Annotated in this window: 63 protein-coding genes (1 of these 63 running past the window's edge); 13 read left to right on the top strand and 50 right to left on the bottom strand. The window is 65.9% G+C overall.

The features are described from left to right. Positions 1-10, top strand: the final stretch of a protein-coding gene (locus QTI24_RS15065; protein WP_503011263.1) for a TPM domain-containing protein. Its footprint begins 509 nt before the window's first position; the window shows 10 of its 519 coding nt (coding positions 510-519); its start codon lies beyond the left edge, outside the window; the stop codon is at positions 8-10. 12 nt (positions 11-22) lie between these two features. Here the strand turns inward: QTI24_RS15065 and QTI24_RS15060 are convergent, their stop codons facing one another. The 19 genes from QTI24_RS15060 to QTI24_RS14970 form a co-directional block, all read right to left on the bottom strand. Next, on the bottom strand, positions 23-598 hold the full coding sequence (locus QTI24_RS15060) for a Crp/Fnr family transcriptional regulator (protein WP_286601481.1): 576 nt from the start codon (positions 596-598) through the stop codon (positions 23-25). 22 nt (positions 599-620) lie between these two features. Beyond that, positions 621-1,283, bottom strand: a complete 663-nt coding sequence (pdeM, locus tag QTI24_RS15055; RefSeq protein ID WP_286601479.1) for a ligase-associated DNA damage response endonuclease PdeM — start codon at positions 1,281-1,283, stop codon at positions 621-623. A gap of 37 nt (positions 1,284-1,320) precedes the next feature. Next, the gene (locus QTI24_RS15050; protein WP_286601478.1) at positions 1,321-3,966 is read right to left on the bottom strand and encodes a ligase-associated DNA damage response DEXH box helicase; all 2,646 of its coding nucleotides are present in this window, start codon (positions 3,964-3,966) and stop codon (positions 1,321-1,323) included. Next, positions 3,963-5,609 (bottom strand): ATP-dependent DNA ligase, encoded by a 1,647-nt coding sequence (locus tag QTI24_RS15045; protein ID WP_286601477.1) that lies wholly within the window; start codon positions 5,607-5,609, stop codon positions 3,963-3,965. Before QTI24_RS15045 ends, QTI24_RS15050 begins: the two co-directional genes overlap by 4 nt. Continuing rightward, complete coding sequence (locus QTI24_RS15040; RefSeq protein WP_286601476.1) at positions 5,606-6,667, bottom strand: ligase-associated DNA damage response exonuclease; 1,062 nt, start codon at positions 6,665-6,667, stop codon at positions 5,606-5,608. The genes QTI24_RS15045 and QTI24_RS15040 overlap by 4 nt, the downstream gene beginning before the upstream one ends. 100 nt (positions 6,668-6,767) lie before the next feature. Continuing rightward, positions 6,768-7,934 carry a Gfo/Idh/MocA family protein gene (locus QTI24_RS15035; protein ID WP_286601475.1) on the bottom strand — a complete coding sequence of 389 codons (1,167 nt, stop codon included), beginning with the start codon at positions 7,932-7,934 and terminating at the stop codon, positions 6,768-6,770. Between the two features lie 131 nt (positions 7,935-8,065). Next, positions 8,066-9,028: a substrate-binding domain-containing protein gene (locus QTI24_RS15030; protein WP_286601474.1), complete on the bottom strand. Its 963-nt coding sequence runs from the start codon at positions 9,026-9,028 to the stop codon at positions 8,066-8,068. 53 nt (positions 9,029-9,081) lie between these two features. Next, positions 9,082-10,104: an ABC transporter permease gene (locus QTI24_RS15025; protein WP_286601473.1), complete on the bottom strand. Its 1,023-nt coding sequence runs from the start codon at positions 10,102-10,104 to the stop codon at positions 9,082-9,084. After that, positions 10,073-11,605 (bottom strand): sugar ABC transporter ATP-binding protein, encoded by a 1,533-nt coding sequence (locus QTI24_RS15020; RefSeq protein ID WP_286601472.1) that lies wholly within the window; start codon positions 11,603-11,605, stop codon positions 10,073-10,075. Before QTI24_RS15020 ends, QTI24_RS15025 begins: the two co-directional genes overlap by 32 nt. Further along, positions 11,602-12,771, bottom strand: coding sequence for an ROK family protein (locus QTI24_RS15015; RefSeq protein ID WP_286601924.1), 1,170 nt, complete (start codon positions 12,769-12,771; stop codon positions 11,602-11,604). The genes QTI24_RS15020 and QTI24_RS15015 overlap by 4 nt, the downstream gene beginning before the upstream one ends. Before the next feature lie 226 nt (positions 12,772-12,997). Then, a complete protein-coding gene (locus QTI24_RS15010; protein WP_286569566.1) occupies positions 12,998-13,417 on the bottom strand; it encodes a F0F1 ATP synthase subunit epsilon in 420 nt (139 codons plus the stop codon). Between the two features lie 9 nt (positions 13,418-13,426). Continuing rightward, entirely contained in the window at positions 13,427-14,842 is a 1,416-nt protein-coding gene (atpD, locus tag QTI24_RS15005) for a F0F1 ATP synthase subunit beta (protein WP_286601471.1), read from the bottom strand. Between the two features lie 43 nt (positions 14,843-14,885). After that, positions 14,886-15,761, bottom strand: a complete 876-nt coding sequence (gene atpG, locus QTI24_RS15000) for a F0F1 ATP synthase subunit gamma (protein ID WP_286601470.1) — start codon at positions 15,759-15,761, stop codon at positions 14,886-14,888. 21 nt (positions 15,762-15,782) lie between these two features. Then, a complete protein-coding gene (gene atpA / locus QTI24_RS14995; RefSeq protein WP_286601469.1) occupies positions 15,783-17,336 on the bottom strand; it encodes a F0F1 ATP synthase subunit alpha in 1,554 nt (517 codons plus the stop codon). A 37-nt stretch (positions 17,337-17,373) separates the two neighbouring features. Continuing rightward, complete coding sequence (locus QTI24_RS14990) at positions 17,374-17,907, bottom strand: F0F1 ATP synthase subunit delta (RefSeq protein WP_286601468.1); 534 nt, start codon at positions 17,905-17,907, stop codon at positions 17,374-17,376. A gap of 7 nt (positions 17,908-17,914) precedes the next feature. Further along, positions 17,915-18,385, bottom strand: a complete 471-nt coding sequence (locus tag QTI24_RS14985; protein ID WP_286569560.1) for a F0F1 ATP synthase subunit B — start codon at positions 18,383-18,385, stop codon at positions 17,915-17,917. Between the two features lie 80 nt (positions 18,386-18,465). Next, complete coding sequence (gene atpE, locus QTI24_RS14980; RefSeq protein WP_019657641.1) at positions 18,466-18,729, bottom strand: F0F1 ATP synthase subunit C; 264 nt, start codon at positions 18,727-18,729, stop codon at positions 18,466-18,468. Between the two features lie 58 nt (positions 18,730-18,787). Next, positions 18,788-19,657, bottom strand: coding sequence for a F0F1 ATP synthase subunit A (gene atpB, locus QTI24_RS14975; protein WP_286601466.1), 870 nt, complete (start codon positions 19,655-19,657; stop codon positions 18,788-18,790). 12 nt (positions 19,658-19,669) lie between these two features. Continuing rightward, positions 19,670-20,158 carry an ATP synthase subunit I gene (locus tag QTI24_RS14970; protein ID WP_286601464.1) on the bottom strand — a complete coding sequence of 163 codons (489 nt, stop codon included), beginning with the start codon at positions 20,156-20,158 and terminating at the stop codon, positions 19,670-19,672. 171 nt (positions 20,159-20,329) lie between these two features. On the opposite strand from QTI24_RS14970, the gene QTI24_RS14965 reads away from it, so the two are divergent. The 8 genes from QTI24_RS14965 to QTI24_RS14930 all read left to right on the top strand — a co-directional run bounded on the left by QTI24_RS14965 (position 20,330) and on the right by QTI24_RS14930 (position 27,670). Continuing rightward, the gene (locus QTI24_RS14965) at positions 20,330-21,235 is read left to right on the top strand and encodes a D-amino acid aminotransferase (RefSeq protein ID WP_286601462.1); all 906 of its coding nucleotides are present in this window, start codon (positions 20,330-20,332) and stop codon (positions 21,233-21,235) included. Then, on the top strand, positions 21,232-21,531 hold the full coding sequence (locus QTI24_RS14960; RefSeq protein WP_286601461.1) for a YbeD family protein: 300 nt from the start codon (positions 21,232-21,234) through the stop codon (positions 21,529-21,531). Before QTI24_RS14965 ends, QTI24_RS14960 begins: the two co-directional genes overlap by 4 nt. Continuing rightward, complete coding sequence (lipB, locus tag QTI24_RS14955) at positions 21,531-22,214, top strand: lipoyl(octanoyl) transferase LipB (protein WP_503011269.1); 684 nt, start codon at positions 21,531-21,533, stop codon at positions 22,212-22,214. Before QTI24_RS14960 ends, lipB begins: the two co-directional genes overlap by 1 nt. A gap of 19 nt (positions 22,215-22,233) precedes the next feature. Then, a complete protein-coding gene (gene lipA, locus QTI24_RS14950) occupies positions 22,234-23,238 on the top strand; it encodes a lipoyl synthase (protein ID WP_286601459.1) in 1,005 nt (334 codons plus the stop codon). Between the two features lie 110 nt (positions 23,239-23,348). Beyond that, a complete protein-coding gene (locus QTI24_RS14945; RefSeq protein ID WP_286601458.1) occupies positions 23,349-24,893 on the top strand; it encodes a class I adenylate-forming enzyme family protein in 1,545 nt (514 codons plus the stop codon). Beyond that, positions 24,874-26,001, top strand: a complete 1,128-nt coding sequence (locus QTI24_RS14940; protein ID WP_286601456.1) for an SLC13 family permease — start codon at positions 24,874-24,876, stop codon at positions 25,999-26,001. The genes QTI24_RS14945 and QTI24_RS14940 overlap by 20 nt, the downstream gene beginning before the upstream one ends. A 37-nt stretch (positions 26,002-26,038) precedes the next feature. Further along, positions 26,039-26,749: an AraC family transcriptional regulator gene (locus QTI24_RS14935; protein WP_286601455.1), complete on the top strand. Its 711-nt coding sequence runs from the start codon at positions 26,039-26,041 to the stop codon at positions 26,747-26,749. A 72-nt stretch (positions 26,750-26,821) separates the two neighbouring features. Further along, the gene (locus QTI24_RS14930) at positions 26,822-27,670 is read left to right on the top strand and encodes a DMT family transporter (protein ID WP_286601454.1); all 849 of its coding nucleotides are present in this window, start codon (positions 26,822-26,824) and stop codon (positions 27,668-27,670) included. Here QTI24_RS14930 and QTI24_RS14925 read toward each other — a convergent pair whose 3' ends face one another. The 7 genes from QTI24_RS14925 to QTI24_RS14895 all read right to left on the bottom strand — a co-directional run bounded on the left by QTI24_RS14925 (position 27,671) and on the right by QTI24_RS14895 (position 34,755). Beyond that, positions 27,671-28,705, bottom strand: a complete 1,035-nt coding sequence (locus QTI24_RS14925; RefSeq protein WP_286601453.1) for an NADP-dependent oxidoreductase — start codon at positions 28,703-28,705, stop codon at positions 27,671-27,673. A 91-nt stretch (positions 28,706-28,796) separates the two neighbouring features. Further along, on the bottom strand, positions 28,797-30,248 hold the full coding sequence (locus QTI24_RS14920) for an aldehyde dehydrogenase (RefSeq protein WP_286601452.1): 1,452 nt from the start codon (positions 30,246-30,248) through the stop codon (positions 28,797-28,799). A 36-nt stretch (positions 30,249-30,284) separates the two neighbouring features. After that, on the bottom strand, positions 30,285-30,995 hold the full coding sequence (locus tag QTI24_RS14915) for an ABC transporter ATP-binding protein (RefSeq protein ID WP_286601451.1): 711 nt from the start codon (positions 30,993-30,995) through the stop codon (positions 30,285-30,287). Then, the gene (locus QTI24_RS14910) at positions 30,992-31,759 is read right to left on the bottom strand and encodes an ABC transporter ATP-binding protein (protein ID WP_286601449.1); all 768 of its coding nucleotides are present in this window, start codon (positions 31,757-31,759) and stop codon (positions 30,992-30,994) included. Before QTI24_RS14910 ends, QTI24_RS14915 begins: the two co-directional genes overlap by 4 nt. Beyond that, positions 31,752-32,687 carry a branched-chain amino acid ABC transporter permease gene (locus QTI24_RS14905; protein ID WP_286601447.1) on the bottom strand — a complete coding sequence of 312 codons (936 nt, stop codon included), beginning with the start codon at positions 32,685-32,687 and terminating at the stop codon, positions 31,752-31,754. Before QTI24_RS14905 ends, QTI24_RS14910 begins: the two co-directional genes overlap by 8 nt. Beyond that, positions 32,684-33,559 (bottom strand): branched-chain amino acid ABC transporter permease, encoded by an 876-nt coding sequence (locus tag QTI24_RS14900; protein WP_286601446.1) that lies wholly within the window; start codon positions 33,557-33,559, stop codon positions 32,684-32,686. Before QTI24_RS14900 ends, QTI24_RS14905 begins: the two co-directional genes overlap by 4 nt. Before the next feature lie 2 nt (positions 33,560-33,561). Then, positions 33,562-34,755: an amino acid ABC transporter substrate-binding protein gene (locus QTI24_RS14895; protein WP_286601445.1), complete on the bottom strand. Its 1,194-nt coding sequence runs from the start codon at positions 34,753-34,755 to the stop codon at positions 33,562-33,564. 184 nt (positions 34,756-34,939) lie between these two features. Here QTI24_RS14895 and QTI24_RS14890 point away from each other — a divergent pair, with 184 nt between their 5' ends. Beyond that, a complete protein-coding gene (locus tag QTI24_RS14890) occupies positions 34,940-35,896 on the top strand; it encodes an AraC-like ligand-binding domain-containing protein (protein ID WP_286601443.1) in 957 nt (318 codons plus the stop codon). Here QTI24_RS14890 and QTI24_RS14885 read toward each other — a convergent pair. From QTI24_RS14885 to QTI24_RS14850, 8 genes are all read right to left on the bottom strand, one after another. After that, positions 35,871-37,154, bottom strand: a complete 1,284-nt coding sequence (locus QTI24_RS14885; RefSeq protein WP_286601442.1) for a HAMP domain-containing sensor histidine kinase — start codon at positions 37,152-37,154, stop codon at positions 35,871-35,873. The two genes, QTI24_RS14890 and QTI24_RS14885, sit on opposite strands and share 26 nt — an antisense overlap. Next, positions 37,151-37,840, bottom strand: coding sequence for a response regulator transcription factor (locus QTI24_RS14880; protein WP_286601441.1), 690 nt, complete (start codon positions 37,838-37,840; stop codon positions 37,151-37,153). The genes QTI24_RS14885 and QTI24_RS14880 overlap by 4 nt, the downstream gene beginning before the upstream one ends. Before the next feature lie 34 nt (positions 37,841-37,874). Then, positions 37,875-38,378: a DUF4260 domain-containing protein gene (locus QTI24_RS14875; protein ID WP_286601440.1), complete on the bottom strand. Its 504-nt coding sequence runs from the start codon at positions 38,376-38,378 to the stop codon at positions 37,875-37,877. Next, entirely contained in the window at positions 38,379-38,834 is a 456-nt protein-coding gene (locus QTI24_RS14870) for a Spy/CpxP family protein refolding chaperone (RefSeq protein WP_286601439.1), read from the bottom strand. Positions 38,835-38,944: 110 nt separating this feature from the next. Next, the gene (gene ptsP, locus QTI24_RS14865) at positions 38,945-40,747 is read right to left on the bottom strand and encodes a phosphoenolpyruvate--protein phosphotransferase (RefSeq protein ID WP_286601438.1); all 1,803 of its coding nucleotides are present in this window, start codon (positions 40,745-40,747) and stop codon (positions 38,945-38,947) included. A gap of 145 nt (positions 40,748-40,892) precedes the next feature. Beyond that, entirely contained in the window at positions 40,893-41,162 is a 270-nt protein-coding gene (locus QTI24_RS14860; protein WP_286601437.1) for an HPr family phosphocarrier protein, read from the bottom strand. After that, positions 41,131-41,586 carry a PTS sugar transporter subunit IIA gene (locus tag QTI24_RS14855; protein ID WP_028250934.1) on the bottom strand — a complete coding sequence of 152 codons (456 nt, stop codon included), beginning with the start codon at positions 41,584-41,586 and terminating at the stop codon, positions 41,131-41,133. The genes QTI24_RS14860 and QTI24_RS14855 overlap by 32 nt, the downstream gene beginning before the upstream one ends. Positions 41,587-41,696: 110 nt before the next feature. After that, entirely contained in the window at positions 41,697-42,236 is a 540-nt protein-coding gene (locus QTI24_RS14850) for a hypothetical protein (RefSeq protein WP_286601436.1), read from the bottom strand. Positions 42,237-42,335: 99 nt separating this feature from the next. Here QTI24_RS14850 and QTI24_RS14845 point away from each other — a divergent pair, with 99 nt between their 5' ends. Continuing rightward, entirely contained in the window at positions 42,336-42,833 is a 498-nt protein-coding gene (locus tag QTI24_RS14845; protein WP_286601434.1) for a TlpA family protein disulfide reductase, read from the top strand. Positions 42,834-42,976: 143 nt separating this feature from the next. On the opposite strand, the gene QTI24_RS14840 is transcribed toward QTI24_RS14845, so the two are convergent. Then, the gene (locus QTI24_RS14840) at positions 42,977-43,423 is read right to left on the bottom strand and encodes a c-type cytochrome (protein WP_286601433.1); all 447 of its coding nucleotides are present in this window, start codon (positions 43,421-43,423) and stop codon (positions 42,977-42,979) included. A gap of 151 nt (positions 43,424-43,574) precedes the next feature. Between QTI24_RS14840 and QTI24_RS14835 the strand changes: the two genes are divergently transcribed. Together QTI24_RS14835 and QTI24_RS14830 are read left to right on the top strand one after the other, a co-directional pair. Further along, positions 43,575-44,288, top strand: a complete 714-nt coding sequence (locus QTI24_RS14835; protein ID WP_286601432.1) for a cytochrome b/b6 domain-containing protein — start codon at positions 43,575-43,577, stop codon at positions 44,286-44,288. Further along, the gene (locus QTI24_RS14830; protein ID WP_286601431.1) at positions 44,285-44,866 is read left to right on the top strand and encodes a GNAT family N-acetyltransferase; all 582 of its coding nucleotides are present in this window, start codon (positions 44,285-44,287) and stop codon (positions 44,864-44,866) included. Before QTI24_RS14835 ends, QTI24_RS14830 begins: the two co-directional genes overlap by 4 nt. Positions 44,867-44,977: 111 nt before the next feature. Here QTI24_RS14830 and QTI24_RS14825 read toward each other — a convergent pair whose 3' ends face one another. From QTI24_RS14825 to QTI24_RS14755, 15 genes are all read right to left on the bottom strand, one after another. Next, positions 44,978-45,484 carry a peroxiredoxin gene (locus QTI24_RS14825; protein ID WP_286601430.1) on the bottom strand — a complete coding sequence of 169 codons (507 nt, stop codon included), beginning with the start codon at positions 45,482-45,484 and terminating at the stop codon, positions 44,978-44,980. A gap of 69 nt (positions 45,485-45,553) precedes the next feature. After that, a complete protein-coding gene (rpsQ, locus tag QTI24_RS14820) occupies positions 45,554-45,823 on the bottom strand; it encodes a 30S ribosomal protein S17 (RefSeq protein ID WP_126837987.1) in 270 nt (89 codons plus the stop codon). Between the two features lie 9 nt (positions 45,824-45,832). Continuing rightward, entirely contained in the window at positions 45,833-46,084 is a 252-nt protein-coding gene (gene rpmC, locus QTI24_RS14815; RefSeq protein ID WP_286601428.1) for a 50S ribosomal protein L29, read from the bottom strand. A gap of 14 nt (positions 46,085-46,098) precedes the next feature. Then, entirely contained in the window at positions 46,099-46,515 is a 417-nt protein-coding gene (gene rplP / locus QTI24_RS14810) for a 50S ribosomal protein L16 (protein WP_028250943.1), read from the bottom strand. A gap of 28 nt (positions 46,516-46,543) precedes the next feature. Beyond that, positions 46,544-47,464 (bottom strand): 30S ribosomal protein S3, encoded by a 921-nt coding sequence (rpsC, locus tag QTI24_RS14805; RefSeq protein WP_286569496.1) that lies wholly within the window; start codon positions 47,462-47,464, stop codon positions 46,544-46,546. Between the two features lie 16 nt (positions 47,465-47,480). Continuing rightward, on the bottom strand, positions 47,481-47,813 hold the full coding sequence (gene rplV, locus QTI24_RS14800) for a 50S ribosomal protein L22 (protein WP_019657678.1): 333 nt from the start codon (positions 47,811-47,813) through the stop codon (positions 47,481-47,483). A 9-nt stretch (positions 47,814-47,822) separates the two neighbouring features. Continuing rightward, complete coding sequence (rpsS, locus tag QTI24_RS14795) at positions 47,823-48,101, bottom strand: 30S ribosomal protein S19 (RefSeq protein WP_007838132.1); 279 nt, start codon at positions 48,099-48,101, stop codon at positions 47,823-47,825. Positions 48,102-48,111: 10 nt separating this feature from the next. Further along, the gene (gene rplB, locus QTI24_RS14790) at positions 48,112-48,936 is read right to left on the bottom strand and encodes a 50S ribosomal protein L2 (RefSeq protein WP_028250945.1); all 825 of its coding nucleotides are present in this window, start codon (positions 48,934-48,936) and stop codon (positions 48,112-48,114) included. Between the two features lie 2 nt (positions 48,937-48,938). Further along, positions 48,939-49,274 carry a 50S ribosomal protein L23 gene (gene rplW / locus QTI24_RS14785; RefSeq protein ID WP_503011261.1) on the bottom strand — a complete coding sequence of 112 codons (336 nt, stop codon included), beginning with the start codon at positions 49,272-49,274 and terminating at the stop codon, positions 48,939-48,941. Further along, a complete protein-coding gene (gene rplD / locus QTI24_RS14780; protein ID WP_286601427.1) occupies positions 49,271-49,891 on the bottom strand; it encodes a 50S ribosomal protein L4 in 621 nt (206 codons plus the stop codon). Before rplD ends, rplW begins: the two co-directional genes overlap by 4 nt. Next, positions 49,891-50,571, bottom strand: a complete 681-nt coding sequence (gene rplC, locus QTI24_RS14775) for a 50S ribosomal protein L3 (protein WP_286601426.1) — start codon at positions 50,569-50,571, stop codon at positions 49,891-49,893. The genes rplD and rplC overlap by 1 nt, the downstream gene beginning before the upstream one ends. 181 nt (positions 50,572-50,752) lie before the next feature. After that, positions 50,753-51,250, bottom strand: a complete 498-nt coding sequence (locus tag QTI24_RS14770) for a hypothetical protein (RefSeq protein WP_286601425.1) — start codon at positions 51,248-51,250, stop codon at positions 50,753-50,755. A 50-nt stretch (positions 51,251-51,300) separates the two neighbouring features. Then, on the bottom strand, positions 51,301-52,869 hold the full coding sequence (locus QTI24_RS14765) for a hypothetical protein (protein ID WP_286601423.1): 1,569 nt from the start codon (positions 52,867-52,869) through the stop codon (positions 51,301-51,303). A gap of 170 nt (positions 52,870-53,039) precedes the next feature. Next, positions 53,040-53,354 (bottom strand): 30S ribosomal protein S10, encoded by a 315-nt coding sequence (gene rpsJ / locus QTI24_RS14760; RefSeq protein WP_028250951.1) that lies wholly within the window; start codon positions 53,352-53,354, stop codon positions 53,040-53,042. Between the two features lie 23 nt (positions 53,355-53,377). Then, positions 53,378-53,747, bottom strand: a 370-nt coding sequence (locus QTI24_RS14755) for an EF-Tu C-terminal domain-related protein (protein ID WP_503011260.1), incomplete at its 5' end; no start/stop codon positions are given.

Genomic DNA, 53,747 nt, shown 5'->3' with positions numbered 1-53,747 from the left:
GGTGCTCTGAGGCGGAGAGACTTCAGAGATCCTGCGAATCGAGCAGCCTGCGGTTCACCGAGTGCGCCGCGTCCAGTTCGGACTGCAAGGCGCGCGTAACCTGCGAGACCGTGCGCAGCCGACGATTGCTTTCGCGCAGCCGCTCGGCGAGCCCCTTGGACAAGCCCAGCATCAGGCGCGCCGCCGCGGCAGGGTGTTCCGCGATCAGCGTCATGAGAGCGGCGCGCGAGAGCACGCCCATCTTGACGTCGGTGATCGCCGTGCAGCTCGCCGAGCGCGGGCCACCGTCGATGACGCCCATCTCGCCGATCAGGCTGCCCGGACCGATGACGGAGATCACCACGTCCTCGCCCGGCATGCCGGTGCTCGTCTCCGCGCGGACCTGGCCCTCCAGCACGAGGACCATGTAGTCGTTGCCGACCGCATCCCCTTCTTGAAACAGGAGTGTGTCGGCCAGCACGTGCACGGGCCGCATGGCATCGACCACGACGCGCGCCTCTTCGAACGCCATGTCGGCCATCGGCGCGATTTCCGTCAACAGGTAAACGGCGTGCTCGCGCAGATCCACGCCGGGGTTCACTTCGCCAGGGTTGTCCATGGGGCCATTTTGCACATCGATTTCACACCTTCCATACGGCATCACCGCCGACCGCATAGAAACGGCGATCCGGTGCGGCATCGACCCGCCAGCCACCGGTGAACTCGCCGAAGGCAGGCAGTATCAGCTGATCGCCCTCCTGCACGAAGCACGGCAGTCGCACGCTGTCGCGACCGCGTCCGTGCAACTTCAAGGTCGGATGGACATGGCCCGCCAGCACGAAGCGCGCGGGCTGTTGCTGAGGGTGATGGCAGGCGGCGAACGGCCCGACGGGATGCGGCTCGTCCACGACGCCGATTCGCAGCGAGGCGGGTGGGTCGCCGGCGCGGCTGTCGTGATTGCCCCGCACCAGCGTACAGGCCAGCGCCGGATGCCGGTCACGCCATGCCTCGACCGCGGCCAGCAACTGCGATGTGCGAGCCTGGGCGGCGTGCAGGAAGTCCCCGAGGAACACGATCTCGCCCGGCGCATGGCGATCGATCAGCCGATCGAGGCGCGCCAGATTCGCTTGCGTGGTGCCGCTGGGCACCGGCTGGCCGAGCGCACGGTAGGTGGCCGCCTTGCCCAGGTGGAGATCGGCGATGAACAGCACACGTTCGGCCGGCCACCACAGGGCCGGGTCGGGCAGGAGTTCGATCTGTTGGCCCGCCAGTTCGACGCGGCAGGCTTTCGGGGTGGAGATCACGCTTCGAGTTTCCCAGATGCCGGGATGCCCAGCCGGCTCACAGCGGAGGAAGCGGCCGGGAGGCCTTGCGCTTTCTGTGCGAAGCCGCGTCCCCGGGCGCGTTCGCGTCCGACGTCTGCTCCTGGCCGAAGCGCAGCGTCTCCCTGACCTGTTCCGCATCGCCGACTTGCATCGCACCGCCCGCGGCCGTCTCCAGTTGCTGCACCATGCGCGCGATGCGGTCCGCCACGCTTTCGTTGGAGAGCTTTTCTCGGAATCGCTCCACCATCAACGGAAAGGCAAAGGGCGTGGGACGTGTCGGCGATTGCACGACCAGCCGCTGCGTCGCCATGCGCAAGAGGCTGGCACGGAGGCGGCCGATTTCCAGTTCCTGCGCGAGCAGTTCCTCCTCGGCCTGCTGCAGCAGGCGATTCGCCGGGTCGTACTTGCGAAACACCTCGTAGAACAGCGAGGACGACGCCTGAAGCTGCTTGTTGCTCCGTCTTTCACCCGGAAAGCTCTGGAAGATGAGGCCGGACACCCGGGCTATCTCGCGGAAGCGCCGCCGTGCGAGCTCGCTCGCGTTCAGCGACGCGAGCACCTCGTGCAGCAGCGCCGTGCGCTCGTCATGCTGCGCGATGGCCTCCAGCGCCTGGGCGTCATGTCCGGCCACGAGCACCTGCGGCAGCAGGGTCGGCCAGTCGACTTCCGTCGCGCTCAGCAGTTCGAAGCCGTAATCGTTCACCGCGATCGAGAAGGTGCGCGGCTCGTGCTGCGCAACGCGCCACGCAATGAGGTTCGCGAGGCCCAGGTGCACGGGTCGCCCGGCGAACGGGTAGAGGAACAGGTGCCATCCCTCCCGCGTCCTCAGCACTTCTGCGAGCAGTGTCTGCGGCGTCGGGAGCGCGGACCAGCGCTGCTGGATGTCGAGCAAGGGGCGCACGCACCGGAGTTCGGCCGTGTCGTAGCGGCCTTCGCCGGCGAGCGCGAGCTGCTGCACCACGGCATCGGCCAGCGTGCTCGACAGCGGCATGCGCCCACCATTCCAGCGCGGCACGGCGGGCCGCTTTCCGCTCGCGCGCCGGACCCAGGCCGTCATGTCGTGGATGCGGACCAGTTCCAGCAGGCGTCCGCCGAACAGAAAGCAGTCGCCGGGCTTCAGCCGCGCGACGAAGCCCTCCTCCACGCTGCCGATCTTGCCGCCGCTGACGAACTGCACCGACATGCTCGCATCGCTCACGATGGTTCCGATGTTCGACCGATGGCGACGCGCGAGCCGTGCATCGGGCACACGCCAGACGCCCGCCGCATCAGGCACGGCGCGTCGGTAGTCCGGATAGGCCGAGAGCGATGGACCGCCTTGCGACACGAAATCCAGGCACCACTGCCAGCTCTCGCGCGACAAGTTGGCATAGGCGACGGTCTCAAGCACCTCGTCGTACAGCGCATCGGGCAGGAAACCGCCGCCCAGCGCGATCGTCACCATGTGCTGGACCAGCACATCCAGCGGCTGCTCTGGCGAAGTCCTGGCCTCGATGTGGCCGGCCGCGATCGCGGCGCGTGCAGCCGCGCCTTCCACGATTTCGATGCTGTGGGTCGGCACCAGCGTGATCCGCGACGGCCGCCCCGGCGCATGGCCCGAGCGCCCCGCGCGCTGCAGCAGTCGCGCCACGCCCTTGGGCGAACCGATCTGCAGCACGCGCTCGACCGGCAGGAAGTCCACGCCCAGGTCCAGGCTCGACGTGCAGACCACCGCACGCAGTTCGCCGTTCTTCAGGCCAAGCTCGACCCATTCGCGGACGGCACGATCGAGCGAGCCGTGATGCAGCGCGATCTGCCCGGCCCAGTCCGGCCGCGCTTCGAGCATCGCCTGATACCAGATCTCCGATTGGGAGCGCGTGTTTGTGAAGACCAGCGTGGTGGTGCTGGCCGCGATCTCGTCGATGACCTGCTGCAGCATCGTGAGACCCAGGTGCCCGCCCCACGGAAATCGCTCGGCGCGGCCGGGCAGCAGCGAATCGATGACCAGCGTCTTGGGCACTTCGCCCTGCACCAGCACGCCCGGCTCGCTGCCCAGCAGCGTGCGCATCGCCTCATCCAGATTGCCCAGAGTGGCCGACATGCCCCACACGCGAAGCCCTGCGTTCCAGCGCCTCAGTCGAGCCAACGCAAGCTGCACCTGCACGCCGCGCTTGCTGCCGAGCAGTTCATGCCATTCATCGACGACCACCATGCGCAGAGTACCGAGCACTTCCTTCGCGTCGGCGCGCGAGAGCAGCAGCGACAAGCTCTCCGGCGTGGTCACCAGCACGGTGGGAAGCCGCTGGTTCTGTGCGCTGCGTTCGGCCGCGCTGGTATCGCCGCTTCGTGCACCGGCGCTCCAGGCGTGCGCCTCTGCACCGAAGCCGTCCAGGGCCTGCTGCAAGGCGCGCAAGGTGTCGGCCGCCAGCGCGCGCATCGGCGTCAGCCAGAGCACGGTGAGCGGCGGCGCGTGGCGAGCGCCGGTGCGCCGCTCCTTCGCCTCGCCCGCAAACGCGAGCAGCGCACCGAGCCAGACCGCGTAGGTCTTGCCGGCACCCGTGGTCGCGTGCAACAAACCCGAATGACCGTCCGCGATGGCCTTCCACACTTGACGCTGAAACTTGAAGGGTTTCCAGCCGCGCGCGGCGAACCACTCGTCCAGTGCGCGCTTCGTGATCTTCATGAGGGAAGCAGCGCGGCGAGCGTTTGCAGGGTATCGGCTTCTTCCACAGGCTTGTCCTCCCGCCAGCGCAGCATGCGCGGAAAGCGCACCGCGATGCCGCTCTTGTGCCGGGTGCTTCGCGCGATGCCTTCGAAGCCCAGTTCGAACACCAGCGTCGGACGCACGCTGCGGACCGGGCCGAAGCTCTCCACGGTGGTCTTGCGGATCACCGCATCCACGCGCGCCATCTCGGCATCGGTCAACCCCGAGTAGGCCTTCGCGAAGGGAACGAGCTTGCGATCCCCGGCTTCGGACGGCCCGTCCCACACGGCGAAGGTGTAGTCGCTGTAGAGGCTCGCGCGACGGCCGTGGCCGCGCTGGGCATAGACCAGCACGGCGTCGACGGAGAGCGGGTCGATCTTCCACTTCCACCACACGCCCACGTCCTTCGTGCGGCCGACGCCGTAGAGCGCATGGCGTTGCTTGAGCATCATCCCCTCGACGCCCATCGAGCGAGCGGCTTCGCGCTGGCGTGCGAAATCGTCCCAGCTTGCTCCGTGCAGCATCGGGCTGGCAAGGAGCGACGGGTGCTGCGCGTCGGCGAGTAGATCGTCGAGCTGCACCCGGCGCTCCTGCTGCGGCAGCGCGCGCAGGTCGCGCCCCTGCCATTCGAGCAGGTCATAGGCCAGCAGCACGACGGGGATCTCGCGCAGCAGCTTCGGGCCCAGCGTCTTGCGCCCGATGCGCTTCTGCAGTTCGGCAAAGGGCTGCACCCGATCGTCGCGCCACACCACGATCTCGCCGTCGAGCACCGTGCCTTCGGGCAGCGCCTCGCCCATCACCGCCAGTTCGGGGAAGCGATCGGTCACAAGCTCCTCGCCGCGCGACCACAGCCACACTTGCCCGGCGCGCTTGACCAGTTGCGCACGAATGCCGTCCCACTTCCATTCGATGATCCATTGCGACGGCGGGCCGATCGTGGTCTGGAATGCTTCGACAGGCAGGTTGAACGGATGCGCAAGGAAGAAGGGATAGGGCTGTCCGCTCGTCTGCTGATCGAGTTCGCCCGTGCTTTCCGGCGCGATCAATGCGGCGTAGTCGGCAGCCGTCGGCTGGCCGCTGATGTGCGTGTAGCCCATGAGCCGCTGCGCGACACGCTTGGGATCGAGCCCGCCGACGGCCGCCAAGGCTTGAGTGACCTGCAGCCGCGAGACGCCGACGCGAAAGCCGCCGGTGATGAGCTTGAAGTACACCAGCCGCTCTTCCGCGGCCAGTCGCTTCCATTGCGAACGCAGGGCGTCCGCCAGTGCATCGGGCGGGGTCTTTCGCAAGGGCAGGAGATGTTGCTCGATCCAGGCCGCAAGCCCGAGGTCGTGCGTTTCGTCGGGCGGGGGCAGCAAGAGCGAGATGGTCTCGGCCAGGTCGCCGACGGCCTCGTAGCTTTCGTCGAAGAGCCACTCGGGCAAGCCTGCGGCCTCTTGCGCCAGCAGCCGCAGCAACTTGGAGGGAACGAGTTGCCGCGGCTTTCCGCCGGAGAGAAAGTACACGGCCCAAGCGGCATCCTCTGGCGCGGCGCTCTGCAAATAGCGCTGCAGGGCCGCCTGCTTCGCCAGGCTTGAAGTGGTCGCGTCCAGCTCACGGTAGAGCGCGGCGAACTGCTTCATGGCGTTGCCGTGGTGGCTGCGGCCTCTGCGCCACTCTCTGCGTCCTCATCTCCGTACTCGGTCCGGAAGGCTTGCGCATCCAGGCCGTTCTCGCTCAGCCATCGCACCATCACGGCCACGCTGCCGTGCGTGACGAACACGCGTTCCGCGCCGGTCCCGGCGATGGCCTGCTGCAGACCGGGCCAGTCGGCGTGGTCCGACATCACGAAGCCGCGGTCCACACCTCGGCGCCGCCGCGTGCCGCGCAGCTGCATCCAGCCGCTCGCGAAGGCATCCGAGTAGTTGCCGAAGCGGCGCATCCATGGCGTGCCTTGCGCCGACGGCGGCGCGAGCACCAGCGCACGCTGGAGCAGCGCCGCATCGACACCCGGGTCGCTCACGCGCAAAGTGGGAGGCAAGGCGACTCCGGCTGCGCGATAGACGGCGTTCAGCGGCTCGACCGCGCCGTGCACCACGATCGGTCCGATGCTCGCGTCCACGCCGTGCAGGATCCGCTGCGCCTTGCCGAACGCATAGCAGAGCAGCACCGACGCCCTGCCCTGCTGCGCGTTGGAGCGCCACCAGTCATTGATCTCGGCGAACAGCACCTGCTGTGTCGGCCAGCGGTAGATCGGCAGGCCGAAGGTCGACTCGGTGATGAAGGTGTCACAAGGCACCGGCTCGAAGGGCACGCAGGTGCTGTCGGGCTCGGTCTTGTAGTCGCCCGACGCGACCCATACCCGCCCGCCATGCTCGAGCCGCACCTGTGCCGATCCAAGCACGTGGCCTGCCGGATGAAGCGACAGCCGCACGCCGTGGTGGACGATGCTCTCGCCATACGCCAGCGTCTGCAGCGCGATCTCGCCGAGCCGGGTGCGCAGCGTGCCTGCGCTGTCGGTGTGCGCGAGATAGCGGCCGTGGCCCACGCGTGCATGGTCCGAGTGCGCGTGCGTGATGACGGCGCGATCGACCGGGCGCCACGGGTCGATATAGAAATCGCCCGGCGGGCAGTAGAGGCCCTCGGGGCGAGCGACGACGAGGTCGCTTGAAGCAGAGGCATCGGTCGATGGATGGATCATGGCGCGGCCGCCATCGTAGGTCGTGCCGCCCGATCCTGTGTCGCGACCCTGGCTCGACGCGTTGTCGGTAGTGGCCTACGCCTTGGCGGTACCGCTCAGCTCACCACGCCGTCCACTTGGCCTCGCTCTGTGCAGAAGCCACGGTGCGTTCGATGAAGCGCACCCCGCGTGCGCCATCTTCCAAGTGGGGATAGTCCACGGCCAGCGGATCGGCCGGCACGCCCGAGAGCCTGGCGCGAATATCCGCCGCGACGCCGCCATAGACATTCGCGAAAGCCTCGATGAAGCCTTCCGGATGCCCGGCCGGCAACCGGCTCGCGCGTTGTGCCGCCTCGCACAGCCAGGGCGCCCCCCGCGTGAAGATGCGCTTCGGCCCATCGTGCGGCAGGTGCACCAACTCGCTCGGCCGCTCCTGCCGCCACTCGAGCGTGCCCAGCGAGCCCGAGACGCGAAGCCGCAAGTCGTTCTCCAGCCCCGTGTTGATCTGCGATGCAATCAGCACGCCGCGCGCGCCGCCCCGAAAGCGCAGCAGCACGTTGCCATCGTCATCGAGTGCACGCCCGGCCACCATCGAACTCAGGTCCGCGCAGAGGCTTTCGATCTCCAGCCCCGTGACCGTGGCTACCAGGTTCTCCGCGTGCGAACCGATGTCGCCGATGGCACCTGCCGCGCCGCTGCGCGCCGGGTCACTGCGCCAGGCCGCCTGCTTGTTGCCTTCCCCTTCGAGCCGCGTCGCAAGCCAGCCCTGGTTGTATTCGACGACCACCTTGCGGATCTCGCCCAACTCGCCAGTGCGCACCATCTCCCGCGCCTGCCGGACCATGGGGTAGCCGGTGTAGTTGTACGTGACGCCAAACACCGTGCCCTTGCGCGCCACCGCGTCCACCAGCGCATCGGCCTGATCGCTGGTATGCACGAGCGGCTTGTCGCACACCACGTGAAAGCCCGCCTCCACAAAGGCATGCGCCACCGGAAAGTGCACATGGTTCGGCGTGACGATCGAAACGAAGTCGACCCGCTCATCGAGCGGCCGCTTCACTTCGTCGTCGAGCAAGGATTGCCAATCACCGTGATTGCGGTCGTCCGCCAGGAACAGGTCGCGCCCCGACGCCTTGGCCTTCTCCGGACTCGAAGACAGCGCGCCCGCAACGAGATCGACCTGTCCGTCAAGCGCGATCGCCTTGCGATGCACCGCGCCGATGAAAGCGTCACGCCCCCCGCCAACCATGGCGTAGCGCAGCCTGCGTTGAAAAGTATCGTGAGTCATGGGTATTCATGCGCCGCGAAGCGCGCGCCGTTGGTGAAACACCGCGGAACCGGCTTTGCCGGTCCGCTGGTGTTGCCCCCGGTCAGGGGGTAGGCGAAGCGACACGAAGTGCGCGCAGCCTGGGGGCGAGCTCAGAACGGACTATCGGGGTGATAGAAGCTCTTCGCGTTGTCCTTCGTGATCAGCACCGAAGGAATGATCGTCGTCGCCGGCAGCTTCTCGCCCTTCAGGCGCGCCTCTGCCGTGAGCTTGATCGCGTCGTAGATGAACTTCGGCGAATAGCTCACGTCGGCGTCGATGCGCTTGTCCTTGCCGTCCATGATGGTCTTGACCATGCCCTTGGCGCCGGCGCCGCCGAAGATCACCTTGATGTCGTCGCGCTTGGCCTGCTCAACCGCCTTCAGCACGCCGACGGCCATGTCGTCGTCAGCGGCCCAGATGGCGTCGATGTTCTTGAAGCGCGTCAGGTAATCCTGCGTGACCTTGAAGGCGTCGTCGCGGTTCCAGTTGGCGTACTTGGCGTCGAGCAGCTTGATGTCGGGGTAATTCTTGAGCACGCTGTTGAAGGCGTCCATGCGTTCGTTGTCGAGCGTGGTGGCAATGCCGCGCAGCGCAACCACGTTGCCTTTGCCGTTGAGCTTCTTCGCGATGTACTCGGCCGGGATCTTGCCGAAGGCGGTGTTGTCGCCCGCGACGTACGCGTCCTGCGCGCTGGTGTCGGTCAGGCCGCGGTCGACCACGGTGACGTAGGTGCCCTTGGCCTTGACCTGGGCCACCGGCTTGGTCAGCGCGGCCGACTCGAAGGGGAAGATCACCAGCGCGTTGATCTTCGTCACCGTCGACAAGTCCTGCAGCTGGTTGGCCTGCTCGGGCGCGTTGGCTGCCGTCTTGATGGTGATCTTCAGGTCCTTGTGCTCCTTCTCCAGGTCTTTCTTTGCCTGGTTGGCCCAGTAGTTGATGCCGCCCATGAAACTGTGCGTCGCCGCCGGGATCGACACGCCGAGATTCACCGGCTCGGCCGCGAGGGACGGAAAGGCCGCGAAGCTCGCGGCGGCGACGGCGCTCAGCGCCAGGCGTCGGGTGATGGAAGTCATGCTGCTTGTCTCCTTGTGGTGAATGAAATGGAACGGACGGAAATCCACGCGCATCAGCGTCGCCCGCGCTGCAGGAAGGCGACGACGATGATCACGATGCCCTGCACCGCCGCGTTGAGGTACACGCTGATGATGCTGGTGAGGTTCAGGATGTTGCTGATGACCGAAAGCAGGATCGCGCCGATCACGGTGCCGGTGATGCTGCCCGCGCCGCCCTTGAGCGCGGTGCCGCCGACGATCACCGCGGCGATCGCCTCCAGCTCCCACAGGAGCCCGGTCGTCGGCGATGCCGAGCCGAGCCGCGGCACGTAGAGCAGGGTCGCGATGCCGACGCAGACGCCGAGCAGCACGTAGGTGAGGATCTTCACGCCGTCCACGCCGACGGCGGCGTAGCGCGCCACCTGCTCGTTCGAGCCGATCGCCTGCACATAGCGGCCGTAAGCAGTGCGGTTGAGGATCACGCCGCCGATCACCGCGACGATGAAGAAGATCCACACCGGCACCGGAATGCCCAGCAGGCTCGCGTAGTAGACGGGCGCGTAGAGGTCCGAGAGTTCGTTGTCGAGCGTGAGCGCGCCGCCATCGGCAAAGTAGGTCAGGTACGCGCGGAAGATGCCGAGCGTGCCCAGCGTCACGATGAAGGGCTCGATACGCCCCTTGGTGATCAGCAGGCCGTGCGCAAGGCCGAAAGTCGCTCCCAGCACCACGGCGAGCACCGCGCCGAGCATCACCGCCAACAGCGGCGAGCCAAGCGCCGGGCCCATGGCATTGATAAACATGATCACGCAGCCGGCGATCAGTGCGGCCATCGAGCCCACCGACAGGTCGATGCCGCCGGAGATGATCACGAAGCACATGCCGACCGCGATGATGCCGATGAAGGCCGTGCGAGTGAGCACGTTCATCGCGTTGTCGAGCGTGGCGAAATCGCCGTTGAGCAGCGTGCCGGCGATGCACAGCAGCACCAGGCCGATGACGGGGCCGAAGCCGTGCAGGCGGTGAAGCCAGTGCGCTTTGGCGTCGCCGCGATGGGCCGCAGCGGCCTCAGGCGTGGCTGGGGGCGGTTCCGGTGGCATGAGCGATGAGCTCCTCTTCGGTGAGATGGTCGGCGTCCAGCGTCGTGACGAGCCGGCCGGCCCGCATCACCGCGACGCGGTGGCACAGACCGATCAACTCCATCAGTTCGGACGAGACGACGATCACGGCCAACCCCTGGCGGGCCAGGCGCTGGATCAGGAAATAGATGTCGCGCTTGGCACCGACGTCGACGCCGCGCGTCGGCTCGTCGAGCACGACGACCTTGGGTTGTGGCTGCAGTACCTTCGCGAGCGCCAGCTTCTGCTGGTTGCCGCCAGAGAGCGACGAGGCGCGCGCATCGAGATCGCCGGTGCGAATGCCGTAGTCCTTCACGGCGTCGGCCAGCGCGGCGCGTTCGGCGTCGGGCTGCAGCCACGGCTTGGCGTAGCGTTCGAGCGCCATGAGCGTGAGGTTCTGGCGCAGGCCCAGGTGCACGTGCAGGCCCTTGCCCTTGCGGTCTTCGCTGAGGTAGGTCAGGCCGTGCAGGGCAGCCTGGCGAGGGTTGCGCAGGCTCACCGCGCGGCCCTGGATCTCTACCGTGCCGCTGGCGGGGCGCAGGCCCAGCAGGCCTTCGAACAGCTCCGTGCGACCAGCACCCACCAGACCTGCGAAGCCGAGGATCTCGCCGGGGCGCACTTCGAAGCTCGCGTTGTCGGCCCAGCCAGGCACCGTGAAGTTGCGCACCTGCATCGCGGGCGCGGAGTCCGTGACCACCGCATCACGGGGCGGATACAGGTCGGCCAACTCACGGCCGACCATCAGATTCGCCATCTGGTGGCGTGTGACGTCCGACGTCAGCGCCCGGGTCACGAAGCGGCCGTCGCGCATCACGATCACTTCGTCCGTCACGCGCTCCACTTCGTCGAGCTTGTGCGAGATGTAGACGATGGTCACGCCGTCCGCGCGGAGTTGCGCGATCAGCCTGAAGAGGCGTTCGGTTTCGCCGGGCGTGAGCGTGGCGGTGGGCTCGTCCATGATCAGCAGCCGCGCGTGGCGCGAGACGGCCTTGGCGATCTCGACCAACTGCTTTTCGGCGACGATCAGTCGGCGCACTTTCGTCGTCGGATCGATGTTCAGCCCGACCTGCGCGAGCGCGGCGGCGGCGTCGCGCTCCATCGCCACGTCGTCGAGCAGCCAGCCCCTCTTCTTTTCGTGGCCGAGGAAGATGTTCTGCGCGACGCTCAGATCCTCCGCAAGGTTGAACTCCTGGTGGATCAGCACGATGCCCAGCGCCTCCGCATCACGCGAACTGGCGAACTCGTGCAGCTCGCCGTTGACTCGCAAGCTGCCGCCCGTCAGCGATTCGTAGCCCGCGAGGATCTTCATCAGCGTCGACTTGCCCGCGCCGTTCTCGCCGAGCAAGCCGTAAATGCGGCCGGGTTCGAGCGAGAAGCTCACGCCGTGCAGCACCTCGACGGGGCCGAAGGACTTCACCACCTTCTCGAATTCGACAGAGACGGCCGCCTTGGGGCTCAGCACTTGGGGGTTCGATGGGCTCATGGCGCCACTCCCCGGGCCTTGAGCGTCTCTTGCATGGCCAGCACGCCCGCGCCGATGAGACCGCCCTGCGCGCCCAGCGGCGTGTACTGGATCTCCAGGTGCCGCGTCGACAGGGCGAGCGAGCGCTGATACACGCTCTGCCGCACGGCCGCGAGAAACAGCGGGCCGATGCGCGTGATGCCGCCGCCGATGAACACGTGCGACGGATTGAAGAAGTTGACGATCGACGCGAGCATCTGGCCGATCAGGCTGCCGGCGCGCTGCACGATGGCGTTGGCCGCCGCATCGCCGGCACGACTGGCCTGGCCGACATCCACTGCTTCGATGCGGCCTTGCGTGCGCAGGCATTCGGCCAGCGCCGCGCTCTCGCCGGCTTCGGCTGCCTGAACCGCCATGCGGGTGATCGCCGGACCCGCCGCCATCGCCTCGACGCATCCGAGATTGCCGCAGTGGCAGCGCGGGCCTTCCTGGTCGACGCAGATGTGGCCGACGTCGCCGGCAGAACCGGCGGCGCCGCGATACACCTCGCCATGGCACACGATGCCACAGCCGATGCCGGTGCCCACCTTGATCACGAGGAAGTTGGAGAGCGAACGCTTCAGCCGCCACAGTTCGCCCAGCGCCATCAGGTTGACGTCGTTATCGACGAACACTGGCGCTGCGTAGTCTTCGCGTAGATAGTCGCGGATCGAGAAGCTGTCCCAGGCCGGCATCAGCGGCGGGTTGACCAGTTGCCCGATTTCGAAGTTCACGGGGCCCGGCACACCGATGCCGATGCCGATGACCTGCCTGGCGTCGAAGCCCGCCCGCGCCAGAAGCTCGCGGACCAGCACGCGTACGCGGGCCAGCACGACACCCGGGCCTTCGCGCACGTCGGTAGGTTCCGCGTGGTGCGCCAGCACCGCCAGGTCGGGGGCAAGAACGGCCACATCGAGGCTCGTGGCGCCGATGTCGACACCCACCAGCGCGCCAAGGCCGCCATGCAGTTGCAGGTTTTCGGGGCGCCGGCCGCCCGACGACCGCTGCAGTCCCGCTTCCGCGAGCAGCCCCTGCTCGACGAGGCCGGCGATCAGCGAGTTGGCCTTGCTCTTGGAGAAACCCAGTTGTTCGGCCATGCCATGGCGCGACCCGCCGGCTGACCAGAAGGTGGTCTCCAGCAGTTGCATCTCGTCCGCGGTCAGTCGGCTCCAAGGGGCCAAGCGTTGTCTCCGTCGTGTTCTTCTTCGCCTCCGCCGGTGTGACAGGTCGGAGCGCAGGCGAATACTAGGGTCGGAGCTTCAGCCGAACAAGACTTAACTTCGGACAAATTCGAGCCGAAGTGACGCTAAAGCGACGCGCAAATGGAAAAAGCCGCCCGAAGGCGGCTTTTTTGTTCGAAGCGAGCGGTGCCGCTTACTTCTTCTGGCGGTACTTGCGCAGTGCGGCCAGCTGGGCAGCCATCACGGCCAGTTCCGACTGAGCCATCGCGATGTCGATGTCCGTCTTGGCGTTCTTCAGCGCTTCCTCGGCGGCGGCCTTGGCCACGTTGGCTTTCTCGTCGTCGAGGTCCTTGCCGCGGATCGCGGTGTCGGACAGCACGGTCACCGTGTTGGGTTGCACTTCCAGGATGCCGCCGGCCACGAAGACGAATTCCTCGCCGCCGTCGGCCGTTTCAATGCGCACCGCGCCGGGGCGGATGCGCGTGATCAGCGGCGTGTGGCGCGGGTAGATGCCGAGCTCGCCAGCTTCGCCGGGGAGCGCGACGAACTTGGCCTCGCCCGAGAAGATGGACTCCTCGGCGCTGACCACGTCCACGTGAATGGTGCCTGCCATGGTGATTCCTTAAGCGACCTTCTTGGCCTTTTCGAACGCCTCGTCGATGCCGCCCACCATGTAGAACGCTTGTTCCGGCAGGTGGTCGGCTTCGCCGTTCACGATCATCTTGAAGCCGCGGATGGTCTCCGACAGCGGCACGTACTTGCCAGGCGAGCCGGTGAACACTTCGGCAACGTGGAAGGGCTGCGACAGGAAGCGCTGGATCTTCCGGGCGCGAGCCACGGCCAGCTTGTCTTCCGGTGCCAGTTCGTCCATGCCCAGAATCGCGATGATGTCGCGCAGTTCCTTGTAGCGCTGCAGCGTGCCTTGCACGGCGCGGGCCACGTTGTAGTGCTCTTCGCCAACCACCAGCGGGTCGAGCTGGCGCGAGGTCGAGTCCAACGGGTCCACGGCCGGGTAGATACCGAGCGAGGCGATGTCACGCGACAGCACCACGGTCGAGTCCAAGTGGGCGAAGGTCGTGGCGGGCGACGGGTCGGTCAAGTCGTCGGCAGGGACGTACACGGCCTGGATCGAGGTGATCGAGCCGACCTTGGTCGACGTGATCCGCTCTTGCAGGCGGCCCATTTCCTCGGCTAGCGTCGGCTGGTAGCCCACGGCGGAAGGCATGCGGCCCAGCAGAGCCGACACTTCGGTACCGGCCAGCGTGAAGCGGTAGATGTTGTCGACGAAGAACAGAACGTCACGGCCTTCGTCGCGGAACGACTCGGCGATGGTCAGGCCGGTCAGCGCCACGCGCAGACGGTTGCCCGGGGGCTCGTTCATCTGGCCGTAGACCATGGCCACTTTCGACTCAGGCAGGTTCTCGAGGTTCACGACGCCGGAGTCCGCCATCTCATGATAGAAGTCGTTCCCTTCGCGAGTGCGCTCACCCACGCCGGCAAACACGGACAGACCCGAGTGCGCCTTGGCGATGTTGTTGATGAGCTCCATCATGTTCACGGTCTTGCCCACGCCGGCGCCGCCGAACAGGCCCACCTTGCCGCCCTTGGCGAAAGGGCAAACCAGGTCGATCACCTTGATGCCGGTTTCCAGCAGGTCTTGCGAGGGCGAGAGTTCGTCGTACTCGGGTGCCTTGCGGTGGATCGAGGCGGTGAGCTCCTGGCCCACGTCCCCACGCTCGTCGATGGGACGACCCAGCACGTCCATGATGCGACCGAGCGTCGCCTTGCCGACGGGCACCGTGATGGGTGCGCCGGTGTTGGTCACGATCAGGCCGCGACGCAGGCCGTCGGACGAGCCGAGCGCAATGGTACGCACCACGCCGTCGCCGAGTTGCTGCTGCACCTCGAGGGTCAGCCCGCCGCCTTCGTACTTCAAGGCGTCGTAGATCTTGGGCATCTTGTCGCGCGGAAATTCCACGTCGACCACGGCGCCGATACATTGAACGATCTTGCCTTGAACTGCTTCTGCTTGAGCCATGTCTGCTCCGATAAAAATTTAAATCTGTTGAGGTCCGAAGGGCTCAGACGCCCGCGGCCGCCGCGGCGCCCGAAACGATCTCCGACAGCTCTTTGGTGATGCCTGCCTGGCGGGTCTTGTTGTAGACCAGCTTGAGTTCGTTGATCACGTTGCCCGCGTTGTCGGTGGCCGACTTCATCGCGACCATGCGCGCCGACTGCTCCGAAGCCATGTTCTCGGCCACGGCCTGGTACACCAGCGATTCCACGTAGCGCACCAGCAGCTCGTCGATCACGCTTTGCGCATCGGGCTCGTAGATGTAGTCCCACGAATGCTGGCCCTTTTCGACCTTCAGCGAGTCGGCCTGCAGCGGCAGCAGTTGCTCGACCACCGACTCCTGGCGCATCGTGTTGATGAACTTGGTGTAGCAGAGGTAGACCGCGCTGAGCTTGCCTTCGGCGTACGCGTCGAGCAGCACCTTGACGGGGCCGATCAGCTTGTCGAGGTGCGGCGTGTCGCCCAACTGGGTGACATGCGAGACCACGCGCGCGCCGACACGGTTCAGGAACCCGAGGCCCTTGTTGCCGATCGCGACCGCCTCGATGGCGACACCAGCCGACTGCTCCTCGCGCATCTTGGCAGTCAAGGCGCGAAGCACATTGGTGTTCATGCCACCGCACAGGCCCTTGTCGGTCGTGACGAGGATGAAGCCCGACGCCTTCGCGTCGTGCGTCTTCATGAAGGCGTGCGTGTACTCCGGGTTCGCCTGGCCGAGATTGGCCGCGATGTTGCGGATCTTCTCGCTGTAGGGGCGGGCGGCACGCATGCGTTCCTGCGCCTTGCGCATCTTCGACGCGGCCACCATTTCCATGGCCTTGGTGATCTTCTTGGTGTTCTCCACCGATTTGATCTTGCCGCGGATTTCCTTACCAGCTGCCATTGGGGCTCCTTGCGTGGTCGATCAGGCGAACGACTTCTTGAACGACGTGACGGCTGCGGTCAGCTCGGCCTCGGCGTCCTTGTCGATGGCCTTGGCCTGTTCGATCTTGTCGAGCAGCGGGCCGTGGCTGGACTTGAGGAACTGGTGCAGGCCGTGTTCGAAGGACAGAACCTTCTTCACGTCCAGGTCGTCCATGAAGCCCTTGTTGACCGCGAACAGCGAGGCACCCATCAGCGAGATGGGCAGCGGGCTGTACTGCGCCTGCTTCAGCAGTTCGGTCACGCGGGCACCGCGATCGAGCTGCTTGCGAGTCGCTTCGTCGAGGTCCGAAGCGAACTGCGCGAACGCAGCCAGTTCACGGTACTGCGCCAGGTCGGTACGGATACCGCCGGACAGGCCCTTGATGACCTTGGTCTGCGCCGACGAACCCACGCGCGACACCGAGATACCGGCGTTGATGGCGGGGCGGATACCGGCGTTGAACAGGTTGGTTTCCAGGAAGATCTGGCCGTCGGTGATCGAGATCACGTTCGTCGGAACGAAGGCGGACACGTCGCCGGCTTGCGTTTCGATGATCGGCAGTGCGGTCAGCGAACCGGTCTTGCCCTTGACTTCACCCTTGGTGAAGGCTTCGACGTAGTCGGCGTTCACGCGGGCTGCGCGCTCGAGCAGACGGCTGTGGAGATAGAACACGTCGCCGGGATAGGCTTCGCGGCCTGGCGGGCGGCGCAGCAGCAACGAGACCTGGCGATATGCCACGGCTTGCTTGGACAGGTCGTCATAGACGATCAGCGCGTCCTGGCCACGATCGCGGAAGTATTCGCCCATCGTGCAGCCCGAGTAGGCCGACACGTATTGCATGGCGGCCGATTCCGAAGCGGAGGCCGCAACCACGATGGTGTATTCCATCGCGCCAGCTTGTTCCAGAGCGCGCACCACGTTCTTGATCGACGAAGCCTTCTGGCCGATCGCGACGTAGACGCAGGTCATGTTCTGACCCTTCTGGTTGATGATCGCGTCGATCGCCACGGCTGTCTTGCCGGTCTGGCGGTCGCCGATGATCAGCTCGCGCTGGCCACGGCCGATCGGCACCATCGAGTCGATGGACTTCAGGCCGGTCTGCATCGGCTGGTCGACCGATTTACGGGCGATCACGCCGGGAGCGACCTTTTCGATCACGTCGGTCATCTTGGCGTTGACCGGACCCTTGCCGTCGATCGGCTGGCCCAGGGCATTCACCACGCGGCCGATGAGTTCGGGGCCGACCGGCACTTCGAGAATGCGACCCGTGCACTTGACGGTGTCGCCTTCGGAGATGTGCTCGTACTCGCCCAAGATCACGGCGCCGACCGAGTCGCGCTCGAGGTTCAGCGCGAGGCCGAACGACGGCGTGCCGTCGGCGCTGGGCGGGAACTCGAGCATTTCACCCTGCATCGCGTCCGACAGGCCGTGCACGCGCACAATGCCGTCGGTCACCGACACCACGGTGCCTTCGTTGCGGATGTTCGCGCTGACGCCGAGACCCTCGATGCGGCTCTTGATCAGTTCGGAAATTTCTGCGGGATTGAGTTGCATGACTCTTTCCTTCTTTCTTTGTAAGGGGCTGACGGCCTCAGGCGGCTGCCAGCGCAACTTTCATTTGTTCAAGGCGCGCTTTGACGGAGGTGTCGAGCACCTCGTCGCCGACCACCACACGAATGCCGCCGATCAGCGACGGATCCTGCTGGACCGTGACCTGCAGCTTGCGGCCGAAGCGCTTTTCGAGCGTGGCGGCAACGGTTCCCAGAGCGCTGGCATCGATCGGGAAGGCGCTGTACACCACCGCATCGGAGGAGCCGCTCTGCGCGTTCGCCAGCGTCCGGAATTGCTTCGCGATTTCCGGCAGCGCGGTGAAGCGACCGTTCTCGAGCAACGCCGTCAGGAAGTTGTTCGCTGCGGGCGGCAGCGGCGAACCGTGGGCACCGGCGACGACGCCGAGCACCTGTTCGGGCGTGGCCTTGGGGTTGTCCGCGAACTGCTGGAGCTCTGGGTTGCTGGCGATGGCTGCGACTTTTTCGAGCCATGCGCCGGCACCGGCCAGGTCCGACGAAGACGCCTTGAACAGCGCTTCGGCGTAGGGACGTGCAATGGTGGCGAGTTCTGCCATGGCTTGATCAGAGTTCCGTTTGCAGGCGGGCGAGCAAATCGGCGTGGACGGCCGGATTCACTTCCTTGCGCAGGATCTGCTCAGCGCCCTTGACGGCCAGCGCAGCGACCTGCTCGCGCAGTGCTTCACGCGCCTTGAGGGCCTGCTGGTCGGCTTCCACGCGGGCGGCCGCAACGATCTTGTTGCCTTCTTCCGTGGCGCGGGCCTTGGCCTCTTCAACGATGGCCTGCGCACGACGTTCGGCATCGGCAAGACGCTGGGCGGACTCGTTGCGCGCCTGGCCGAGTTCGACTTCCACGCGCTTGTTGGCGGCAGACAGTTCGCTCTTGGCCTTGTCGGCGGCTGCGAGGCCTTCGGCGATCTTCTGGGCACGATCGTCCAGCGCCTTCGCGATCGGCGGCCACACAAACTTCATCGTGAACCCGACAAGAATCAGGAACACGATCATCTGGATGATCAGGGTACCGGTAATGCTCACTTTTCACCCTCTCTTTGGGAATGAATCCGCGGCCATTCAACGAAGAACGACATGGGTTCGACGAGAAAGCCTGGACCCGATTACTTCGGCAGGTTGGCGATTTGCGAGAGGAAAGGGTTGGCCGTTGCGAACCACAGCGCGATACCGGTACCGATAATGAACGCGGCGTCGATCAGACCAGCCAGCAGGAACATCTTGGTTTGCAGTTCGCCCATCAGTTCGGGTTGACGTGCAGCCGATTCGAGGTACTTGCTGCCCATGATGCCGATGCCGATACAAGCACCGACAGCGCCCAGACCGATGATCAGGCCGGCGGCCAGTGCGACAAAGCTGATAACTTCCATGATGACTCCTAGAGGACTTTGGTTGAAGAGAAAAGAAAAACGAAAACGAACGGGATGATCAGTGGTGATCGTGTGCCTGGCCCACGTAGACCAGCGTCAACATCATGAACACGAAGGCTTGCAGCGTGATGATCAGGATGTGGAAGATGGCCCAGGCCGTGCCCGCGATGATGTGACCCAGGGCCAGGAAGACCCCGGTAGCCGACAGGGTCCATGCGCCGCCCATGAGGGCGATCAGCAGGAAGATCAGTTCGCCGGCATACATGTTGCCGAACAGACGCATGCCGTGCGACACGGTCTTGGCGATGAACTCGATCATCTGCATCGCGAAGTTGAAGGGGTACAGCGCCCAGTGGTTGCCGAACGGCGCGGTGAAGAGTTCGTGCACCCAGCCGCCCAGGCCCTTGATCTTGATGTTGTAGTAGATGCAGATCAACAGCACCGTGACCGAGAAGCCCATGGCCACCGAGAGGTCGGCCGTCGGCACGACGCGCAGGTACGCATGGTGCGGGTCGTGGCCGGTCGCGCCGAAGAGCTGCGCCCAGATGGCGGGCAGCAGGTCGACGGGCAGCAGGTCCATCGCATTGAGCATGAAGATCCACAGGAAGATCGTCAGCGCCAGCGGACCCACGAACTTGCGGCTCTCGGCGTTGTGCACGATGCCTTTGGCCTGCTGGTCGACGACTTCGACCAGAATCTCGACCGCGGCCTGGAATCGCCCCGGCACGCCAGAGGTGGCCTTGCGCGCGGCCAGCCACAGGAGCCAGCAGCCGAGCGCGCCGAGCGCGATCGAGAAGAACAGCGAATCGAAATTGAATACGGAGAGGTCGGCGACGCCTCCGGGCTTCGAGCTTTGAAGATGCGTCAAATGGTGAACGATGTATTCACCAGCGGTCATACCGTGTTCCGCAGCGTTTTCAGCAGCCATCCGTTACTCGTCTCAAAGTTTCAGGCGCTTGGGGGCCAGCATCACCGCCACCCAAGCTGCCTTCATTGTCACCACCAAGCCGATCAGCATTGCCGGCCAGCTCAGCGCCACTACCAGCCTTGGCGCGGCGATCAGCATCGCCACCGTCAAGGCCATCTTGACCATTTCCCACAAGAAGAACCCAAACACCGCAGTGCCTGGATTCAGGGACGAAAACCGTCCGGTCAGCCCCCGTGCGAACACCGCAGATGGAACAACCACTGCCAGTGCGCCGTATCCGGCGGACCATCCCAGATTTTGCCTCCCTGTCAGACCCCAAGCGACCAACGCCACCAGCAGTCCCGCTACGACCTGAACCGCGATCACGCGCCATGGCGAGATCAACGGCTTCCTGTCGCGTAGCCGTTGGGCCTCCTCGGCGGTCAACGGCTTGAAATCCTCGTCCAGATCGGAACTGTCCTCATGGACGTTCTTCGAGACATCGCGGGCGATTGTTTTCATTGGAATGAAGCCCGGATGACGACCCAGAATTTCTACAAAGCCATTGATTATAGGTAAAAAGCCACGGGGTTCCGCCGAGTTCGAGGGGCAGTGGAGGAAATGATCCTTGCGCCCCGCTGCGGTATCGCCCCAGGGTTGGAATCCGCGGAAGCGCCCCCACGATAATTCCTCATGCACCCGATCACAGACGCCCTCCCCGACTCGCTCTGCTACCTCGACGGAAGCTACACCGCGCTGCGGGATGCCAAGGTCAGCGTGCTCGATCGGGGCTTCATCTTCGGCGACGGCGTTTACGAGGTCGTGCCCGTCTACGGTGGGAGTCTGTTCTGCTTCGACGAGCACATGGCGCGCCTCGATCGTTCGCTCTCCGAGCTGCAGATCAAGAACCCTCTCTCCCACGCGGAATGGCGTGCGGTTGCCATTCGCCTGATCGATGCTGCACCGTCCGCGGTGCGTGCGGGCATGCAAGGCGTCTATATCCAGGTGACGCGCGGCGTGGCTCCCCGCGACCACGCGATGCCGCAGGGCCTCACGCCGACGGTGTTCGTCATGGTCAATCCGATGAAGCCGGTGCCTGAAGTAGTTCGTGCCAAGGGCGTCGCCTGCGTGAGCGCGCAGGACTTCCGCTGGCAGAAAGCACACATCAAGAGCACCAGCCTGCTGGGCGCGGTGCTGGCGCGACAGATCAGCGTCGAGGCCGGTGCGGCCGAAACCATCATGTTCCGCGGCGACTGGCTCAGCGAGGCCTCGTCCAGCAACGTCTGGGTGGTGAAGCGCGGTGCAGTGTTCGGCCCACCCAGGGACGAGCTGGTGCTGGCCGGGATTCGCTACGGGCTGATCGAGCGGATCTGCGCCGACGCCGGAATCCCGTTCACGCTGCGACGCATCGCGCGCAACGAAGTGTTCGACGCCGACGAACTCCTGCTGTCATCTGCCAGCAAGGAAGTGCTGCCCGTCGTGACGCTCGACGGACAAACGATCGGCACCGGTCGCCCCGGCCCCATCTACCAGGCGCTCCATGCCGGCTATGAGCAGGCGAAGGCGCGCAGCACGCAAGACAACGGAGTCACCGCATGAACACCCCCACCCCGCCGGACGCGCCGATCGACGCGCGCAAGGAATCGCTGATCGAGTACCCCTCGCAGTTCCCGATCAAGGTCATGGGCGCGAAGGTCGACGGCTTCGTGCACGCCGTGACGTTGATCGCCGAGCAGTTCGACCCGAACTTCGACGCGACGACCATCGAACTTCGCCCCAGCAAGGCCGGCAACTACCTCGGCGTGACGATCACCGTCACCGCCACCAGCCGCGAGCAGCTCGACGACCTGTACCGCGCCCTGTCGAGCCATCCGATGGTGAAGGTGGTGCTCTGATCGCTGCCTGGGCGCCCGATGTCGCGCTGCTCGGCCGCGTCGACTATGCCGAGGCCTACGCCGCGATGCGGCAATGGACTCAGGAGCGCGACGCGGACTCGGCCGACGCGCTCTGGCTCTGCGAGCACGCACCGGTCTACACCCAGGGCCTCGCGGGCAAGGCCGACCATCTGTTGAACCCGGGCAATATTCCGGTCGTGCAGACCGACCGCGGCGGCCAGGTGACTTATCACGGGCCCGGCCAGGTGGTCGCCTACCCGCTGATCGACCTGCGGCGTGCCGGTTACTACGTCAAGGAATACGTCTACCGCATCGAGGAATCGGTGATCCGCACGCTCGCTCATTTCGGCGTCACCGGCCACCGCGTGGGCGGTGCCCCCGGCATCTACGTGCGGCTCGACGATCCCTTTTCGCATGCCGCGCTCACCGGCCCCGTGCATCCCGACGACCCGTTTCGCGGCCTCGGAAAAATCGCCGCACTCGGCATCAAGGTCAGCCGCCACTGCACCTACCACGGCGTCGCGCTCAACGTGGCGATGGACCTGGAACCCTTCTCGCGCATCAACCCTTGCGGCTACGCGGGGCTGAAAATCGTCGATCTTTCTACAATCGGCGTTCAAACAACCTGGGACGAAGCCGCGCAGGTGCTGGGCAACAAGCTCGGCGCCTACCTCGCACCTTGAGCCCCGCCAAAGAGAAGCCATGAGCACACTCAATGTTGTCCGCGACGCCCAGAGCTCCGAGGACTACAACCCCCTCGCCAAGCAGAAGGCCGCGGCCAAGCTCTCGCGCATCCCCGTCAAGGTGGTCCAGGGCGAAGTCCTCAAGAAGCCCGAATGGATCCGTGTCAAGGCCGGCTCGCCCACGACCCGCTTCTACGAGATCAAGCAGATCCTGCGCGAAAGCAACCTGCACACCGTCTGCGAAGAGGCTTCGTGCCCCAACATCGGCGAGTGCTTCGGCAACGGCACCGCGACCTTCATGATCATGGGCGACAAGTGCACGCGGCGCTGCCCCTTCTGCGACGTCGGCCACGGCCGCCCCGACCCGCTCGACAAGGATGAGCCGCTCAATCTCGCAAAGACGATCGCGAAGCTGCGTCTGAAGTACGTGGTGATCACGAGCGTGGACCGTGACGACCTGCGCGACGGCGGCAGCCAGCATTTCGTGGACTGCATCCGCAACATCCGCGAGCTCTCGCCGCAGACGCAGATCGAGATCCTGGTGCCCGACTTCCGCGGCCGCGACGACCGCGCGCTCGAGATCCTCAAGGCCGCACCGCCGGACGTGATGAACCACAACCTCGAGACCGCGCCGCGCCTTTACAAGGAAGCGCGCCCGGGCAGCGACTACCAGTTCAGCCTCAACCTGCTGAAGAAGTTCAAGGCGCTGCACCCCGACGTGCCGACCAAGAGCGGCATCATGGTCGGCCTCGGCGAGACCGACGAAGAGATCCTGCAAGTGATGCGTGACATGCGCGCGCATGACATCGACATGCTGACGATCGGCCAGTACCTCTCGCCCAGCAACAGCCACCTGCCGGTGCGCCGCTACGTGCATCCCGACACCTTCAGGATGTTCGAGGAAGAGGCCTACAAGATGGGCTTCAGCCACGCCGCCGTCGGCGCGATGGTGCGCAGCAGCTACCACGCGGACCAGCAGGCGCATGAGGCGAAGCTCGCCCCCAGGTCGACTCACTCCGTGTAGCCTCCCACCCCCTACCGGGGGCAACACCGGCGGCCCGGCGAAGCCGGTTCCGCGGTTCGCGAAGGGGCCTGGCTTCGCCGGCCGAGTTGCTGAATTCCATTGAGCAAGATATGAGCGATTTCGAGACAGCCATCAACCTTGACTTTGGCGTGATTGCCGAGCTTGTTCATCTCCATGCGCAGGCAAGCCCGGAACGGGCAGCACTCGCGGATGCCACTCGCACGTTCAGCTACGGCGAACTCGACGCACTGATGGACCGCATCGCGGCCAGTCTGCAGCGCGACGGCTTGCGGGCCGGCGATGCGATCGCGGTCTGCGCGGCATCCAGCGTCGGCTACGCGGCCGTGTTCCTGGGTGCGCTGCGTGCGGGCGTTGCGGTCGCGCCGCTGGCGCCCGGCTCCACGCCCGCGAGTCTCGCGCGGATGATCGAGGACGCCGGTGCGCGCATCCTGTTCGTCGACGAGGCGGCGGCGGAAGTCATCGGACCCGCCGCGTCCGGCGCCATCCCGCGCATCGCGCTCGACGGGTCCCGCGCGGGCGTCGACTTCGAGGCCTGGCTCGAGTCGGCCGGCGCGCGGCCGACTGCGGTTGAGCTGCAACCTTCGTCGCCCTTCAACATCATCTATTCGTCCGGCACCACCGGCGAGCCCAAGGGCATCGTGCAGGGCCACGGCATGCGCTGGGCGCACGTGAAGCGCGGCGCGAAGTACGAGTACGGTCCCGACACGGTCACGCTGCTGTCGACGCCGCTCTATTCCAACACCACGCTGGTCGTGTTCTTCCCGACCATCGCATTCGGCGGCTGCGTCGTGCTGATGCCGAAGTTCGACGCCGCCGGTTACCTGAAGCTGGCGGAACGCCATCGCGTGACGCACACGATGCTGGTGCCAGTGCAATACCAGCGGCTGATGGCGCACCCCGATTTCGGCGCGCACGATCTTTCGAGCTTCCGCTTCAAGTTCAGCACCAGCGCGCCCTTCAACGCAGCCTTGAAGGGCGACGTGCTCGCGCGCTGGCCCGGCGGCCTGATCGAGTTCTACGGCATGACCGAGGGCGGCGGCACCTGCATCCTGGAAGCCCATTTGCACCCGGACAAGCTGCACACCGTCGGCCGCCCGGCCGAAGGCAGCGACATCCGGCTGATCGACGAAGCCGGCAAGGAAGTCGCGCGTGGCGAGGCCGGCGAAGTCGTGGGCCACTCGGCCGGAATGATGGTCGGCTACCACCGCCAGCCCGCCAAGACGCGCGAGGCCGAGTGGTTCGATCCGGAAGGCAAGCGCTTCATCCGCACCGGCGATGTCGGCCGCTTCGACGATGACGGCTTTCTCACGCTGTTCGATCGCAAGAAGGACATGATCATCAGCGGCGGCTTCAACATCTATCCGAGCGATCTCGAGACGGTGCTGCGTGGCCATGCGGCGGTGGCGGATGCCGCCGTGATCGGGGTGCCTTCGGAGCAGTGGGGCGAGACGCCAGTGGCCTTCGTGGTGCAGCGCGCCGGGGACGACACGACGGCCGAGGTCCTCCTGCAGTGGGTCAATGCCCAGCTGGGCAAGACGCAAAGGCTCGCGCGCCTGCAATTCATCGACGAACTTCCGCGCAGCGCGATCGGCAAGGTGCTCAAGCGCGAACTGCGTGAACTCGACGCCCGCTGAGGCGGCGCCGGCCGACGCCGAGCACGGCGGCGGCAACGGCCTTCTTTGGGTGTTGCTGGCCGCGGCTGTCGTCTTCGCGGTGGTCCGTCCGCGTGCGCCGATGGACTACCTCCGGCTCGTGGACTGGCAGACCGTCGGCGCGCTGGCCGGCCTGCTGGCGATCACGCAGGGCGTCGAGCGCAGCGGCATGCTGCAGGCCGCCGCGGCGCGGCTGCTGTCGCGCACGACCGAATTGCGCAACCTGGTCTTCCTCCTCGCGGCAAGTGCTGCCGTGTTGTCGGCACTGGTGACCAACGACGTCAGCCTGTTCCTCCTGGTGCCGCTCACGCGCGTGCTGGCGACGCAGGCCCATCTGCCCCTGGCACGGCTGGTCGTCATCGAGGCCCTGGCGGTCAACGCGGGTTCGGCGCTGACGCCGATCGGCAATCCCCAGAATCTCTTCCTCTGGCATCGATCGGGCGAGAGCTTCGTCGGCTTCATGGCCATGATGGCGCCGACCGTGGCAGTGATGCTGTTCTGGCTCTTCGCGGCGATCCGCTTCCTGGTGCCTCGCGCGCCGATCACACTCAAGCCGTCGACCGAAGCGGTGCCGATGCAGCCGCGCCTGCTGGCCCTGTCGGGTGTGCTCTTCGTGGGCTTCGTCATCGCGCTCGACCAGCGCTGGCTGCTGGCCGGGCTGGCGGGTGTCTTCGGCGCGTTCCTGCTGCTGCGTCCGCGCGTGCTGCTCGGCGTGGACTGGGCCTTGCTCGCGATCATCGCGCTGATGTTCGTCGACCTGCGGCAGTTGGCGGAGCTTCCCGCCGTCGCGGCGCTGCTTGGGCAGTTGCCGATCGGCGAAGGATGGCGCGCCTATCTCGCGGCGATCGTCACTTCGCAGTTCATCAGCAATGTGCCGGCGACCATCCTGCTCGAGGGCTTCGTGCACGATCTGCCCGGTCTCGCGGCGGGCGTGAGCGTGGGAGGCTTCGGGTGCGTGCTGGGCTCGCTGGCGAACCTGATCGCGTTGCGCCTCGCGAAAGTGCCGAACGGGCTGCGCGAATTCCATCGCATCAGCATCCCGTTCCTGCTGGTGTGCGGCGCGTCGGCGCTGCTCTTGCGCCTGGGGTGACAGGCGCCGGCAAGGCGAGGAAAATCGCCGGCTTCCCATGCAGCTCCGCGACGCTCCATCCAGTTCATCCGGCCTCACGCTGCGCCGTTACGGCGCCTCGCGCGGGAGCCATGCGCACGATCACTTCCAGGTGCTGGTGGGGCTCGATGGAGTGCTCGAGCTGGAAGTGGAAGGCCGCGGTCGACGCATCGGAGCCGGGGATGGCTGCGTCGTCCAGCCCGGCGACTCCCATGATTTCGAGTCGAAGGACGGCAGCCGCTGCCTCGTCCTCGATACGACACAGGCTCTGTGGGCGCAATGCGCCGATCGCTCGCCGCTTGCGCCGCAGGTGCTGTCGCTGGGCCATTACCTTGCGGTTTGCCTGTCGCAGCCATCGACGCCCACCCTGGCGCTCCATCACGCGCAGTCCCTGTTGCTGGAGGCCTGGGGGCCATCGGTTCCGAACGGTCGCGGTCGGCCCATCGATTGGCGCGCCCTCTCCGCGTGGGCGCAGTCGCACTGGCACAGGCCGCTGAGTGTCGCGGACCTGGCGTCGGTCGCCTCCCTCAGCCCCAGTCAGTTCGCCCAGCGCTGCCGCGACGAGCTGGGCATGAGCGCGATGCAGTGGCTGCGCACGCAACGGCTCATGCACGCGAGGCAATTGCGCGCAGGCGGGATGGCCGTGGCCGAGACGGCACGTCGCACCGGCTACCGCTCGCCTTCGGCACTGACGGCCGCGCTGCGCAGAGCCACCGGCCGCGACGACTGACGCCGCCGAATCGTCGCCGCGCGACGATGGTCCGGCGTTGCGCGACGATCGGTCGGCTTAAGCTCGGCCGCCATGTCTTCCACGCTGAACGCTCTCGCCGCCATCGCACTCTGGGCCACGCTTGCTTCGCTGGGCACATCGCTCTCGCATCTGCCGCCCTTCCTGCTGACCGGCCTCGCGCTGATGATCGGCAGCGTGATGAGCTGGCCGCTGGTGCTGCGCAATCCCCGCGCATGGGCGGTGCCGGTGCGCACGCTGGCGCTGGGCATCTACGGCCTGTTCGGCTTTCACTTCCTGCTGTTCATCGCGCTGCGGCACGCGCCTCCGGTCGAGGCCAATCTCGTGAACTACCTCTGGCCGCTGTTCATGGTCGTGCTGGCGCCTGTGCTGCTGCCGGGCGTGTCGCTGCGCCCGATGCACGTGGTGGCGGCGCTGCTGGGCTTCGCGGGCGCGGCGATCGCGATCCTCGGTGCACGCAGTGGCATCTCGACGAGCGCCGGTGGCAGCTACTGGGGCTTTCTGCCCGCGCTGGGCTCGGCTTTCATCTGGGCCAGCTACTCGCTGTGGACGCAGCGCGTGGCCGCCTTTCCGACCACCGCGATCGGCCTCTTCGGACTGGTGTCGGGTGCGCTCTCGCTGGGGTGCCACGCATTGCTGGAGCCCTCCGTCGCGCTCTCATCGCGCGACTGGCTGCTCGTGACGTTGTGCGGACTCGGCCCGCTGGGCGCCGCCTTCTTCTTCTGGGACATGGCGCTCAAGCGCGGCGACGCGCGGCAGATCGGAATCCTGAGCTACATCACGCCGCTGGCGTCGACCGCATTGCTGCTGCTCGTGACGCAGCGCCCGTTGAGCTGGACCATCGCGCTCGCCGCCGTCCTCATCATCGCGGCTGCGGTGATGGGGACACGGGCGCGAGGGTAGTCAGTCGGCGACCTTGAGAACCAGCTTGCCGAAGTTCTCGCCGGTGAAGAGTTTCGTCAGAGCCTCGGGAAAGGTCTCGATGCCTTCGACCACGTCTTCGCGACTCTTCATGCGGCCATCCTTGAGATAGCCCGACATCTCCGACACCGCGAGGTGATAGCGATCGGCGTAGTCGAACACGACCATGCCCTGCATGCGCGCCCGGTTCACCAGCAAGCTCAGGTAGTTCTTCGGACCCTGCACCGGCGTCGTGTTGTTGTACTGACTGATGGCGCCGCAGATGATGATGCGGGCACCGCGCGCCAGCTTGGCCAGCGCCGCGTCGAGGATCTCGCCGCCGACGTTGTCGAAGTAGACGTCCACACCCTTCGGGCAGTGCGTCTTCAGGCCTTCGCGTACGGCAGCGGGGCCGGCCTTGTAGTCGATGCAGGCATCGAAGCCCAGTTCCTTCACGACCCACTCGCACTTGGCCTGACCGCCGGCAATGCCGACCGCGCGACAGCCCTTGATCTTCGCGAGCTGGCCGACGGTCTGGCCGACCGCGCCAGCGGCACCGGAGACCAGGACGGTTTCGCCGGGCTTGGGTTCGCCGATGTCCATCAGGCCGAAGTACCCGGTCATGCCCGGCATGCCGAGCACGTTGAGCCATTGCGTGATTGAGCCGACATTCAGGTCGATCTTCGTGAGGCCGGCCCGCTTGATCTCCTCCTGCGGGACCAGCGCGTACTCCTGCACTCCGAGCGTGCCGTACACGATGTCCCCGACCGCGAACGCCGGGTTGCGCGAGGCCGTCACGCGCCCCACGCCACCGGCGCGCATGACGGCGCCGATCTCGACGGGCGGGATGTAGCTCTTGCCTTCGTTCATCCAGCCGCGCATGGCGGGGTCGAGCGAGAGCGACAGCGTCTTGACGAGAACGCCGCCTTCGGCCGGCTCGCCCGCCGGCTCGGTGGTGAACTGCCAGTTGTCGCGCGTGGCCATGCCTTCGGGCCGCTTGGCGAGGCGGACCTGGTGATTGGTGAGGGTGCTGCTCATGCTCATGTCTCCTTGGGAGCTGTCTGGGGCAGCCGGATCGTAGCCCCGGCCTCCTCGCGCGCCGGTAGCGAAGGCGACAAGCAGCAGGCCGTCAGAAGGGGTAATGCCTCGGTGTGGTCTGCACCGTGATCCAGCGCAACTCTGTGAAAGCCTCCACACCGGCCTTGCCGCCGAAGCGGCCGTAGCCCGAGGCCTTGACGCCGCCGAAGGGCATCTGCGCCTCGTCGTGCACCGTGGGGCCGTTGACGTGGCAGATGCCGGCCTCGATGCGACGCGCGACATTCCAGGCGCGCGCCACATCGCGGCCGAACACTGCGGAAGAAAGGCCGAACTCGTTGTCGTTGGCCGTCGCGACGGCCTGCTCCACGCCGTCGACACGCACGACCGCCTTCACCGGTCCGAAGGATTCCTCGCGGTAGATGAGCATGTCGGGCGTGACGTGGTCGAGCACCGTGGCCGGCATCAGCGTGTTCTCGGCGCGGCCACCGCACACCAGCTTCGCGCCCTTGGCAAGCGCGTCGTCGATGAGTGCGTTGCAACGCGTCACCGTGCTCGCATCGACGACCGAGCCGAGCACCACCGGGCCCTCTCGCGGGTCGCCCACCGGCAGGCTCCTGGCCTTGGCCGCGAACTTGGCGACGAACTCGTCGGCGACGGCCGCGTCCACCACGATGCGTTCGGTCGACATGCAGATCTGCCCCGAGTTGGCGAAAGCGCCGAAGGCAGCGGCATTCACCGCGGCATCGATGTCGGCGTCGTCCAGCACGACCAACGGCGCCTTGCCACCGAGTTCGAGCACCACGGGCTTGAGGTACTTGGCGCAGGTCTGCGCGATGATCCGGCCCACCCGCGTGGAGCCCGTGAAGTTGACGCGGCGCACCGCCGGGTGCGCCACCATCGCCTCGACGACCGCGCCCGCATCGGCCGGTGCGTTGGTCACGAAGTTCACCACGCCGGGCGGCAGGCCGGCCTCGTTGATGGCGTCGACGATGAGCGCGTGCGTCTCGGGGCACAGCTCCGATCCCTTGAGCACCACCGTGTTGCCGCAAGCCAGCGGCGTCGCGATGGCGCGGGTGGCGAGGATCACCGGCGCGTTCCACGGCGCGATGCCGACCACCACGCCGGCCGCCTGCCGCACGCCCATCGAGAGGCTGCCGGGCACATCGGACGGGATGACCTCGCCACTGATCTGCGTCGTCAGCGCGGCGGCTTCGGTGAGGATGCCGGCGGCCAGGTGGACATTGAAGCCGGCCCACATCGCCGAGGCGCCCGTCTCGCGCGCCATGGCTTGCACGAAGGCGTCGGTGCGGGATTCGAGCGCATGCGCCGCCTTCAGCAGCAAGGCACGACGTTCACCCGGCCCGGTCTGCGACCATGCAGCAAAAGCGGCGTGCGCGGCTTCGACGGCTGCAATCGCATCTGCCGGCGTAGCCGCCGGCGCGCGCGTGGCAACTTCTCCGTCGAGCGGATTGCGCCGCTCGAAGCTGGCACCGCCCGCGGCCTGGCGCCGCTCGCCGTTGATGAGCATGGAGATGGTGGTCATGCGAAGTCCTCTAGCTGAAAAAGGGATTGGGGTGATTCAGGCCACACCGAGATAGGCCTGCCGGATCACGTCGGAATGAAGAAGGTCTTGCGCATCGCCCGAAGCGACGATCTTTCCGCGTTCCAGCACATAGCCGCGGTCTGCCGCCTGCAGCGCCTTGCGTACGTTCTGCTCGACCATCAGCACGGTCACGCCCTGGGCCGCGATGCGACGCACGATGGCAAGCAGTTCATCGACCATGCGAGGCGCGAGGCCGAGCGAGGGCTCGTCGAGCATCAGCAGGCGCGGCCCACTCATCATGGCGCGCGCGACGGCCACCATCTGCTGCTCGCCGCCGCTCATCGTGCCGGCGAGTTGGGTGGCGCGCTCCTTGAGGCGCGGGAAATCCTCGAAGGCGCGGGCCAGGCGTTCACTGCGCAGGCGCGGCGGCGAGAGCCAGGCGCCCAACTCCAGGTTCTCGGTGACCGTCATCTGCGGGAAGAGCTGCCGGCCCTCGGCGACCAGCGCGAGCCCCTGGCGCACACAGGCCGTGGCCTCGCCCGAAGGCAGTGCCACGCCGTCGAGCACGACCTCGCCGTCTCGCGGCAGCAATCCGGCGAGGGCCTTCAGCAGCGTCGTCTTGCCGGCGCCGTTCGGCCCCAGCACGACGGTGATGCCCGGGAGCACGTCGAGGTCCAGCCCCTGCAGCACCTGGAAGCCGTGATAGCCCGCGGCCAGACCGCGAACCCGTAGCTCGCTGGAACTCATGCCGCGCCCTCCATCTCGTCACCCAGGTAAGCCTCGACCACCTCGGCGTTGCGCACCACGTCGGCGGGCGTGCCGTCGGCGATCTTGCGGCCCTGGTGCAGCACGAGCACGCGCTCCACGTATTTCAGCAGCGTCGTGACCGCATGCTCGATCCACACCACCGTGAGTCCGTGGTCGTCGCGCAGCCGGCGAATGCGGCGCGCCATTGCGTCGACTTCCGCTTCGGTCAGGCCTGCCGCGACCTCATCCAGCAGCAGCACACGCGGCCGCGTGCCGAGCGCCATGCCGATCTCCAGCAGGCGCTGCTGCGACGGCGTCACGTCCGCCGCGATGCGATCGGCCAGCGCGGAAAGCCCGAGCATGTCGAGGATGTCACCCTCGCTGCGCAGGCCGGCGATCGGCGTGCGATGGCGTCCCGCGAACTGCATCCCGAAGCGCACGTTGTCGGTGAGCGTCAGGTCGGCCATCACGCGCGGTGTCTGGAAGGTGCGTGCGATGCCGTGCGCCGCGTAGTGATGCGGACCGCGTCCCGTGAGATCGACCGAGCCCTGCACCAGCAGCTTGCCGGAGGTCGGCGGGATGACGCCGGAGACGGCGTTGAAGAAGGTGGTCTTGCCCGCGCCGTTGGGGCCGATGATGCCGACCAGTTCCCCCGCATGCAGCCGTGCGCTGACGGCATCCACGGCAGTCAATCCTCCGAAGCGCACCGTGAGTTCGCGGGCTTCGAGCAAGGGGATCGCGGCCATCACCTGCGCTTCAGTCATGGCCGTTCCCCCGCAACGCGGCGGCCTTGCGCTGCCACAGCGACGCCAACCCGTTGGGCAGGTACATCACGCAGAGAATCAGCAACAGCCCCAGCACCATCATGTAGCCGTAAGGCAACTGCAGCCGCAGCGTCTCCGCCAGCAGGCTGAAGACGACCGCAGCGACGACCGGGCCGCCGATGCTCGCCGCGCCGCCGATCAACGCGATCAGCACGGTCTGGAAGCCGATGAAGGGGCTGAACACCGCCGCCGGTTCGATGTAGGTCCAGCGCACCGCCATCGCCGCGCCGACGGCACCGGCAAAGGCGGCCGTGAGCGCGAAACCGGCGATCTTGTAGCGCCGCGTATCGACGCCCAGCGTCTGCGCGCGCTGCTCGTCGGCACCGATGCCCGCAAGCGCGAGGCCGAAGCGGCTGCGCTTCACCGCGATCGCGGTGGCGATGGCGGCGCCGGCGATCGCGAGCACCGTCAGGTAGACCGTCTCGTTCGACGGCACGACTGCGAGCACGCGGCCCACCGTGCCCGAGACCTGCTTCTCGACGAAGGTGACGGCATGGCGGATCAGCTCGGTCATGCCGAAGGTCAGCACGGCGAAATAGGTTCCGCGCAAGTGCAGCACGGCCGCCCCCATGACCACGGCCACCACGCTCGCCACGACCGCGCCGCTCACGATGACGAGAGGCCAGGGCAGCACCTCCAGCAAGCTCGCGCTCGAATACGCGCCGAGGCCGAAGAAGGCCGAGGTCGCGAGAGACAGGTAGCGCGTCGCGCCGCAGAACAGCGACCAGCTCGTCGCGAGTGCGATGTACATGAGGCAGCTCAAGGCCACCGACACCACGAAATCGGAGGCGATCCATGGCACCCCGGCGGCGAGCGCCAGGCCGATGCCCAGCGTCAGCCAGGGCCTGTTGGCAAGAGGTGCCCTCATCGCGAGAACAATCCGTTGGGCCGCCAGATCAAAACACCGATGAACACGGCGTACGACAGCAGCATCTTGAGCGAGGGGCTCGTGAAGTACATGCCCAGCGCTTCGACCACGCCCAGCAACAATCCGCCGACCAGGCTGCCCGCGATGCTGCCGAAGCCGCCCAGCGTGATGACGATGAGCGCCGTGACGGTGTAGGGCTCGCCCATCGAGGGCGAGATCTCGTAGGTCATCGACAGCAGCGCACCCGCCACGCCCGACAGGCCCAGGCCGATGCCGAACATGAGCGGATGCAGCCGCTTGGTATTGATGCCAACCAGCTGCGCGCCGACGGGCGACTGCATCAGCGCCCGCACGGCCTTGCCCAGCAGCGTGAGCTTGAGCAATGCGATGAGTGCGAGACTGAGCGCGAGCGCGATGCCGAACAGCACCAGCTTGTTGGCGGTGAAGCGCATGTCGGCCACCTGCACCGGCTCCGCCAGGTACTCGTAGCCGCGCAGGTCACCGCCCCAGATCAGCAGCGCCGTGTTCTGCACGAGGAACATCAGGCCGAAGCCGACCATGAGGCTGCGCGCCTCGAACACATCCACGTTGGGCGCCCTCGCCGCGACTTGCCGGAAGCACAGCCAGTGCACCGCCATGCCGATCAGCATCAGCACTGCGAAGGCCACCGGCAGGAACACCAGCGGCGAAATGCCCCACGTCGTGTGCGCCCACCAGGTCAGGAAGGCGCCGAGCATCAGGAACTCGCCGTGCGAGATGTTCATGATGCGCATCAGGCCGTACTGCAGGTTCAGTCCGATCGCCACCAGCGCATAGATGCCGCCCGTGATCAATCCGCCGGCCAGCAGTTCGGCCCACCCAGTCAACGACACGCTTATTTCCAGGCCGGCTTCGGCTTCAGTTGCGCGGTGGCGCGGTCCTTGGGCCACACCACTTCGAATTCACCGTTCTGCCACTGGGCGATAGTGCCCGGAATCGAGGCGTTCTCGCTGCCGTCAAAACGGATCGGGCCCAGGATGGTCTTGAACTCGCTCTTCGCGATGTGGTCGCGCAGCGCCTTGCGGTCGAGCCCCACCTTGCCCACCGACTGCTGCAGGATCTCGAGACCGGCCCACGCGTGGCCGCTGGCCCAGCGGTCCGGCTCCTTGCCGAACTTCTTGCTATGGGCTTCGAAGTAGGCCTTGGCCTCGGGGCTGGTGTTGGCGTTCCACGAGCCCATGCCGATGACGCCTTCGGCATTCCCGGCCATGACGTTCTTGTAGAGCTGGAAGGCGGTCCCCACCGAGGCGTAGAAGTACTTCGGGTTGAATCCCACTTCGCGCGACTGGCGGCTCGCAAGGATGGTGTCCGGCGGGTAGGTGATGCCGATGAAGGCATCGGGGTTCAGGTCCTTCATCGTGCGCAGCACGGGCGCCAGGTCCTTCACGCCGAGCGGATAGCTCTTGCGGTCCACCACCTGGATGCTGGTCTTCTTGAGCGCGTTGTTGAGCGCCGCGAAGTTCTCCAGGCCGAAGAGGTCGTCCATGTAGACGATGGCGATGGTCTTCACGTTGTTCGCCACCATCATGTCGACCAGCGCGCCCATCATCTTGTCGGGCTGCTGCAGCAGCGAGAAGAAGTAGGGCAGGTGCATGTCGATCAGTTTGCGCGACAGAGCCGTGGGCGCCAGCAGCGGATAGCCGAAGCGGTTGGCCAGCGGCGCCACGGCGAAGTTCGCGCCCGAGCCCCAGGGTGGCAGGATGAGATCGACTTTGTCGCTGCCCATCAGCTTCTCGTAGGTGCGCACGCAGGTCTCGGTTTCGCTGCGGTCGTCGTAGCCGATCAGTTCGATGGGCCGCTTCGCGCCCTTGACCGAGAGCCCGCCGGCGGCGTTGACCTGTTCGGCCCACAGCAGGTAGTTGGGCTCCTGGCTGACTTGCGCGCCCGCGGCCCATGGACCGGTGCGGGCGATGGCATAGCCGACGCGCACCGGCGCGCCCTGCGCGAACAGGCGCGGTGCAACGGCGGCTGCTCCGAGAGCGGTGGCGGTTCCCTGGATCCAGCGGCGGCGATTGGCGTGGCGAAACATACGGTCTCCTTCCGGGCGTCGAGGTGCGTCCGGTCCCGGCATCGTAGGAAGAATGGCCCCCCGGCGCTGTGCCCGCTGCGCACAAAGCAGTTGTCGCAGCGTGCACACCGCTAGTGGTTAACCCGCAAGCACTGGCGCGAGCCGTGCACCGGAAAATAGGCGCAGCTTTTCAACGAACCGACCTATGACCGCGTCCCTGCTTCTGTCGACCGACGGCGTCCCTCCGCGCGAACGCGCGCCGGTCTGGCGCGAGTGGGTGTGGCGACACTTCGGCGGGCTCGAGTCGGACCTGTACGGCGACCGCGATTTCGACGGGCATCTCGCGGCCTCGCATGCCGGCGACGTGATCCTCACGCGCCTCGAAGCGAATCGGCATCGCGTACTGCGCACGCCGCAGATGGCGCGCAGTAGCGAGGCGGCCTATCTGAAGATCGTGGCGCCCTGGCAAGGCTCGGCGGAAGTGGCGCAGCGGGGCCGCGAGGCCGCTGTGCGTGCCGGTGGCTGGACGCTCTATGACACCACCGCCGACTACACCGTCGCCAACCCCGAGCGCAGCGACCATCTCATCGTGATGCTGCCGAAGGAGCAGGTCGCAGCACCTGGTCTTCCGCTGGGCGACCTGGTGGCGCGCCGTGTCGGCGGCGGCAGCGGCATCTCGCGCGTGGCGCTGGAGACCATGCGCAACACCTACCTGGAGCTGCCCTACATGAGCGAGGCGGCAGCGCGCGGCGCGGGCGAACTCATCATCCAGCTCGTGCGGCTCTCGCTGATGGAACTGGCCGGGCAGGACACGCCGCGCACGCAGCGCGAGGCGCTCAAGGACCGCATCCGGCAGCACGTGGCACAACACCTGCGCGACCCCGCACTCTCGATCGAAGGCATCGCCCAGGCGCTGCGTTGCAGCAAGCGCCATCTGCACAACGCCTTCGCGGGCGACGACGACACGCTGACCGGCTACATCCTTCACCAGCGCCTGGCGTGCAGCATCCGCGACTTGCAGGACCCCGCGAACGCCACGCGTCCGATCACGGACATCGCGATGTCCTCGGGTTTCAGCAATCTCTCGCACTTCAGCCGCGTGTTCCGCGAACACACGGGCGGCAGTCCGAGCGAATTCAGGCGGCAGGCAGCACGACGCTGACGGCGAGGCCCGGGCTGGCGTTGCGCACGGTGAACGTGCCTCCGTGGGCTTCGGCAACCAGCCGGCAGAGGTACATGCCGAGCCCGACGCCACCGGTGGCGCGCTGGCGGGCACTGTCGGTCCGGTAGAAGGGCTCGGTCAGGCGCTCCAGTTGCGCGGCATCGACGCCCTGACCGAAATCTCGCACTTCAAGTTCGACGCCCTGCCCCGCCCTTCGCAGTGCGATGCGCGGCGGCTGTGCGGCCTCGGCGCCGTGCCGCAGCGCGTTGTCGAGCAAGTTGCGCACGAGGAGGCGGATGCGCGACCTGTCGAGGGTCAGCGTCGGCAGGTCCGCCGCGAAATCCAGCGTGATGCGTTGGCCGTCGGGATGCTCGCTCACCGCCTCGCGAATGAGCGCCGCCAGATCGACCGGCTCGCGGTGCAGCGCCGCATGCGGGCTGGCGAGCCGCTCGCTTTCGAGCAGGTCGGTGATCAGGTCGCGCATCTCCGCAAGATCGCGCAGGAGCGCGGCACGCTCGGTCTCGCCTTCGGGCGTCGCGGGCAGCAATTCGGCGTTGAGTCGCGCACGGGTGAGCGGCGAGCGCAGTTCGTGGCTCAGCGCCAGCAGCAGCGCGCGCTTGGCATCGAGCATGCCCTGGATGTCTCGCGCCATCGTGTTGATGCGCTGCGCCAGATCGCCCAACTCGTCGCGGCGGCGCAGCGGGATCGGCACGTCGAACGCGCCGCGGCCGAAACGTTCGGCACCGGCGCGGATGTCGTCGAGCGGCCGCAGCAGCCGGCGGACGTAGGCATAGGCCAGCATGATCAGCACCAGCAGCAAGGCCAGCGTGATCCAGCCGATGCCCTGCGGCTCGCGCTGCCAGGGCAAGGTGCCGACACCGAAGCTCACGCGATGCCCGTCGGCGGTGGTGCGGCTGAGCCAGTCGCCGCGCGGGCCGAAGCCGTGGGCACGGCGGTCGGGATGCGAGTCCCAGTTCACGCTCGGGCCTTCGATGCGGATGGAGATCGGAAGCCGCGCCACCAGCGCCTGCGCGCGCGCCACGTCGGGCGGTGTGCCCAGCTCGGTCACGATGCGGTCCATGTAGTCGGCAACCACGGGCCGGGCCGCGTCGCGCCAGCCGGTCGAGAAAGCGCGCTGCATGCCGCCGAGGAAGACCGCCGCCATCGCCAGCGCGAGCAGCACGAAGACGATGATCAGGCGCACGCGCAAGGAATGGCGCCAGCGGTGATGCCAGCGATGGCCTCGTCCCGCCTTCACGCCGGCCCGCTCCGGCCGACGGCCAGTGTGTAGCCGGCGTTGCGCAGCGTCTTGATGCAGTCTAGGGGCTCCAGCTTCCGGCGCAGCCGGCTCACCACGATGTCGACGGCGCGCGTGTACAACTCGGCTTCGTGGCCGCGAAGGCGGTTCAGGATGTCGTCACGGCTCCAGACCTTGCCGGGCTGGTCCGCGAGCAAGGCCAGCAACTCGAACTCGGTGCTGGTCAGGTCGACGCGCTCGCCCTGGCGCAGCACCTCGCGCTTGTCGAGGTCGATCGACAGTCCTTCGAATACTCGGCGTTGCGCTGGCGCCGCCGCGGGCACGGTGCGCTGACGCCGCAGGATGGTCTGCACCCGCGCGACCAGTTCGCGCGGCTCGAAGGGCTTGGGCAGGTAGTCGTCCGCACCGAGTTCCAGGCCGACCACGCGGTCCATCACGTCGCCGCGGGCGGTCAGCATGACGATCGGGATGTCGCTTTCCTTGCGGATCTCGCGGCATAACGCAAAGCCGTCCATCTCGGGGAGCATCACGTCGAGGATGGCGGCGTCGTAGCTTTCGGCGCGGAGCTTGGCGAGGCCGTCGCTCGGGCTCGTTGCACTGTCGAGCACGCAGTCGAAGCGAGCGAAGTAGCTCGCCAGCGGAGCGCCGAGGTGCTCGTCATCGTCGATCAGCAGGATGCGCGGCATGAACCATTCTCGCTCGCCCTCAGCACGCCGGGCATCACCACGGATCGACCGGGCCGATGCGGCCGAGATGCGTGTTGGCGAAGCCCGTCGCGTACTTGAGGCCGTAGCCGAGCGCGCGGTCGAAGCCGATGTGGGCGCACCAGATCAACCCGGCGGCCATGGCCACCGGCGCATCACCCAGCGAAGCGATCACCAGCATCGCGACCGGCCCGATGTACGAATGCGCCGTGTTGTACGCCGCCGCACCGACCCGCGGCCCGGCCAGGTAGCCGAGGAAGGACAGATCGGGCAACAGGAACAGCATGGCGAAGGCGCCCCAGCCGGCGCCGAGCTGTGCATAGGCAACGACTGCCGCCACGAGTACAACCAGACCCTCGACCCGCAACACCCAACGAACGCCGCCCGAGGCAGCACCGACCAGAGCGCCGGCCTCCCCTTCCAGAGGGCCGCCGCGCAGGGCCGCTCCCAAGCGGCCGGCCCGTCCCCGGTAGAGGGTAGGCGAAGCGACACGAAGTGCGCGCAGCCTGGGGGCGAGCATCTACCCCCTCCAGCGACGACCGCGTTCCATGAAGTCCCGCACCTTTTGCTGTTGCGCGGGGTTCAGGCTGTCGAAGAAGTCCGCTGCGGCGGCAATCACCTCGGGACTGCCTGCTTGTATCGCCGCCGTCTTGTCCTCGACCAGCTTCTTCGCGCGCTCCTGGTCGAGCTTGGCGCCGGCGAACAGCGAGCGGAACTCGGCGCGCGGATCGCCGCCGCCGCGCAATGCCGCACGTTGCGCCTGCAGCTTCTCGGTGAGCACCGTCAGCTTCTGCTTCTGCGAGACGTCGAGTTCGAGCTTGCCGCTCACGCGCTCGACCATCCTGGTGCGGAACTCGGCCCGGTCCTGCTCCGATGCGCCGCTCCAGCCATGGCGATGACCACAACCCGCGAGGCTGCCGGCGACCAGTGCCGCGCTCGCGATACCGAAAAGGGAACGTTTGAACCAGCGTTTCATGAGAGTCTTCCTTCAACAACGATCGGAATCGATCAGGGAGACCCGATGGTGCGTTCGGGCCGCCGCGAAGTCCTTTCGCGGCGGTTTCGGCGTGTTTCGTTTTATTGCGGCTAGCGAACCAGCGCCGCCGCGGGATCTTCCGCCTCCAGCACGCCCTGCGCCCAGGCTTCGAGCTTGCTCGTGTCGGCCCGCAGCACTTCCTGCTTGACCGCCAGGATCTGCGAGGGGTGCATCGAGAAGCTGCGCAGCCCCAGGCCCAGCAGGAGCCGCGTGAACACGACGTCGCCCGCCATCTCGCCGCACACGCTCACGCCCTTGCCTTGGCGCCGGCACTCGGCAATCGTGTCGGCCACCAGACGCAGCACCGCTGGATGCGCCGGGTCGTACAGATGCGCCACGGATTCGTCGGCGCGATCGATGGCCAGCGTGTACTGGATCAGGTCATTCGTGCCGATCGACAGGAAGTCGAAGTACTTGAGGAAGGTCTTCAACGTCAGCGCGGCCGCCGGGATCTCGATCATCGCGCCGATCTTCACGTTGCCGTGCACCACTCCGCGGTTGTCGAGTTCCGCGCGCGCGAAGTCGATCAGCGAAAGCGTCTGGCGGATTTCGCTCACGTGGGCAAGCATCGGGATCAGCAGGTGGATCTCGCCGTGCGCCGCCGCACGCAGGATGGCGCGCAGTTGCGTGAGGAACATGGCCGGATCGGCGAGGCTCCAGCGGATGGCGCGAAGTCCCAGGGCCGGATTCAGGTGTGCATCGTCGCGCACCGATTTGCCGTCGAGCGGCTTGTCGGCGCCCACGTCGATGGTGCGGATCGTGACGGGCATGCCTTGCATGCCTTCGACCGCGCGGTTGTACGCCTGGTACTGCTCTTCCTCGTCGGGCAGGCGCGTCATGCGCTGCGCCTCGCGGCCCATGAAAAGGAATTCGCTGCGGAAGAGGCCCACGCCGACCGCGCCGGCCTTGACCGCGCCGATCGAGTCCTCCGGCATTTCGATGTTGGCGAGCAACTCGACGCGCTGCCCATCGAGCGTGATGGCCGGCTTGTGGCGCAGCCTCGACAGCCGCCCGCGCTCGAGGTCACCCTGACGCTGCTTGAACCCGTACTCGGCCAGGATGATGGGCGAGGGGTCGACGATCATCACGCCGGAATCGCCATCGATGATCACCCAGTCGTCCTGCCGCACGAGCTGGCTGGCGCTGCGTGCGCCGACCACGGCGGGGATGTCCATGCTCCGCGCCACGATCGCGGTGTGCGAGGTGCGCCCGCCCACGTCGGTCACGAAGCCGGCGAACACGCTTTTCTTGAACTGGAGCATGTCGGCCGGCGACAAGTCGTGCGCGATGAGAACCAGCGGCGCATCGAATGCATCGTTCGCGGTCGGATCGGACTGCTCGCCGTCTTCGTTTTCGGCGGCACGCTTGCGCCGGGGCGGGTTGGGCGCGAGCACCGCCGCCGTCCCTTTCATGCGATGCAGGAGACGCTCGACCACCTGCTCCAGATCGGCCTTGCGCTCGCGCAGGTATTCGTCCTCCATCTCGTCGAACTGCCGCGCCACCACCTCGAGCTGCGTAGTCAGTGCCCACTCGGCGTTATAGAGCCGCTCGACGATCCAATGCTTGACACCGCCCGTGAGCACTTCGTCCTGCAACAGCATCTGATGCACGTCGAGCAGCGCCGAGAGTTCGTGCGGCGCGTCGTTGGGCCCCATCAGCGCCACACTGGCCTGCAGCTTCTGCAACTCCTCGGCCACCGCGTCGCGAGCCATGCGAACGCGATCAATCTCGGTCTCGATCTGCTCCGGCTTGATGAAGTAGTGCGCCACATCGATGCGACTCGACACCACGAGGACCGCCCGCCCGATGGCAATGCCACGGGCAACAGGCAGTCCGTGGATCGCAAACGTCATGCAGCCGCCCCTAAGAAATAAGCGAGCGCGAAGCGCAAGCGCCGTTGATGAAATGCCGCAGAACCGGCTCCGCCGGGCGGCAGGCATTGCCCCCGGAAAGGGGGTGGGCGTTCACACGAAGTGAAAAAGTCTGGAGGTCAGACATTTATTCGCCTTCCCCGAATTTGTCGTTCATGAGTGCCACGATGGCATCGAGCGCCTCCTGCTCGCGATCGCCATTGGTTTCGATTTCCACCGTCACACCGAGGCCTGCGGCCAGCATCATCACGCCCATGATGCTCTTGGCATTGACGCGGCGGTCGCCGCGCGCGAGCCAGACGTCGCAGGGATAGCTCCCCGCAAGCTTGGTGAGTTTGGCCGAGGCCCGAGCGTGCAGGCCCAGCTTATTGCTGATGGTCACGGATGTCTTGGTCACTGTGCTTTCTTCTTGCTTGATTCTGCGGTGCCGCCACCGCCACCTGCATCACGCCCGCAGTGCCCCCGGTCACCGCGCGCTGCACCAGCGTATCGAGCGGTTCGTTACGGTAACTCACCGCGCGCAGCAACATCGGCAGGTTGACGCCCGCCACGAGCCGCGAGCGGATGCCGTCGACCAGCTTCTGCGCCACGTTGCAGGGCGTTGCGCCGAAGACGTCTGCCAGCACGAGCACCTGGGAGCGCGGCGCGCGCTGGAGTTGCGCCAGCGTGATGCGCGCCGCAGCGAGGGTTTCTTCCGGCGAGACATTGGGCAGCACGTCGAGCGCGACGATCGACGGCTCGCTGTCCGGAAAGACATGCAGCGCGCATTGCCGCAACGCTTGAGCGAGCGGCGAATGGGCGATGATGAAGATGCTGTTCATGCAGGTCGGCGAGTCCCGTCAATTATGCGGGGGCGTCCGCCGGATGTAGAAATAGGACAACACGCAGCATCCCACAAACCGGTCATGAGCGCCCCTTCGCGTTTCCCGGATCACGGTAGTCTCAATCCTTCAAAGAACGTCTGGAGCGCGTCGAACGACGACGGCGTTCCCAGCACCGTCGCCTGGTAGAGGGCCATGCCGTCCGGACGCTGCTGAGCAAACCACAGGACGTGAGCCGCCTCGGCGTGACCGGCTCCCGCGGGCCCTTGGGTATCGAGACGCACCGGCGCGACCAAAGTCGATGCCCGAGGCAGGTTTGCCGAAGTTTCTGCGACCGGCGTGCCCGCAAGCTGCTGGGCCGTCGCCGCCCGCCAAGCTCGCATCCAGCTTTCGGCCTGCGCCACACTGCCGGCCGAGGCGTGCGCCACGGCGAAGGTGGCGCCCCCGGCCTTGCAGCCCGCCATGTCGACGGCCACTGCGTCGGTGCCGAGCGGCAACTGCCGCGTTGCGCGGTCGGGCTTGCAGGGGAGCAGCGCGATCACGCCGGCGTCCCCGACCGGGACTTCGCGCCAGTTGAAAGTGGGGCTGCACGCGAAGGCGACGGCAGCCAAGGCGATGGCCGCGAGACGGGAGGTTGAGGGAAAGGGCATCGGGAGATCGATTATCGAACGCATGCCGAACAGCCCTGCGCCCAGGTCCGGACGCGGTCAGGCGATGGGAACTAAAATCAACCGCCTCCCTCGATCACCATGAAAAAAGTCATCTACGCCGCCGCAACCGCGCTCGCCTTGGCCGTCGGTGTCGGCGTGTACCTGAACACGGGGGTTTCCGCGGCGCCCGCCTCGACCTTCGTGCTCCTCGATGGCAGCAAGAAGTCCAGCGAGGACCTCAAGGGCAAGGTGACGCTGGTCAATTTCTGGGCGACGAGTTGCGTCACCTGCGTCGCCGAAATGCCCAAGGTCATCGCGACCTACGACAAATACAAGAGCCAGGGTTACGACACCCTCGCCGTAGCCATGAGCTACGACCCGCCCAGCTACGTCGTCAACTTCGTCGAAACGCGCAAGCTGCCGTTCAAGGTCGCGATCGACAACACCGGCGCCGTCGCCCAAGCGTGGGGCGACGTGAAGCTCACCCCCACCACCTACGTCGTCAACAAGCGCGGCGAAATCGTCAAGCGCTACGTAGGCGAGCCCGACTTCGCCGAACTCCACAAGCTCATCGAAAAGCTCCTCGCCGAGACGTAAAACAGGCTCGCCACCAAGCTTCGCGCACTCCACGTCGCTTCGCCCACCCCCTGCCGGGGGCAACACCGGCGGCCCGGCAGAGCCGGTTCCGCGGTGTTTCTGGCAATTTGGCGCTCGGGCGGAAGGCGCTGGCTTTCGTCGAGCTACTTGTTCCTGAAGGCATCGTGGCAGGTTTTGCAGGTTTCCCCGACCGCTCCCATCGCGGTCTTCAGCGCATCGAGATTGCCGGCCTTCGCGGCGACCAGCAACTTGTCGGTGTCGCCCATCAACCTCTCGCTGAGTTCCTTGAACTTGGCCTGTTCCTTCCAGATCTCCGGCTTGGCCTTGCCTCCTTCGGTACCGGGTCCGAAACCGGCCCAGGGCAATCGCGATATCTGGGCCACCACCTCCGCGTTGGACACCGCCACCACAGCGTCGTACGGCACACGGCCGGCGGCCATGGCACCCAGGCGCCCCACGTGCTGGCCTTGAATGAACATCGCGCTTTGCCGGTACTTGATCGCGTCTTCAGTCTTGGCGAACTGCGCAGCGGCCGGGGCGGAAATGGCGGCGCATGCGGCAGCCAGGGTGATCAGGATCACTCGTTTCATCGTGTCTCCTTCTTGTGGTCGCGTCGCGAGGTACGGCGCTGCGGTCAGTTTAGGGATTTGCCGCCGCTCACGACTAGAGACAACCCGCAGAACGCGCGGCGCCGGAAGTTTGCTAATCTGCACGTCCCGCCGCCATGCCAAGACCTCGCCGATGACCGCCTCCTTCGAGCCCGCCGCCCGCCATCGGGGCCTGGCGGACGCCGGCGCGTCTCGCACACGGGTCTGGGATCTGCCGACGCGGCTCTTCCACTGGGTCCTGGCAGCGGCCGTGATCGGCCTGATCGCGACCGGCCTCGGCGGCATCATGGAGTGGCACTACCGGCTCGGCTACACGGTGTTGTCGCTGTTGCTGTTTCGCTTGGTCTGGGGCTTCGTGGGTGGGCGATGGTCTCGTTTTTCCGCTTTCCTCTACGCCCCGACCTCGGTCGTGGCCTACCTGCGGGGGCGGGGCCATCCCGATCACCTCATAGGTCACTCGCCGTTGGGCGCCCTGTCGGTGTTCGCACTGCTGGGCTTTCTGATCGCCCAGGTCGCGACAGGACTGGTGGCCGACGACGAAATCTCGGCCTCGGGGCCGCTGACGCGCTTCGTCCCGAATTCGGTCGTCAGCGCTGCCAGCACTTGGCACACGACGGTGGGCAAGTGGACCGTGATCACGCTCGTCAGCCTCCACGTGCTGGCCGTGCTGTTCTATGTCGTTATCAAGCGGCACCGGTTGGTGCGTCCGATGATCACCGGCGACAAGCTGGTCATCGACGGAAGCGCGGCGCCGAGCCGGGATGATGTGGCGTCGCGCCTGCTCGCCTTCGCGGTGTTCGCCGCCTGTGCGGGGATCGCGACCTGGATTGCATCGTTGCGCGTATGAGCCACTCGGTTTCACGCCCGCTGCCATTGGCGGATACGCCGGAGATCGTGCTCATGACACCGGACGAGCCGCACGAGTTGGAGGCTGCGCGCGCGATCTTCCGGGACTACGCGGCTTCGCTCGGCATCGACCTTGGGTTTCAGAACTTCGATGAAGAACTCGCCAATCTTCCGGGCGACTACGCGGAGCCGCGGGGCGCGCTGCTTTTGGCGCTCGTCAACGTGAGTGACACGGCGGTTCCGGTCGATGCGCAGCCTTTGCAACGGGCTACAGGCGGCTTGGCGTACGTGGCGGGTTGCTGCGCACTGCGCCCGCTGGATACAGCCGACTATCCGAATGCTGCGGAGATGAAGCGCCTATACGTGCGGCCGGCGTTTCGCGGAGTAGGGCTCGGGCGCCAACTGGCCGAGGCCATCCTGGATGCTGCGCGCGGCGCCGGCTATGCCTGCGTGCTGCTCGACACGCTCGACGACATGGAATCCGCAAGAGCCCTCTACGAAGACCTGGGGTTCGTGGACGTGCCGCCCTACTATCACAACCCAATTGCCGGGTCGCACTACCTCAAAACAGAGCTTTAGCTCGCCCCCAGGCTTGCCCACTTCGTGTGGCCGCCCACCCCCTGCCGGGGGCAACACCAGCGGCCCAGCAAAGCTGGTGCCGCGGTGTTCCTGGCATTGGGGGAGCGGGGCTTAGGCTTTTGCCTGGGCCAGCAGGGTGTCGGCGTCGCTCACTTCGAACTTGCCGGGGGCTTCGACGTTGAGGGTCGCGACCTTGCCGTCCTTCACCAGCATCGAATAGCGATTGCTGCGAACGCCCATGCCGCGTGAGGTCAGGTCGAGCGTGAGACCGGTTGCATTCGCGAAGGCGCCACTGCCGTCGGCCAGCATACGGACCTTGGCGCCAGTCTTCTGGTCGCGAGCCCAGGCGCCCATGACGAAGGCGTCGTTGACGCTGACGCACCAGATTTCATCAACGCCTGCGGCCTTGAAATCCTCGAAGTGCAGGACATACCCCGGAACGTGCTTGGCGGAGCAGGTGGGCGTGAAAGCGCCGGGTAGCGCGAACAGCGCGATGGTCTTTCCGGCCGCGGCCTTGGTCACTTCGACCGGGTTCGGGCCGATGCTGCAACCCTCGCCCTCGACTTCCGAATACTCCTGCAGGGTCGCCGGGGGAAGGGTGTCGCCAACTTTGATCATCTACTGCTCCTAAAAAGAAAAACGGCCCACATTGTGGGCCGTTTTTCATGGGGCTGTGTTTGCCTGCGATCAGACCAGGACGGCCTTTTCGACCAACCGGGTCACGACCCAGTTCTTCGACTTCGAAATCGGCCGGCTTTCGGTGATTTCGATGGTATCGCCCAGCTTGTACTCGCCCTTTTCGTCATGGGCGTGGTACTTGCTCGTCTTGGCCACGATCTTGCCGTAGAGCTCGTGCTTCACACGACGCTCGACCAGCACGGTCACGGTTTTCTCGCGCTTGTCGCTGACCACCTTGCCGATCAAGGTGCGCTTGAGGGATTTTTTAGCTTCCGTCATGTTCACTCCTTACTTGGCGGCTTGGGTTTCTTGCTGCTTCTGAGCAAGAATGGTCTTGGCGCGAGCGATGTCGCGGCGCGTCACGCGCAGCGTCGAGGTGTTCGACAGCTGTTGCGTGGCCTTCTGCATACGCAGGCCGAAATGGGCCTTCTGCAGATCCTTGATTTCAGCTTGCAAGCCCGCAACGTCCTTGTTGCGCAGCTCGGCAGCCTTCGAAGTCTTGGCCGGAGCCGCAACTTCCTTCTTCTTACGTGTTGCCATGGTGTTCTCCTCGATCAGGCGCCGAGCTGGCGTGCGACGAAGGTCGTGCGCAGCGGCAGTTTGGCAGCGGCCAGACGGAAGGCCTCGCGAGCGAGTTCTTCGGGAACGCCGACGATCTCGTAGATCACCTTGCCGGGCTGGATTTCGGCGACGTAGTACTCGGGGTTGCCCTTGCCGTTACCCATCCGCACTTCTGCGGGCTTGTGGGAGATCGGCTTGTCGGGGAACACACGAATCCAGATGCGGCCACCGCGCTTGACGTGACGCGAGATCGCGCGACGTGCGGCTTCGATCTGACGGGCCGTGAGACGGCCGCGGTCGATCGACTTCAGGCCGAAGTCACCGAACGACACCGCGTTGCCGCGGGTCGCGATGCCGGTGTTGCGGCCCTTTTGTTCCTTGCGGAACTTTCTGCGTGCAGGTTGCAGCATGTTTCTTACTCCGTAGTTCTAAGACCGATCACTCGGTCTTGGCACCGTCAGCTGCTGCAGCTGGCGCGGCTTTGCGGACGCGCTTAACGGCGGGTTTCGAGTCTGCACCCGGAGCCGCGGGGGCGGCACCAGTGGCTTCTGCGGGCTTGTCGCTGCCATCGGCCGGAGCGACGTTGCCGCCGATCGGACCACGGGCACCGGCGCGCGGGCCACGGCGGTCAGAGCCGGGACGGTCGCCACCAGGACGGCCATCGCGACGCGGGCCGCGCGGGCGGCGCTCTTCGTCAGGACGCGGCGTTTCGACTGCCGGCAGGTCGTTACGACCCAGCGTGTCGCCCTTGTACACCCAGACCTTGACGCCGATGACGCCGTAGGTGGTCTTGGCTTCCGAGGTGCCGTAGTCGATGTCTGCGCGCAGCGTGTGAAGCGGCACGCGACCTTCGCGGTACCACTCGGTACGTGCGATTTCGATGCCGTTCAGGCGACCGGCCGACATGATCTTGATGCCCTGGGCACCCAGACGCATGGCGTTCTGCATCGCACGCTTCATGGCGCGACGGAACATGATCCGCTTTTCGAGCTGCTGGGTGATGCTGTCGGCGATCAGTTGGGCATCGATTTCGGGCTTGCGCACTTCTTCGATGTTGACCGCGACCGGCACGCCGAGCTGGCGACCGAGTTCACGCTTGAGGTTCTCGATGTCTTCACCCTTCTTGCCGATCACGACGCCCGGACGTGCCGAGTAGATCGTGATGCGGGCGTTCTTGGCGGGACGCTCGATCAGCACGCGCGAAACGGACGCGTTCTTGAGCTTCTTCTTCAGGTACTCACGCACCTTGATGTCTTCGGCCAGCATGCCGGCGAAGTCGCGGTTGCTTGCGTACCAGCGGCTGGACCAGTTACGGCTGACCGCAAGGCGGAAGCCGGTTGGGTGGATTTTCTGTCCCATATTTCTTCCAGGCCTGTTAGTTGCCAACCGTCACGTACACATGGCACGTGGGCTTGCTGATGCGATTGCCGCGACCCTTGGCGCGCGCGGTGAAGCGCTTGAGCGTGGCGCCTTGCTCGACGTAGATGGTCTTGACCTTCAGTTCGTCGATATCGGCACCGTCGTTGTGCTCGGCGTTGGCGATGGCCGACTCGAGCACCTTCTTGACGATCACAGCGGCCTTCTTCTGCGTGAATTGCAGGATGTTGAGCGCTTGATCGACCTTCTTGCCGCGGATCAGGTCGGCGACCAGACGGCCCTTGTCGACCGAAAGGCGGACGCCGCGGAGGACTGCACGTGTTTCAGACATGGTCGTTCCTTACTTCTTCTGGACTTTCTTGTCCGCGGGGTGCCCCTTGAACGTGCGCGTGAGCGCAAATTCGCCGAGCTTGTGGCCGACCATCTGGTCGGTGATGTACACGGGCACGTGCTGCTTGCCGTTGTGCACGGCGATGGTCAGGCCGATGAACTCGGGCAGAACCATCGAGCGACGCGACCAGGTCTTGATCGGCTTCTTGTCCTTGGTCGTCACGGCCTTGTCGGCCTTGGCCACGAGGTGGTGGTCGACGAACGGACCTTTTTTGAGAGAGCGAGTCATTTGCTAACCCTTACTTCTTGCGACGCGACACGATGAAGACCTGCGTGCGCTTGTTGTTACGGGTCCGATAACCCTTGGTCAGGTTGCCCCACGGGTCGACAGGATGACGGCCTTCGCCGGTCTTGCCTTCGCCACCACCGTGCGGGTGGTCGACCGGGTTCATCACCACGCCGCGAACGGTCGGGCGGATACCCATCCAGCGCTTCACACCGGCCTTGCCGAGTTGGCGCAGGCTGTGTTCTTCGTTGGCGACTTCACCGATGGTCGCGCGGCACTCGACGTGCACGCGGCGGACTTCGCCCGAACGCATGCGGACCTGGGCGTATACGCCTTCACGGGCCAGCAGCGTGGCCGAGGTACCAGCCGAGCGGGCGATCTGCGCGCCCTTGCCAGGTTGCAGTTCGATGCAGTGGATCGTCGAACCCACGGGAATGTTGCGGATCGGCAGCGTGTTGCCGGCGCGGATCGGGGCTTCCGAACCGCTCAGCAGCGTTGCACCGGCTTCAAGACCGCGCGGGGCGATGATGTAGCGGCGCTCGCCGTCGGCGTAGCACACGAGCGCAATGTGAGCGGTGCGGTTCGGGTCGTACTCGATGCGTTCGACCTTGGCCGGGATGCCGTCCTTGTTGCGCACGAAGTCCACCACGCGGTAGTGGTGCTTGTGACCACCGCCCTTGTGACGGGTCGTGATGTGACCGTTGTTGTTGCGGCCGGCCTTCTGGAATTGCGGCTCCAGCAGGGCTGCGTGCGGCGCACCCTTGTACAGGTGGTCCCGCGAGATCTTCACCGCGCCGCGTTGGCCCGGCGAAGTGGGTTTCATCTTGATGACGGCCATGATTAAGCGCCTTCCCCGACGAGGTTGAGCTCTTGACCAGCCTTCAGCGTCACGTAGGCCTTGCGAACGTTGTCGCGACGACCCATGGACTTGCCGAAGCGCTTGGCCTTGCCCTTGGTGTTGAGCACCGACACGCCCTGGACCTCGACCTTGAACATCAGTTCAACGGCGGCCTTGATCTCGGGCTTCGTGGCGTCCTGCAGCACCTTGAAAGTGACGGCATTGGACTTCTCGCCAACCATCGTGGCCTTCTCGGACACGATCGGGGCGACCAGCACGTTCATCAGGCGACCTTCGTCGAACTGACGCTGTGCGGGAGTAGGGTTCATGCGGCTCATGCGAACATCTCCTTGAGCTTGTCGACGGCACCCTTGGTGACCAGCACCTTCTTGTAGTGGACCAGCGACACCGGATCGGCGTAACGCGGCTCGACCACGAGCACGTTCACCAGGTTGCGCGAGGCCAGGTACAGGTTCTCGTCGACTTCCTCGGCGATCACGAGCACGGACTCGAGATTCATCGCCTTGAACTTGGCGGCCAGCGCCTTGGTCTTGGGCGAGTCGACCTTGATCGAATCGACCACGGCCAGACGGCCTTCGCGAGCGAGTTGCGAGAAGATCGACGCCATGCCGGCGCGGTACATCTTCTTGTTGATCTTCTGCGAGAAGTTTTCGTCGGGCATGTTCGGGAAAACGCGGCCGCCCCCACGCCACAGCGGCGAGGAAGTCATACCGGCGCGGGCGCGGCCCGTTCCCTTTTGCTTGAAAGGCTTCTTGGTCGAGTGCTTGACCTGTTCGCGGTCCTTCTGGGCGCGCGTGCCTTGGCGGGCATTGGCCTGGAATGCGACGACGATCTGGTGAACCAGGTCTTCGTTGTAGTCACGGCCGAACACGGTTTCAGGGGCGTCGTACTTCGACGCGGCCTGGCCTTGTTCGTTCAGGAGTTCGAGTTCCATTACTTCGCTCCTTCAGCGGCTTGCGGCTTGGCCTTGACGGCCGGACGCACGGTGACGAAGCCACCTTTCGAACCCGGAATCGCACCCCTGATCAGGAGCAATTGACGGGCTTCGTCGATACGGATCACGTCGAGGTTCTGGGTCGTCACGGTGACGTCGCCCAGATGGCCCGTCATGCGCTTGCCGGGGAACACACGACCGGGATCTTGCGCCATACCGATCGAGCCGGGCACGTTGTGCGAACGGCTGTTACCGTGCGACGCGCGCTGCGAGCTCATGTTGTGGCGCTTGATGGTGCCAGCGTAGCCTTTACCGATCGAGGTGCCTTGCACGTCGACCTTCTGGCCCACCGCGAACACGCTGGCCGCGGCGATGACGCCGCCAGCCTTGTGCTGACCAGCCGTATCGGCGGTCACGCGAAATTCCTGGATGATTTCGCCTGCTTCGACACCCGCCTTGGCGAGGTGACCGGCTTCGGGCTTGGTCACGCGCGATGCCTTGCGCGAACCGAACGTCACTTGCAGTGCGACGTAGCCATCGTTCTCTTGGGTTTTGATCTGGGTCACGCGGTTGTTCGACACATCCACCACCGTGACAGGAACTGCGTCCCCGTCATCGGTGAAGAGACGCATCATCCCCACCTTGCGGCCCAGCAACCCGAGGGAGTTGCTCAGACTCATTGGTTTTCTCCAAAACTCCCGCCGCTGCCACTTCAATTGGCGACAGCGTTTGGTATGCGGAAGAAGGTTGATAAAGTTCTGCGCAAATAGCGCTCTGGCGAGCGCAACTTAGGCAGAGCCGAAGATTATAGCCCGCAAGTGCTTGCAGGCGCAAGAGGCGCGGAGAATCGACCCCTGAGGGCTACTTCACCGGCATCGGGAGGATCTTTTCGCCCCCGGGCGTCTGCTTCAGGTCCCCGCTAGCCGGCAGAGCGGACGCTGCCTTGCCGACCTGCAACGGAATCGACGTCGCGCTGGTCGCGCCATATTGAGTCGTGAAAACATGGAGATAGCCAGCGCCCTCCGCGGCAAGCGTGACCTCCACCGTCAATGTGGTGGCTACGCCCGCCGGGAGCGTGCGCGTCACCTCGGTCGTACCGAGCGACACGCCCCCGTCGCCGGTCAGCCGCAACACGGCCCCATTCGGGTCGGTGATGCCTTCGAAGCTGAGTTCCACCGGGATGGCCTTCCCCGCCTGTGAGGTCGCATCTGGCACCCGGAACCGCACGACGATGCCGGAGCCATTGGCCTTCAGGGGGGCGGCCTTCAACGACCCCTTCGCTCCAGAGACCTTCGTGGCGGGAGGATTACCAGCGCTGTCGGCGATTGCCGATTCATGGGCGCTCAGCGCCAACAGCACGGCAACAGCGCCAGCCCCGGCGCGAAGTCCGGCGTTCGCAAAACCGCGCCTCATTGAATGGTGACGGTGAAACATGTCTCTGCCGAGGAGTTGTTGAAGTCGTTGATTACCAGAACGCTCTCGCCAGCCGGCAGGCCGACCGAACTCGCCTCCGTCGTGCTGACGGCGGTGGCCTCTGCGATCTGCCTGCCGCTGTAGACGACGAAATCCGGATCCGACGCAGGGGGACCGGCAACCGTGATCGTGTAGTTGCGTGCCGACGGCGTGGCGAACCTGAGATACACATAGTTGCCGAGCTTGTTGCGAAGACCCGCCTGGTTGGTCACACACGCAGACGTGCTCCCGCCCACTGCGGCGGTGCGATAAAGGGGAAGCGAGTTCGCCGCACCCGTGATGCCTCCGTTGTTCGTCTCCATCGTGCCGAACGGATCATTGGCGGCGGCGCTGATGTTCTGGGCGGCGAGGAGCGCCGCCAAAGCCGAAGCGCTTGCGGGTGCGGCCGAGCCGAATGCCGCAGTAAAGGGATGGATGGACGTGACGGCAAGGCCGCTCTTGAACGAAACGGCGGTCAAGGTATCGTGAATCGGCTTGAATCCGACCATGCTGTTCAGCTTCCACAAGATGGAATGAATGGATGCTTCCCGATACCAGCCCGGGTTGGGACTGGCGCCCGCCGTCAGGTCGACATTGGACCCGCTCGCCTGCCCCATTCCGACCGCGTCGGTGTAGTTGCCGCGGGCGAGGGCGATGCCGGACCATGCGTTGCCCCATCCTTCCGAAAACGCGATGCGCCGATCCAGACTGTCCGCCATGGAGTGACTGCCCCCCGGCGAATCGTCGCGGCTGAACGACGATTGGTAGTAGTGGCCCCATTCATGCGCAATCACCGAGGCGTCGTACTCGTCGGTGTCGACATTTTCCTTCCCGAGCACATAGATGGCCGCCGCCCCGTCCTCGTCCGAGAAGTAGGTGGTACCGATCTGGCCCAACGAAGGGTTGCCATCTGCAGGCACGTTGTTGACGCTCCAGAAGACGCGCAGTGCAGGAAAGACCATGTTCGGCGCCACGGACAAGACCTTGGCCTGCGCAGCGTAGACCGTGTCGAGCACGGCAAAAGGCGCTGCCGTTCGGCCCGAGGTATAGCTCGATCCGCCCCAGCCGGATGGTGCGTGAAGATTGCGCGTGCCCGCCTCCGCGCCGATGGAGAACGCTGGGGTTTCCATTGCGTAGACGGCACTCGACTGGGTATTGTCCCGGACGCTGACATCCCAGCTGCCCGCCGAGCCGCGCTGCAGCATCTGGGCCTTGACTCGAACGATGACAGCGGCGCCGGAGGGCACGGAAACGGAATAGGCGCCGTTGGGATCCGTTGCCGTGGTGGCCAGGATCGCCGGCGACGCGGCATCGACGATTTCCACGACGGCGCCGCGAACCGGCTTCGCCACGGTCGCCGAGTACATGAGTGCGCCCGTCGCGTTGGGAACCGAGTCGTAGGTCGCAACGCCATTGAGCGTGACCGTCGCCCCACTGGAGTTGTTGGCGCCGCTCAGAGCCAGCGCCGCCGGGTTGCCCCCACCGCCACCTCCGCCGCACGCGCCGAGCAGCGTCAGAGCAGCCAACGCCAATCCTCGCCAGAACCAGATTCGTACCATGCACAGAGCCCTTGTTCGCGTGGCGGCAGCAGATGCCGCTCTGTCTAGGATCTAGGATGCCACAGCCACAGCTCGCGACATAAGAACAAAGCCCGATTGCACTGCTGCAATCGGGCTTTGGTGGTAAGCAAAGGTACTTACTGGAGCTTGATTTCGACGTCCACGCCGGCCGGCAGGTCGAGCTTCATCAGCGCGTCCACGGTCTTGTCGGTCGGATCGACGATGTCCATCAGGCGCTGGTGCGTACGGATCTCGAACTGGTCACGGCTCGTCTTGTTGACGTGCGGCGAACGCAGGATGTCGAAACGCTTCATGCGGGTCGGCAGGGGCACGGGGCCCTTGACGATCGCGCCGGTGCGCTTGGCGGTATCGACGATTTCTGCTGCCGACTGGTCGATCAGCTTGTAGTCGAACGCCTTGAGGCGGATGCGGATTTTTTGCTTGGTGGCCATGGTGATTCCTTTGTGCGTACGACTCAGATGTCGAGGATCTTGGCCACGACGCCCGAACCGACGGTGCGGCCGCCTTCACGGATGGCGAAGCGCAGGCCTTCTTCCATCGCGATCGGGTTGATCAGCTTCACCGTGATGGACACGTTGTCGCCGGGCATGACCATTTCCTTGTCCTTGGGCAGTTCGATCGCGCCAGTGACGTCGGTCGTGCGGAAGTAGAACTGCGGACGGTAGTTGTTGAAGAACGGCGTGTGACGGCCGCCTTCGTCCTTCGACAGCACATACACCTCGGCGGTGAAGTGCGTGTGCGGCTTGATCGAGCCGGGCTTGCACAGCACTTGGCCGCGCTCGACTTCTTCGCGCTTCGTGCCGCGCAGCAGCACGCCCACGTTG

This window comes from Variovorax sp. J22P240 (genome assembly GCF_030316855.1).
Taxonomy (GTDB): Bacteria; Pseudomonadota; Gammaproteobacteria; order Burkholderiales; family Burkholderiaceae_C; genus Variovorax.
The sequence above is the reverse complement of the archived record's forward strand: the minus strand, read 5'-3'. Positions and strand labels throughout refer to the sequence as shown.

What these genes read in the sequence shown, in the direction of transcription:
- QTI24_RS15060 (WP_286601481.1), bottom strand. Translation starts at nt 598, where the DNA reads ATGGACAACCCTGGCGAAGTGAACCCCGGCGTGGATCTGCGCGAGCAC.
- QTI24_RS15050 (WP_286601478.1), bottom strand. Translation starts at nt 3,966, where the DNA reads ATGAAGATCACGAAGCGCGCACTGGACGAGTGGTTCGCCGCGCGCGGC.
- QTI24_RS15045 (WP_286601477.1), bottom strand. Translation starts at nt 5,609, where the DNA reads ATGAAGCAGTTCGCCGCGCTCTACCGTGAGCTGGACGCGACCACTTCA.
- QTI24_RS15040 (WP_286601476.1), bottom strand. Translation starts at nt 6,667, where the DNA reads ATGATCCATCCATCGACCGATGCCTCTGCTTCAAGCGACCTCGTCGTC.
- QTI24_RS15035 (WP_286601475.1), bottom strand. Translation starts at nt 7,934, where the DNA reads ATGACTCACGATACTTTTCAACGCAGGCTGCGCTACGCCATGGTTGGC.
- QTI24_RS15030 (WP_286601474.1), bottom strand. Translation starts at nt 9,028, where the DNA reads ATGACTTCCATCACCCGACGCCTGGCGCTGAGCGCCGTCGCCGCCGCG.
- QTI24_RS15025 (WP_286601473.1), bottom strand. Translation starts at nt 10,104, where the DNA reads ATGCCACCGGAACCGCCCCCAGCCACGCCTGAGGCCGCTGCGGCCCAT.
- QTI24_RS15020 (WP_286601472.1), bottom strand. Translation starts at nt 11,605, where the DNA reads ATGAGCCCATCGAACCCCCAAGTGCTGAGCCCCAAGGCGGCCGTCTCT.
- QTI24_RS15015 (WP_286601924.1), bottom strand. Translation starts at nt 12,771, where the DNA reads ATGCAACTGCTGGAGACCACCTTCTGGTCAGCCGGCGGGTCGCGCCAT.
- QTI24_RS15010 (WP_286569566.1), bottom strand. Translation starts at nt 13,417, where the DNA reads ATGGCAGGCACCATTCACGTGGACGTGGTCAGCGCCGAGGAGTCCATC.
- atpD (WP_286601471.1), bottom strand. Translation starts at nt 14,842, where the DNA reads ATGGCTCAAGCAGAAGCAGTTCAAGGCAAGATCGTTCAATGTATCGGC.
- atpG (WP_286601470.1), bottom strand. Translation starts at nt 15,761, where the DNA reads ATGGCAGCTGGTAAGGAAATCCGCGGCAAGATCAAATCGGTGGAGAAC.
- atpA (WP_286601469.1), bottom strand. Translation starts at nt 17,336, where the DNA reads ATGCAACTCAATCCCGCAGAAATTTCCGAACTGATCAAGAGCCGCATC.
- QTI24_RS14990 (WP_286601468.1), bottom strand. Translation starts at nt 17,907, where the DNA reads ATGGCAGAACTCGCCACCATTGCACGTCCCTACGCCGAAGCGCTGTTC.
- atpE (WP_019657641.1), bottom strand. Translation starts at nt 18,729, where the DNA reads ATGGAAGTTATCAGCTTTGTCGCACTGGCCGCCGGCCTGATCATCGGT.
- atpB (WP_286601466.1), bottom strand. Translation starts at nt 19,657, where the DNA reads ATGGCTGCTGAAAACGCTGCGGAACACGGTATGACCGCTGGTGAATAC.
- QTI24_RS14970 (WP_286601464.1), bottom strand. Translation starts at nt 20,158, where the DNA reads ATGAAAACAATCGCCCGCGATGTCTCGAAGAACGTCCATGAGGACAGT.
- QTI24_RS14965 (WP_286601462.1), top strand. Translation starts at nt 20,330, where the DNA reads ATGCACCCGATCACAGACGCCCTCCCCGACTCGCTCTGCTACCTCGAC.
- QTI24_RS14960 (WP_286601461.1), top strand. Translation starts at nt 21,232, where the DNA reads ATGAACACCCCCACCCCGCCGGACGCGCCGATCGACGCGCGCAAGGAA.
- lipA (WP_286601459.1), top strand. Translation starts at nt 22,234, where the DNA reads ATGAGCACACTCAATGTTGTCCGCGACGCCCAGAGCTCCGAGGACTAC.
- QTI24_RS14945 (WP_286601458.1), top strand. Translation starts at nt 23,349, where the DNA reads ATGAGCGATTTCGAGACAGCCATCAACCTTGACTTTGGCGTGATTGCC.
- QTI24_RS14935 (WP_286601455.1), top strand. Translation starts at nt 26,039, where the DNA reads ATGCAGCTCCGCGACGCTCCATCCAGTTCATCCGGCCTCACGCTGCGC.
- QTI24_RS14930 (WP_286601454.1), top strand. Translation starts at nt 26,822, where the DNA reads ATGTCTTCCACGCTGAACGCTCTCGCCGCCATCGCACTCTGGGCCACG.
- QTI24_RS14925 (WP_286601453.1), bottom strand. Translation starts at nt 28,705, where the DNA reads ATGAGCAGCACCCTCACCAATCACCAGGTCCGCCTCGCCAAGCGGCCC.
- QTI24_RS14920 (WP_286601452.1), bottom strand. Translation starts at nt 30,248, where the DNA reads ATGACCACCATCTCCATGCTCATCAACGGCGAGCGGCGCCAGGCCGCG.
- QTI24_RS14915 (WP_286601451.1), bottom strand. Translation starts at nt 30,995, where the DNA reads ATGAGTTCCAGCGAGCTACGGGTTCGCGGTCTGGCCGCGGGCTATCAC.
- QTI24_RS14910 (WP_286601449.1), bottom strand. Translation starts at nt 31,759, where the DNA reads ATGACTGAAGCGCAGGTGATGGCCGCGATCCCCTTGCTCGAAGCCCGC.
- QTI24_RS14905 (WP_286601447.1), bottom strand. Translation starts at nt 32,687, where the DNA reads ATGAGGGCACCTCTTGCCAACAGGCCCTGGCTGACGCTGGGCATCGGC.
- QTI24_RS14895 (WP_286601445.1), bottom strand. Translation starts at nt 34,755, where the DNA reads ATGTTTCGCCACGCCAATCGCCGCCGCTGGATCCAGGGAACCGCCACC.
- QTI24_RS14890 (WP_286601443.1), top strand. Translation starts at nt 34,940, where the DNA reads ATGACCGCGTCCCTGCTTCTGTCGACCGACGGCGTCCCTCCGCGCGAA.
- QTI24_RS14880 (WP_286601441.1), bottom strand. Translation starts at nt 37,840, where the DNA reads ATGCCGCGCATCCTGCTGATCGACGATGACGAGCACCTCGGCGCTCCG.
- QTI24_RS14875 (WP_286601440.1), bottom strand. Translation starts at nt 38,378, where the DNA reads ATGCTCGCCCCCAGGCTGCGCGCACTTCGTGTCGCTTCGCCTACCCTC.
- QTI24_RS14870 (WP_286601439.1), bottom strand. Translation starts at nt 38,834, where the DNA reads ATGAAACGCTGGTTCAAACGTTCCCTTTTCGGTATCGCGAGCGCGGCA.
- ptsP (WP_286601438.1), bottom strand. Translation starts at nt 40,747, where the DNA reads ATGACGTTTGCGATCCACGGACTGCCTGTTGCCCGTGGCATTGCCATC.
- QTI24_RS14855 (WP_028250934.1), bottom strand. Translation starts at nt 41,586, where the DNA reads ATGAACAGCATCTTCATCATCGCCCATTCGCCGCTCGCTCAAGCGTTG.
- QTI24_RS14850 (WP_286601436.1), bottom strand. Translation starts at nt 42,236, where the DNA reads ATGCCCTTTCCCTCAACCTCCCGTCTCGCGGCCATCGCCTTGGCTGCC.
- QTI24_RS14845 (WP_286601434.1), top strand. Translation starts at nt 42,336, where the DNA reads ATGAAAAAAGTCATCTACGCCGCCGCAACCGCGCTCGCCTTGGCCGTC.
- QTI24_RS14840 (WP_286601433.1), bottom strand. Translation starts at nt 43,423, where the DNA reads ATGAAACGAGTGATCCTGATCACCCTGGCTGCCGCATGCGCCGCCATT.
- QTI24_RS14835 (WP_286601432.1), top strand. Translation starts at nt 43,575, where the DNA reads ATGACCGCCTCCTTCGAGCCCGCCGCCCGCCATCGGGGCCTGGCGGAC.
- QTI24_RS14830 (WP_286601431.1), top strand. Translation starts at nt 44,285, where the DNA reads ATGAGCCACTCGGTTTCACGCCCGCTGCCATTGGCGGATACGCCGGAG.
- QTI24_RS14825 (WP_286601430.1), bottom strand. Translation starts at nt 45,484, where the DNA reads ATGATCAAAGTTGGCGACACCCTTCCCCCGGCGACCCTGCAGGAGTAT.
- rpsQ (WP_126837987.1), bottom strand. Translation starts at nt 45,823, where the DNA reads ATGACGGAAGCTAAAAAATCCCTCAAGCGCACCTTGATCGGCAAGGTG.
- rpmC (WP_286601428.1), bottom strand. Translation starts at nt 46,084, where the DNA reads ATGGCAACACGTAAGAAGAAGGAAGTTGCGGCTCCGGCCAAGACTTCG.
- rplP (WP_028250943.1), bottom strand. Translation starts at nt 46,515, where the DNA reads ATGCTGCAACCTGCACGCAGAAAGTTCCGCAAGGAACAAAAGGGCCGC.
- rpsC (WP_286569496.1), bottom strand. Translation starts at nt 47,464, where the DNA reads ATGGGACAGAAAATCCACCCAACCGGCTTCCGCCTTGCGGTCAGCCGT.
- rplV (WP_019657678.1), bottom strand. Translation starts at nt 47,813, where the DNA reads ATGTCTGAAACACGTGCAGTCCTCCGCGGCGTCCGCCTTTCGGTCGAC.
- rpsS (WP_007838132.1), bottom strand. Translation starts at nt 48,101, where the DNA reads ATGACTCGCTCTCTCAAAAAAGGTCCGTTCGTCGACCACCACCTCGTG.
- rplB (WP_028250945.1), bottom strand. Translation starts at nt 48,936, where the DNA reads ATGGCCGTCATCAAGATGAAACCCACTTCGCCGGGCCAACGCGGCGCG.
- rplW (WP_503011261.1), bottom strand. Translation starts at nt 49,274, where the DNA reads ATGAGCCGCATGAACCCTACTCCCGCACAGCGTCAGTTCGACGAAGGT.
- rplD (WP_286601427.1), bottom strand. Translation starts at nt 49,891, where the DNA reads ATGGAACTCGAACTCCTGAACGAACAAGGCCAGGCCGCGTCGAAGTAC.
- rplC (WP_286601426.1), bottom strand. Translation starts at nt 50,571, where the DNA reads ATGAGTCTGAGCAACTCCCTCGGGTTGCTGGGCCGCAAGGTGGGGATG.
- rpsJ (WP_028250951.1), bottom strand. Translation starts at nt 53,354, where the DNA reads ATGGCCACCAAGCAAAAAATCCGCATCCGCCTCAAGGCGTTCGACTAC.